Origin of the sequence: Streptomyces sp. NPDC018693 (assembly GCF_044391385.1) — a bacterium.
Taxonomy (GTDB): Bacteria; Actinomycetota; Actinomycetes; order Streptomycetales; family Streptomycetaceae; genus Streptomyces.
Genome location: NZ_JBIRZZ010000001.1, coordinates 1 through 52,796, shown reverse-complemented (window position 1 = coordinate 52,796; position 52,796 = coordinate 1). Strand labels below are relative to the sequence as shown.

At 68.5% G+C, this 52,796-nt stretch carries 68 protein-coding genes and 3 pseudogenes (1 of these 71 running past the window's edge); 17 read left to right on the top strand and 54 right to left on the bottom strand.

Annotation, left to right across the window (positions count from 1 at the left end; genetic code table 11):
• The 4 genes from ACH5AC_RS00355 to ACH5AC_RS00340 form a co-directional block, all read left to right on the top strand.
• Positions 1 to 259, top strand: the 3' end of a protein-coding gene (locus ACH5AC_RS00355; RefSeq protein WP_398859261.1) for a hypothetical protein. Its footprint begins 533 nt before the window's first position; only the last 259 of its 792 coding nucleotides appear in the window; its start codon lies off the left edge, out of view; it ends in the stop codon at positions 257 to 259.
• An 82-nt stretch (positions 260 to 341) separates the two neighbouring features.
• A complete protein-coding gene (coaA, locus tag ACH5AC_RS00350) occupies positions 342 to 1,331 on the top strand; it encodes a type I pantothenate kinase (protein ID WP_398859260.1) in 990 nt (329 codons plus the stop codon).
• Positions 1,332 to 1,533: 202 nt separating this feature from the next.
• Entirely contained in the window at positions 1,534 to 4,383 is a 2,850-nt protein-coding gene (locus tag ACH5AC_RS00345) for a CDP-glycerol glycerophosphotransferase family protein (RefSeq protein WP_398859259.1), read from the top strand.
• A complete protein-coding gene (locus ACH5AC_RS00340) occupies positions 4,383 to 5,591 on the top strand; it encodes a glycosyltransferase family 4 protein (protein ID WP_398859258.1) in 1,209 nt (402 codons plus the stop codon). The genes ACH5AC_RS00345 and ACH5AC_RS00340 overlap by 1 nt, the downstream gene beginning before the upstream one ends.
• A 263-nt stretch (positions 5,592 to 5,854) precedes the next feature.
• On the opposite strand, the gene glmM is transcribed toward ACH5AC_RS00340, so the two are convergent.
• From glmM to ACH5AC_RS00310, 6 genes and pseudogenes are all read right to left on the bottom strand, one after another.
• Positions 5,855 to 7,213: a phosphoglucosamine mutase gene (glmM, locus tag ACH5AC_RS00335; RefSeq protein ID WP_398859257.1), complete on the bottom strand. Its 1,359-nt coding sequence runs from the start codon at positions 7,211 to 7,213 to the stop codon at positions 5,855 to 5,857.
• A gap of 189 nt (positions 7,214 to 7,402) precedes the next feature.
• Positions 7,403 to 7,915: a 30S ribosomal protein S9 gene (rpsI, locus tag ACH5AC_RS00330; RefSeq protein ID WP_146463584.1), complete on the bottom strand. Its 513-nt coding sequence runs from the start codon at positions 7,913 to 7,915 to the stop codon at positions 7,403 to 7,405.
• 42 nt (positions 7,916 to 7,957) lie between these two features.
• Positions 7,958 to 8,401 carry a 50S ribosomal protein L13 gene (gene rplM, locus ACH5AC_RS00325; RefSeq protein ID WP_398859256.1) on the bottom strand — a complete coding sequence of 148 codons (444 nt, stop codon included), beginning with the start codon at positions 8,399 to 8,401 and terminating at the stop codon, positions 7,958 to 7,960.
• Between the two features lie 298 nt (positions 8,402 to 8,699).
• Positions 8,700 to 8,756 (bottom strand): annotated as a pseudogene (locus ACH5AC_RS00320) (hypothetical protein); the annotation flags it as partial.
• Complete coding sequence (locus ACH5AC_RS00315; RefSeq protein WP_398859255.1) at positions 8,731 to 9,015, bottom strand: hypothetical protein; 285 nt, start codon at positions 9,013 to 9,015, stop codon at positions 8,731 to 8,733. The gene ACH5AC_RS00315 and the pseudogene ACH5AC_RS00320, both read right to left, overlap by 26 nt.
• A 143-nt stretch (positions 9,016 to 9,158) precedes the next feature.
• On the bottom strand, positions 9,159 to 10,361 hold the full coding sequence (locus ACH5AC_RS00310; RefSeq protein WP_398859253.1) for a glycosyltransferase family 87 protein: 1,203 nt from the start codon (positions 10,359 to 10,361) through the stop codon (positions 9,159 to 9,161).
• A 74-nt stretch (positions 10,362 to 10,435) separates the two neighbouring features.
• Between ACH5AC_RS00310 and ACH5AC_RS00305 the strand changes: the two genes are divergently transcribed.
• The gene (locus tag ACH5AC_RS00305; RefSeq protein WP_398859251.1) at positions 10,436 to 11,311 is read left to right on the top strand and encodes a hypothetical protein; all 876 of its coding nucleotides are present in this window, start codon (positions 10,436 to 10,438) and stop codon (positions 11,309 to 11,311) included.
• A gap of 15 nt (positions 11,312 to 11,326) precedes the next feature.
• On the opposite strand, the gene truA is transcribed toward ACH5AC_RS00305, so the two are convergent.
• From truA to rpsJ, 32 genes are all read right to left on the bottom strand, one after another.
• Complete coding sequence (gene truA / locus ACH5AC_RS00300) at positions 11,327 to 12,181, bottom strand: tRNA pseudouridine(38-40) synthase TruA (protein WP_398859250.1); 855 nt, start codon at positions 12,179 to 12,181, stop codon at positions 11,327 to 11,329.
• Positions 12,182 to 12,261: 80 nt separating this feature from the next.
• Complete coding sequence (locus ACH5AC_RS00295; RefSeq protein WP_398859248.1) at positions 12,262 to 13,671, bottom strand: hypothetical protein; 1,410 nt, start codon at positions 13,669 to 13,671, stop codon at positions 12,262 to 12,264.
• A gap of 158 nt (positions 13,672 to 13,829) precedes the next feature.
• The gene (gene rplQ / locus ACH5AC_RS00290) at positions 13,830 to 14,327 is read right to left on the bottom strand and encodes a 50S ribosomal protein L17 (RefSeq protein WP_398859247.1); all 498 of its coding nucleotides are present in this window, start codon (positions 14,325 to 14,327) and stop codon (positions 13,830 to 13,832) included.
• Between the two features lie 206 nt (positions 14,328 to 14,533).
• A complete protein-coding gene (locus ACH5AC_RS00285; protein ID WP_003966937.1) occupies positions 14,534 to 15,556 on the bottom strand; it encodes a DNA-directed RNA polymerase subunit alpha in 1,023 nt (340 codons plus the stop codon).
• Between the two features lie 251 nt (positions 15,557 to 15,807).
• On the bottom strand, positions 15,808 to 16,212 hold the full coding sequence (rpsK, locus tag ACH5AC_RS00280) for a 30S ribosomal protein S11 (protein ID WP_398859245.1): 405 nt from the start codon (positions 16,210 to 16,212) through the stop codon (positions 15,808 to 15,810).
• 68 nt (positions 16,213 to 16,280) lie between these two features.
• Entirely contained in the window at positions 16,281 to 16,661 is a 381-nt protein-coding gene (gene rpsM, locus ACH5AC_RS00275; RefSeq protein WP_398859244.1) for a 30S ribosomal protein S13, read from the bottom strand.
• 195 nt (positions 16,662 to 16,856) lie between these two features.
• Positions 16,857 to 16,970 (bottom strand): 50S ribosomal protein L36, encoded by a 114-nt coding sequence (gene rpmJ / locus ACH5AC_RS00270; protein ID WP_004984509.1) that lies wholly within the window; start codon positions 16,968 to 16,970, stop codon positions 16,857 to 16,859.
• 60 nt (positions 16,971 to 17,030) lie between these two features.
• A complete protein-coding gene (gene infA, locus ACH5AC_RS00265; RefSeq protein ID WP_003948620.1) occupies positions 17,031 to 17,252 on the bottom strand; it encodes a translation initiation factor IF-1 in 222 nt (73 codons plus the stop codon).
• Between the two features lie 251 nt (positions 17,253 to 17,503).
• Complete coding sequence (map, locus tag ACH5AC_RS00260) at positions 17,504 to 18,340, bottom strand: type I methionyl aminopeptidase (RefSeq protein ID WP_398860039.1); 837 nt, start codon at positions 18,338 to 18,340, stop codon at positions 17,504 to 17,506.
• A gap of 97 nt (positions 18,341 to 18,437) precedes the next feature.
• Entirely contained in the window at positions 18,438 to 19,100 is a 663-nt protein-coding gene (locus ACH5AC_RS00255; protein WP_398859243.1) for an adenylate kinase, read from the bottom strand.
• Positions 19,100 to 20,413, bottom strand: coding sequence for a preprotein translocase subunit SecY (gene secY / locus ACH5AC_RS00250; protein ID WP_398859241.1), 1,314 nt, complete (start codon positions 20,411 to 20,413; stop codon positions 19,100 to 19,102). Before secY ends, ACH5AC_RS00255 begins: the two co-directional genes overlap by 1 nt.
• Positions 20,414 to 20,603: 190 nt before the next feature.
• Positions 20,604 to 21,059: a 50S ribosomal protein L15 gene (gene rplO, locus ACH5AC_RS00245; protein ID WP_014674382.1), complete on the bottom strand. Its 456-nt coding sequence runs from the start codon at positions 21,057 to 21,059 to the stop codon at positions 20,604 to 20,606.
• Between the two features lie 2 nt (positions 21,060 to 21,061).
• Positions 21,062 to 21,244: a 50S ribosomal protein L30 gene (gene rpmD, locus ACH5AC_RS00240; RefSeq protein ID WP_009190145.1), complete on the bottom strand. Its 183-nt coding sequence runs from the start codon at positions 21,242 to 21,244 to the stop codon at positions 21,062 to 21,064.
• A gap of 2 nt (positions 21,245 to 21,246) precedes the next feature.
• Positions 21,247 to 21,852: a 30S ribosomal protein S5 gene (gene rpsE / locus ACH5AC_RS00235; RefSeq protein ID WP_009190144.1), complete on the bottom strand. Its 606-nt coding sequence runs from the start codon at positions 21,850 to 21,852 to the stop codon at positions 21,247 to 21,249.
• A gap of 36 nt (positions 21,853 to 21,888) precedes the next feature.
• Positions 21,889 to 22,269, bottom strand: coding sequence for a 50S ribosomal protein L18 (gene rplR, locus ACH5AC_RS00230; protein WP_398859240.1), 381 nt, complete (start codon positions 22,267 to 22,269; stop codon positions 21,889 to 21,891).
• 3 nt (positions 22,270 to 22,272) lie between these two features.
• Positions 22,273 to 22,812: a 50S ribosomal protein L6 gene (gene rplF, locus ACH5AC_RS00225; protein WP_398859239.1), complete on the bottom strand. Its 540-nt coding sequence runs from the start codon at positions 22,810 to 22,812 to the stop codon at positions 22,273 to 22,275.
• A 24-nt stretch (positions 22,813 to 22,836) separates the two neighbouring features.
• Entirely contained in the window at positions 22,837 to 23,235 is a 399-nt protein-coding gene (gene rpsH, locus ACH5AC_RS00220) for a 30S ribosomal protein S8 (RefSeq protein WP_007384075.1), read from the bottom strand.
• 215 nt (positions 23,236 to 23,450) lie between these two features.
• A complete protein-coding gene (locus ACH5AC_RS00215) occupies positions 23,451 to 23,636 on the bottom strand; it encodes a type Z 30S ribosomal protein S14 (RefSeq protein WP_003956452.1) in 186 nt (61 codons plus the stop codon).
• 5 nt (positions 23,637 to 23,641) lie between these two features.
• Positions 23,642 to 24,199: a 50S ribosomal protein L5 gene (gene rplE / locus ACH5AC_RS00210; RefSeq protein WP_398859238.1), complete on the bottom strand. Its 558-nt coding sequence runs from the start codon at positions 24,197 to 24,199 to the stop codon at positions 23,642 to 23,644.
• Positions 24,199 to 24,522 (bottom strand): 50S ribosomal protein L24, encoded by a 324-nt coding sequence (gene rplX / locus ACH5AC_RS00205; protein WP_055517275.1) that lies wholly within the window; start codon positions 24,520 to 24,522, stop codon positions 24,199 to 24,201. The genes rplE and rplX overlap by 1 nt, the downstream gene beginning before the upstream one ends.
• A 2-nt stretch (positions 24,523 to 24,524) precedes the next feature.
• The gene (gene rplN / locus ACH5AC_RS00200) at positions 24,525 to 24,893 is read right to left on the bottom strand and encodes a 50S ribosomal protein L14 (protein WP_003998823.1); all 369 of its coding nucleotides are present in this window, start codon (positions 24,891 to 24,893) and stop codon (positions 24,525 to 24,527) included.
• Between the two features lie 98 nt (positions 24,894 to 24,991).
• On the bottom strand, positions 24,992 to 25,279 hold the full coding sequence (rpsQ, locus tag ACH5AC_RS00195; protein ID WP_009327090.1) for a 30S ribosomal protein S17: 288 nt from the start codon (positions 25,277 to 25,279) through the stop codon (positions 24,992 to 24,994).
• On the bottom strand, positions 25,279 to 25,503 hold the full coding sequence (gene rpmC, locus ACH5AC_RS00190) for a 50S ribosomal protein L29 (RefSeq protein WP_010036720.1): 225 nt from the start codon (positions 25,501 to 25,503) through the stop codon (positions 25,279 to 25,281). The genes rpsQ and rpmC overlap by 1 nt, the downstream gene beginning before the upstream one ends.
• Positions 25,503 to 25,922: a 50S ribosomal protein L16 gene (rplP, locus tag ACH5AC_RS00185; RefSeq protein ID WP_030967307.1), complete on the bottom strand. Its 420-nt coding sequence runs from the start codon at positions 25,920 to 25,922 to the stop codon at positions 25,503 to 25,505. The genes rpmC and rplP overlap by 1 nt, the downstream gene beginning before the upstream one ends.
• A gap of 5 nt (positions 25,923 to 25,927) precedes the next feature.
• Positions 25,928 to 26,746 carry a 30S ribosomal protein S3 gene (gene rpsC, locus ACH5AC_RS00180; RefSeq protein ID WP_398859237.1) on the bottom strand — a complete coding sequence of 273 codons (819 nt, stop codon included), beginning with the start codon at positions 26,744 to 26,746 and terminating at the stop codon, positions 25,928 to 25,930.
• Positions 26,746 to 27,093, bottom strand: coding sequence for a 50S ribosomal protein L22 (gene rplV / locus ACH5AC_RS00175; protein ID WP_019329637.1), 348 nt, complete (start codon positions 27,091 to 27,093; stop codon positions 26,746 to 26,748). Before rplV ends, rpsC begins: the two co-directional genes overlap by 1 nt.
• Positions 27,094 to 27,136: 43 nt before the next feature.
• On the bottom strand, positions 27,137 to 27,418 hold the full coding sequence (gene rpsS / locus ACH5AC_RS00170; RefSeq protein ID WP_023547380.1) for a 30S ribosomal protein S19: 282 nt from the start codon (positions 27,416 to 27,418) through the stop codon (positions 27,137 to 27,139).
• 12 nt (positions 27,419 to 27,430) lie between these two features.
• Positions 27,431 to 28,267, bottom strand: a complete 837-nt coding sequence (rplB, locus tag ACH5AC_RS00165) for a 50S ribosomal protein L2 (RefSeq protein ID WP_361265027.1) — start codon at positions 28,265 to 28,267, stop codon at positions 27,431 to 27,433.
• Between the two features lie 38 nt (positions 28,268 to 28,305).
• On the bottom strand, positions 28,306 to 28,725 hold the full coding sequence (gene rplW, locus ACH5AC_RS00160) for a 50S ribosomal protein L23 (RefSeq protein WP_398859235.1): 420 nt from the start codon (positions 28,723 to 28,725) through the stop codon (positions 28,306 to 28,308).
• Entirely contained in the window at positions 28,725 to 29,384 is a 660-nt protein-coding gene (gene rplD, locus ACH5AC_RS00155; protein ID WP_398859234.1) for a 50S ribosomal protein L4, read from the bottom strand. Before rplD ends, rplW begins: the two co-directional genes overlap by 1 nt.
• 8 nt (positions 29,385 to 29,392) lie before the next feature.
• A complete protein-coding gene (gene rplC / locus ACH5AC_RS00150; RefSeq protein ID WP_398859232.1) occupies positions 29,393 to 30,037 on the bottom strand; it encodes a 50S ribosomal protein L3 in 645 nt (214 codons plus the stop codon).
• Between the two features lie 17 nt (positions 30,038 to 30,054).
• The gene (gene rpsJ, locus ACH5AC_RS00145) at positions 30,055 to 30,363 is read right to left on the bottom strand and encodes a 30S ribosomal protein S10 (protein WP_003948644.1); all 309 of its coding nucleotides are present in this window, start codon (positions 30,361 to 30,363) and stop codon (positions 30,055 to 30,057) included.
• 669 nt (positions 30,364 to 31,032) lie between these two features.
• Here rpsJ and ACH5AC_RS00140 point away from each other — a divergent pair.
• Positions 31,033 to 31,356: a hypothetical protein gene (locus tag ACH5AC_RS00140; RefSeq protein ID WP_398860083.1), complete on the top strand. Its 324-nt coding sequence runs from the start codon at positions 31,033 to 31,035 to the stop codon at positions 31,354 to 31,356.
• A 56-nt stretch (positions 31,357 to 31,412) separates the two neighbouring features.
• On the opposite strand, the gene ACH5AC_RS00135 is transcribed toward ACH5AC_RS00140, so the two are convergent.
• The gene (locus tag ACH5AC_RS00135; protein ID WP_398859231.1) at positions 31,413 to 32,636 is read right to left on the bottom strand and encodes an RNA-guided endonuclease InsQ/TnpB family protein; all 1,224 of its coding nucleotides are present in this window, start codon (positions 32,634 to 32,636) and stop codon (positions 31,413 to 31,415) included.
• Here ACH5AC_RS00135 and tnpA point away from each other — a divergent pair.
• On the top strand, positions 32,635 to 33,078 hold the full coding sequence (gene tnpA / locus ACH5AC_RS00130) for an IS200/IS605 family transposase (RefSeq protein ID WP_398859230.1): 444 nt from the start codon (positions 32,635 to 32,637) through the stop codon (positions 33,076 to 33,078). The two genes, ACH5AC_RS00135 and tnpA, sit on opposite strands and share 2 nt — an antisense overlap.
• A gap of 519 nt (positions 33,079 to 33,597) precedes the next feature.
• Here the strand turns inward: tnpA and ACH5AC_RS00125 are convergent.
• A complete protein-coding gene (locus ACH5AC_RS00125) occupies positions 33,598 to 34,029 on the bottom strand; it encodes a hypothetical protein (RefSeq protein WP_398859229.1) in 432 nt (143 codons plus the stop codon).
• A gap of 281 nt (positions 34,030 to 34,310) precedes the next feature.
• Here ACH5AC_RS00125 and ACH5AC_RS00120 point away from each other — a divergent pair.
• Both ACH5AC_RS00120 and ACH5AC_RS00115 read left to right on the top strand, forming a co-directional pair.
• Positions 34,311 to 34,465 (top strand): annotated as a pseudogene (locus ACH5AC_RS00120) (carbohydrate-binding protein); the annotation flags it as partial.
• Positions 34,466 to 34,490: 25 nt separating this feature from the next.
• Complete coding sequence (locus ACH5AC_RS00115; RefSeq protein ID WP_398859228.1) at positions 34,491 to 34,625, top strand: hypothetical protein; 135 nt, start codon at positions 34,491 to 34,493, stop codon at positions 34,623 to 34,625.
• A 64-nt stretch (positions 34,626 to 34,689) separates the two neighbouring features.
• Here the strand turns inward: ACH5AC_RS00115 and ACH5AC_RS00110 are convergent, their stop codons facing one another.
• A complete protein-coding gene (locus ACH5AC_RS00110; protein ID WP_398859227.1) occupies positions 34,690 to 34,920 on the bottom strand; it encodes a DUF397 domain-containing protein in 231 nt (76 codons plus the stop codon).
• On the bottom strand, positions 34,917 to 35,789 hold the full coding sequence (locus ACH5AC_RS00105) for a helix-turn-helix domain-containing protein (protein ID WP_398859226.1): 873 nt from the start codon (positions 35,787 to 35,789) through the stop codon (positions 34,917 to 34,919). Before ACH5AC_RS00105 ends, ACH5AC_RS00110 begins: the two co-directional genes overlap by 4 nt.
• A gap of 157 nt (positions 35,790 to 35,946) precedes the next feature.
• On the opposite strand from ACH5AC_RS00105, the gene ACH5AC_RS00100 reads away from it, so the two are divergent.
• The 3 genes and pseudogenes from ACH5AC_RS00100 to ACH5AC_RS00090 form a co-directional block, all read left to right on the top strand.
• Positions 35,947 to 36,480 carry an ATP-binding protein gene (locus ACH5AC_RS00100; RefSeq protein WP_398859225.1) on the top strand — a complete coding sequence of 178 codons (534 nt, stop codon included), beginning with the start codon at positions 35,947 to 35,949 and terminating at the stop codon, positions 36,478 to 36,480.
• A gap of 138 nt (positions 36,481 to 36,618) precedes the next feature.
• Positions 36,619 to 37,380: a helix-turn-helix domain-containing protein gene (locus ACH5AC_RS00095; protein WP_398859224.1), complete on the top strand. Its 762-nt coding sequence runs from the start codon at positions 36,619 to 36,621 to the stop codon at positions 37,378 to 37,380.
• A 67-nt stretch (positions 37,381 to 37,447) separates the two neighbouring features.
• A pseudogene (locus ACH5AC_RS00090) lies at positions 37,448 to 37,787 on the top strand (hypothetical protein); the annotation flags it as partial.
• Here the strand turns inward: ACH5AC_RS00090 and ACH5AC_RS00085 are convergent.
• On the bottom strand, positions 37,685 to 38,140 hold the full coding sequence (locus tag ACH5AC_RS00085) for an ATP-binding protein (protein ID WP_398860038.1): 456 nt from the start codon (positions 38,138 to 38,140) through the stop codon (positions 37,685 to 37,687). The pseudogene ACH5AC_RS00090 and the gene ACH5AC_RS00085 overlap by 103 nt on opposite strands.
• 108 nt (positions 38,141 to 38,248) lie before the next feature.
• Positions 38,249 to 39,499, bottom strand: coding sequence for a type II CAAX prenyl endopeptidase Rce1 family protein (locus ACH5AC_RS00080; protein WP_398859223.1), 1,251 nt, complete (start codon positions 39,497 to 39,499; stop codon positions 38,249 to 38,251).
• A 37-nt stretch (positions 39,500 to 39,536) separates the two neighbouring features.
• Here ACH5AC_RS00080 and ACH5AC_RS00075 point away from each other — a divergent pair, with 37 nt between their 5' ends.
• Entirely contained in the window at positions 39,537 to 39,863 is a 327-nt protein-coding gene (locus ACH5AC_RS00075) for a hypothetical protein (RefSeq protein WP_398859222.1), read from the top strand.
• 7 nt (positions 39,864 to 39,870) lie between these two features.
• On the opposite strand, the gene ACH5AC_RS00070 is transcribed toward ACH5AC_RS00075, so the two are convergent.
• From ACH5AC_RS00070 to ACH5AC_RS00045, 6 genes are all read right to left on the bottom strand, one after another.
• Complete coding sequence (locus ACH5AC_RS00070) at positions 39,871 to 40,605, bottom strand: hypothetical protein (RefSeq protein ID WP_398859221.1); 735 nt, start codon at positions 40,603 to 40,605, stop codon at positions 39,871 to 39,873.
• Positions 40,606 to 40,797: 192 nt separating this feature from the next.
• Positions 40,798 to 41,991, bottom strand: coding sequence for an elongation factor Tu (tuf, locus tag ACH5AC_RS00065; RefSeq protein WP_398859220.1), 1,194 nt, complete (start codon positions 41,989 to 41,991; stop codon positions 40,798 to 40,800).
• Positions 41,992 to 42,177: 186 nt separating this feature from the next.
• Positions 42,178 to 44,304: an elongation factor G gene (fusA, locus tag ACH5AC_RS00060; RefSeq protein ID WP_398859219.1), complete on the bottom strand. Its 2,127-nt coding sequence runs from the start codon at positions 44,302 to 44,304 to the stop codon at positions 42,178 to 42,180.
• Positions 44,305 to 44,343: 39 nt separating this feature from the next.
• Positions 44,344 to 44,814 (bottom strand): 30S ribosomal protein S7, encoded by a 471-nt coding sequence (rpsG, locus tag ACH5AC_RS00055; protein ID WP_264924788.1) that lies wholly within the window; start codon positions 44,812 to 44,814, stop codon positions 44,344 to 44,346.
• Between the two features lie 2 nt (positions 44,815 to 44,816).
• Positions 44,817 to 45,188, bottom strand: a complete 372-nt coding sequence (gene rpsL, locus ACH5AC_RS00050) for a 30S ribosomal protein S12 (protein WP_003948652.1) — start codon at positions 45,186 to 45,188, stop codon at positions 44,817 to 44,819.
• 248 nt (positions 45,189 to 45,436) lie between these two features.
• Positions 45,437 to 46,417 (bottom strand): glycosyltransferase family 2 protein, encoded by a 981-nt coding sequence (locus ACH5AC_RS00045; protein ID WP_398859218.1) that lies wholly within the window; start codon positions 46,415 to 46,417, stop codon positions 45,437 to 45,439.
• Positions 46,418 to 46,563: 146 nt separating this feature from the next.
• On the opposite strand from ACH5AC_RS00045, the gene ACH5AC_RS00040 reads away from it, so the two are divergent.
• Positions 46,564 to 47,874 carry a glycosyltransferase family 39 protein gene (locus ACH5AC_RS00040; protein WP_398859217.1) on the top strand — a complete coding sequence of 437 codons (1,311 nt, stop codon included), beginning with the start codon at positions 46,564 to 46,566 and terminating at the stop codon, positions 47,872 to 47,874.
• Between the two features lie 62 nt (positions 47,875 to 47,936).
• On the opposite strand, the gene ACH5AC_RS00035 is transcribed toward ACH5AC_RS00040, so the two are convergent.
• The 4 genes from ACH5AC_RS00035 to ACH5AC_RS00020 all read right to left on the bottom strand — a co-directional run bounded on the left by ACH5AC_RS00035 (position 47,937) and on the right by ACH5AC_RS00020 (position 50,349).
• On the bottom strand, positions 47,937 to 48,479 hold the full coding sequence (locus ACH5AC_RS00035) for a DUF1707 and DUF4190 domain-containing protein (protein ID WP_398859216.1): 543 nt from the start codon (positions 48,477 to 48,479) through the stop codon (positions 47,937 to 47,939).
• 103 nt (positions 48,480 to 48,582) lie between these two features.
• Positions 48,583 to 48,816 (bottom strand): hypothetical protein, encoded by a 234-nt coding sequence (locus ACH5AC_RS00030; protein ID WP_398859215.1) that lies wholly within the window; start codon positions 48,814 to 48,816, stop codon positions 48,583 to 48,585.
• Positions 48,813 to 50,057: a hypothetical protein gene (locus ACH5AC_RS00025; protein WP_398859214.1), complete on the bottom strand. Its 1,245-nt coding sequence runs from the start codon at positions 50,055 to 50,057 to the stop codon at positions 48,813 to 48,815. The genes ACH5AC_RS00030 and ACH5AC_RS00025 overlap by 4 nt, the downstream gene beginning before the upstream one ends.
• A complete protein-coding gene (locus ACH5AC_RS00020) occupies positions 50,050 to 50,349 on the bottom strand; it encodes a WhiB family transcriptional regulator (RefSeq protein ID WP_398859213.1) in 300 nt (99 codons plus the stop codon). The genes ACH5AC_RS00025 and ACH5AC_RS00020 overlap by 8 nt, the downstream gene beginning before the upstream one ends.
• Positions 50,350 to 50,601: 252 nt before the next feature.
• Between ACH5AC_RS00020 and ACH5AC_RS00015 the strand changes: the two genes are divergently transcribed.
• The 3 genes from ACH5AC_RS00015 (at position 50,602) to ACH5AC_RS00005 (ending at position 52,619) form a co-directional block, all read left to right on the top strand.
• Positions 50,602 to 51,072 (top strand): helix-turn-helix domain-containing protein, encoded by a 471-nt coding sequence (locus tag ACH5AC_RS00015; protein ID WP_398859212.1) that lies wholly within the window; start codon positions 50,602 to 50,604, stop codon positions 51,070 to 51,072.
• A gap of 388 nt (positions 51,073 to 51,460) precedes the next feature.
• Positions 51,461 to 51,874, top strand: a complete 414-nt coding sequence (locus tag ACH5AC_RS00010; RefSeq protein WP_398859211.1) for a hypothetical protein — start codon at positions 51,461 to 51,463, stop codon at positions 51,872 to 51,874.
• Positions 51,875 to 52,010: 136 nt separating this feature from the next.
• Positions 52,011 to 52,619: a phage tail protein gene (locus ACH5AC_RS00005; protein WP_398859210.1), complete on the top strand. Its 609-nt coding sequence runs from the start codon at positions 52,011 to 52,013 to the stop codon at positions 52,617 to 52,619.
• Positions 52,620 to 52,796 lie beyond the last annotated feature (177 nt).

Genomic DNA, 52,796 nt, shown 5'->3' with positions numbered 1-52,796 from the left:
CTTCACCGAGAGCGACGAGACCACCAAGGTCCAGAAGGTCGCCACCACCGACGCGCCGAAGGGCGCCGACGAGGCGCTGGCCGTGACCATGACCGTGGACTTCGGGGACGACGTGGTCGGCCCGACCAAGAGCGTAGTCGTCCGCAAGGGCGCCACCCTCGCCTACTTCCCGGTCCTCAACCCCGGCGCGATCGCCCTGGGCGAGGACTACGAGTTCCCGACCGCGCTCCTCGACGCCCAGCTCGCCAAGCTGAGCTGAGCTGAGCCGACCCAGCGGGCCGAACGGGATGGCGTGACACACCCCACCCGCCATCCCGTTCGAACTCCGTTAACAATGGACTGTGATCTCTCCGGTCTCCCCGATCCCCCGGAGCGCCCACCGGCAGCGGCCGGAGGCGACTCCCTACGTCGACCTCACCCGCGCGGAGTGGAGCGCACTGCGCGACAAGACGCCGCTGCCGCTCACCGCGGAAGAGGTCGAGAGACTGCGCGGCCTCGGTGACGTCATCGACCTCGACGAGGTACGGGACGTCTACCTGCCCCTCTCCCGCCTGCTCAACCTCTACGTCGGTGCCACGGACGGCCTGCGCGGCGCCCTGAACACCTTCCTCGGCGAACAGGGCTCCCAGTCCGGCACCCCGTTCGTCATAGGGGTCGCCGGCTCGGTGGCGGTCGGCAAGTCGACGGTCGCCCGCCTCCTCCAGGCCCTGCTCTCCCGCTGGCCGGAACACCCCCGCGTGGAGCTGGTGACGACGGACGGCTTCCTGCTCCCCACCAAGGAGCTGGAGGCCCGCGGCCTGATGTCCCGCAAGGGCTTCCCCGAGTCCTACGACCGCCGCGCCCTCACCCGCTTCGTCGCCGACATCAAGGCCGGCAAGGCCGAGGTGACGGCCCCGGTCTACTCGCACCTCATCTACGACATCGTCCCGGACCAGAAGCTCACGGTCCGCCGCCCGGACATCCTGATCGTCGAGGGCCTGAACGTCCTCCAGCCGGCCCTCCCCGGCACGGACGGCCGCACCCGCGTCGGCCTCGCCGACTACTTCGACTTCAGCGTCTACGTCGACGCGAGCGCCGAGGACATCGAACGCTGGTACCTCAGCCGCTTCCAGAAGCTCCGTCAGACGGCCTTCCAGAACCCGGACTCCTACTTCCGCAAGTACACCCAGGTCTCCGAGGAAGAAGCCCTCGCCTACGCCCGCACCCTCTGGCGCACCATCAACAGACCGAACCTGGTGGAGAACATCGCCCCCACCCGCGGCCGAGCGACTCTGGTCCTGCGCAAGGGCCCGGACCACAAGGTCCAACGTCTCCGCCTACGCAAGCTGTGACCGGGTGAACGTCCTGTGACCATGGTCATGCGTCCGGCGAATCGAAGTAGTCAGCTACATCACATTCGCACCTCACTCGACCGCTCACTCGCACCCCCGACGATTAGAGGGCAACGTACTCGGCTCGCCCCTGCGCTCCGGGTGAACGGGGGGAGATATCTTGGTGAGGTGAAGTTGTCCCATGTAGAGGGTTGAGGTTGCTGTGCCGGACATATCCGTAGTGGTGATCGTCTACAACGATGCCGATCGGTTGCCGACCGCAGTCGAATCCGTGCTGAACCAGACACTGCGGAGTGTCGAAGTTCTGATCGTCGACGACTGCAGCACGGACAGGTCCTTCCTGGTGGCGCAGGAACTGGAAGCCGCTCACCCCGGCCGGGTCCGTGCGTTCCAGCTCCCGGAGAACAGCGGGGCCGGCGGCGAGCCACGCAACCTGGGTATCCAGCAGGCGGCGGGGCGCTATGTGATGTTCCTGGACAGTGATGACGTCCTGGAGCGCAATGCCTGCCGGAACTTCTTCGAAGCCGCTGAGGAGACCGGCTCCGACATGGTGTCCGGCCTGTGTGTGCGCCTGCACAAGGACACGCGCAACGAGAAGCGCGTCGAGTGGTATCCGTGGCTGTACCGCTCCAGGCGTACTGTGTCGTCGATCACAGAGCTGCCGGATCTGTTCGTATGGGACACGCTGTCCACGAACAAGTGCTATCGGCGTGAGTTCCTCATCGACAAAGATCTACGATTCCCGAAGGGCGTGTACTACGAGGATCTGATGTTCATCGCCGAGGCATATCTTGCGGCGGAGAGCATCACCCTCATCCCCAACCAGGTCTACTTCTGGCACGTTCACGAGCGAGCCGAGAACAAGTCGGTGACCAACAGCCGACACGACATGACCAACTATGTGCATCGGCTGGACATCCATCGCCGTATCGACGCCCTGCTGGCAGACCACGGTCTGACCGACCTGAGATTCGCCAAGGACGTCAAGTTCCTCAAGCATGACCTGGTGCTGCACCTGCGTGACCTGCCCTTCCGCGACGAGGGCTACCGCCGTGAGTTCGCCGAGCTCTCCCAGGAGTACCTGGCCACGGTGGACCCGGCGGCTTTCAAAGAGGTGCTGCCGATCCAAGCGATCTGCGCCTATCTGCTGCAGAAGAGCGACTGGGAGCGGCTGATCCCCGCCGTCGACACCCTCACGCACCGTGACAAGATCTCCTCACCGTTGGCTGAGCGGGACGGCCGGATCTACTGGTGCGCCGAGCATCTCGACGACGAGTTCGGCCGCAGTGTCCTGGATGTGACCGGTCTGGGCTACCACGACAAGCCTCTGCCCAGGATGATCCTGCGCAACCAGCTCTCGCAGTTCACCGTCTCTGGCCGCACCGTGCGCATGGCCGGTGACATCACCAACCCGCTGGGCGCGATCCCGGCCGACGCCGAGTTGCGGGGCGAGTTGCTGTTCAGCGCCCGAAGGCGCAGCCTGCAGTCCTTCACGTTCCCGGTGCGAACCCTGCGCCACGACGGTCAGAGTGTGCACTGGGAGGCAGCGGCCGACCTGACCACCGGTTTGCGGCCGCTGGGCATCATCGATGCGGTCTGGGACGTACGGCTCCACCTGGACGTGAACGGCGAGCGCACCACCACCCGGCTCACCGTCGGCGACACCGCCCTGAGTCCCGAGGGCTTGCCGGTGCGGCCGCGGCTGACCCGCATGGTCGCCGATCACCTCGAACCGCACGTCTCGGCCAAGGGGCATCTCGCCTTCCGTCTGGTGACCGAGAGCCACACCAGCGAGCGGGTGCAGAAGTTCATCGACCGCGGGGTGCGGGGCAGGCCGGGCACACTGGCCAAGTCGGGCTACCGCCGGGCCAGGTCACTGCGCAAGACCCTCACCTCCGGTGACACCAAGCTGCGCCTGTACCACGAGGTCTTCAGCCGTCTGCCGATCAAGAAACGCACCGTCGTGTTCGAGAGCCACCTGGGCCGTCAGTACAGCGACAGCCCGCGCGCCATCTACGAGGAAATGCGCAGGCGCGGCCTTGAGTTCGAGGCGGTCTGGTCCTACCAGTCCAGCCCGGAGGGCTTCCCGAAGGATGCCACCCTGGTGCGCCGCTGGTCTCTGCCGTATCTCAAGATGCTGGCCCAGGCTGAATTCTGGGTGGACAACCAGGGCTTCCCTCTCAAGCTCAGCAAGCGGCCCGGGACCACGTACATCCAGACCTGGCACGGCTCGGCGCTCAAGCGCATGGGTTTTGACCTTGCCGAACTCAAGGCGTTGCCCCGCAACCGGCAGCAGGCCGAGCAGAATGCGCTGGACCGCTTCGACCATTTCCTCGTCCGCTCCGAGCACGATGTGCGCACGCTGGCCAGGGCGTTCCGGATCAAGGAGCAGAAGCTGCTGCGGGTCGGATACCCGCGCAACGACGCGCTGGTCCGCACCCAGCAGCGGGAATTCACTGTGGGTCGGCGCGAGCGCGGCCCGCTTGCGGCCGAACTGGGGATCCCGGACGACAGGACGGTCCTGCTGTACGCCCCGACCTTCCGCAGGGCCGGCGGCCGGAGCAACCGCTTCGAGCTGCCCTTCGACGTGGAGCGTTTCGCCGAGGAGTTCGGTGACCGCTATGTGCTGCTGGTGCGCGCGCACTACCTCAATCACGTGGTGCTTCCGCCGACCGTTCGCGGCCACGTCATCGACGTGTCCGGCCACCACGACATCACCCAGGTCCTGGAACTCTCGGACGCGCTGATCACGGACTACTCCTCCGTGATGTTCGACTACGCGCTCCTTGGCCGCCCCATGCTTTTCTTCACCTACGACTACGACGAATACACCCGCCAGAGCCGCGGCACCTATTTCGACCTGCCCGAGCATGCGCCCGGACCCGTGCTCCACTCCGAGAGCGAGTTCCTGGAGGCCGTCCGAGCCCTCGACATCCAGGCCGAGGAGTACGCGCCCGCCCGTAAGCGCTTTGTCGCCCAGTTCGGCGAATACGACCAGGGCAACGCCGCCCGAAGCATCGTCGACCAGTTCTTCGCCGCCTGGAGCCGTTGATGACGCAGCAGACCACAGCCGAGACCCACGTCCCCGAAGCCGACGGGAGCCCTGAGGCGCCGTCCCGGGACATCATCTTCGTCTCGAACAGCGTGAACGAGATGGGCGGCATCACCAGTTGGTCCCATCAGATGGCCCGCCTGTTCAGTGGCCGGGGCCACCGGGTGCACGTCGTCGGCATCGTCCCGCCCCCCGAGGGCCGTGCCGCCGAGCTCGGGGACGACCTGCCGTATCAGACCACGACGCTGTACGACGTCCACCCACCCAACGTGGCACCCGCACGCGGCCTCAGGGGCCGACTCGATCTCGCCGAGCAGCGCCGCCGCGCCGCGCGTGAGGCCGGCATGCGCGAGCAGGCGGTCAAGCTGACCAGGCTGTTCCGGGCAGCCCGCCCCGGCGCGGTCGTCATCGTGACCCAGGTATGGGCGATGGAGTGGGTGGCACTCGCCGACACCTCGGGCGTGACCGTGATCGGCATGAGCCACGAGTCCTACGAGACCTGCCGCAAGTCCTCCCGTTTTCAACGCGTCAAGCGCTACTACGCTGACGTGGACCGTATGCTCACACTGACCCGCGAGGACGCGGACCTGTGGATCCGTCAGCGCATGGACAACGTCGGCTTCATGCCGAACCCGCTGCCTTTCTACCCTGAGACTCCCTCGCCCCGTGCATCCAAGACCGTGGTGAGCATCGGCCGGCTGCATGAGGAGAAGGGCGTCGACCTGCTCCTGGACGCCTGGTCCCTGGTCGTCACCGAACACCCGGACTGGACCCTGCGGATCTACGGCTCGGGCGCCGAGGAGGACGCCCTGCGGCAACAGGCCGCCAAGCTGGGCGTGGAGTCTTCCGTGGAGTGGATGGGCCGCACCAGCGACGTCCCCAGCGCGCTACGGGAGAGCTCGATCTTCGTGCTCAGCTCACGCGGCGAGGGCTTCCCGCTGGCCTTGATGGAAGCCATGGCCACCGCTGTCCCCTGCGTCGCCTTCGATGTCGCCCCCGGCGTCCACGAGATCATCGACGACGGCACGGACGGCCTCCTCGCCCCTCCCGGCAACACCTTCGAACTGGCCCGCCAGATGAGCAGGCTGATGTCGGACAAGACGCTGCGCGACCAGATGGGTGAGACGGCCCGCGAGAATATCCAGCGGTACTCCACTGACAAGATCACCAGCCGCTGGGAAAGCCTTTTCGCTCTCCTGGAGCTGTGACCTTTCACTCAAGAACTTCGGGGGCCGCAGGTCGCGTTGGCAGCGGCGCAGGCCCTTGCGGCCAAGTGCGCGCACGTGTTCGAGTCGAGAGACCAGGGCACGTGCGCGGGCCTGGTCGGCCCGGTGGATCAGCTCGCCAATCTCGGCGAGAAGCAGCAACAAGTGTCACGAACCCGACGAGGCGTCGGGATCCGTACCGCGCGCGGCACCACCCGTCCGCTCCGGAACGCTGTGGTGCCGCGCCACGGCGGGCGTGCGGCGGCTCAGCCGAGCGCCGACTTCACCGCGTCAGCCAACCGCCCCGCAACACTCCGCGCCTGCTCGATATCCGCCGCCTCGACCATCACCCGAACCAACGGCTCGGTCCCGGAAGGCCGCAGGAGCACCCGCCCGGTCGCCCCCAACTCCCGCTCCGCCTCAGCGACGGCAGCCACGACATCGGCCGAGTTCCCGACCCGGGACTTGTCCACGTCGGGCACATTGATCAGCACCTGCGGCAGCCGCTCCATCACCGACGCCAGCTCACGCAGCGACTTCCCCGTCTCCGCCATCCGCGCCGCCAGCATCAGCCCGGTCAGCGTCCCGTCCCCGGTCGTCGCGTGGTCGAGGATGATCACGTGCCCGGACTGCTCGCCGCCCAGCGCGTACCCGTGCTCCTTCATCTCCTCCAGCACATAGCGGTCACCGACCGCCGTCTGGACGAGCCGCAGCCCCTCCCGCTCCAGCGCCAGCTTGAAGCCGAGGTTGGACATGACGGTCGCGACCACCGTGTCCGACCGCAGCGCCCCCCGCTCCCGCATGGCGAGCGCGAGCACCGCGAGGATCTGGTCCCCGTCGACCTCCTCACCGGCGTGGTCGACGGCGAGACACCGGTCCGCGTCCCCGTCGTGCGCGATACCGAGAGCGGCCCCGTGCGCGACGACGGCCTCCTTCAGCAACGACAGATGAGTCGACCCGCACCCGTCGTTGATGTTGAGCCCGTCCGGCTCGGCCCCGATGGTGATGACCTCGGCGCCGGCCCGCGAGAACGCCTCCGGCGACACCCACGCGGCAGCCCCGTGCGCCTCGTCGAGGACGATCTTCAGCCCGTCCAGCCGGTTCGGCAGCACCCCGATCAGATGGGCGACGTACCGGTCGAAGCCCTCGTCGTAGGACCGCACCCGCCCGACGCCCGCCCCGGTCGGCCGCTCCCACGGCTCCCCGCGCCGGTGCTCCTCGTACACAGTCTCGATCTTGTCCTCCAGTTCGTCGGCGAGCTTGTGCCCACCGCGCGCGAAGAACTTGATCCCGTTGTCGGGCATGGCGTTGTGGCTGGCGGAGAGCATGACCCCGAGGTCGGCGCCCAGCGCGCCCGTCAGGTAGGCGACGGCCGGCGTGGGCAGCACCCCGACGCGCAGCACGTCGACGCCGGCGCTCGCGAGACCGGCGACGACCGCGGCCTCCAGGAACTCCCCGGACGCACGCGGGTCCCGCCCGACGACCGCGGTCGGCCGGTGGCCCTCGAAGGTGCCCGCCTCGGCCAGTACGTGCGCCGCCGCGACGGACAGTCCGAGCGCCATCTCGGCCGTCAGATCCGCGTTGGCGACGCCGCGCACGCCGTCCGTGCCGAAGAGTCGTCCCACTTGTCCTCCTGGTGAATCCTGGTGAGGCGTCAGTTCTCAGTCCACATCACACAAGCCTTTGAACGTCTTGTGTCGTTATACGCCCGTAGGTGGTGATAAACGAACGCCCCGACGGCACAATGGCGTGCCGCCGGGGCGTTCGGAGTACGTACAGGAAAACCGTGATACGTACGTGCAGGCAGCCGGCGCTTAGCGCTTGCTGTACTGCGGAGCCTTGCGGGCCTTCTTCAGACCGGCCTTCTTGCGCTCGACCGCACGGTCGTCGCGGCGGAGGAAGCCGGCCTTCTTCAGCGGGCCGCGGTTGTTGTCGACGTCGGCCTCGTTCAGCGCGCGGGCGACACCGAGACGGAGCGCACCGGCCTGACCGGAGACACCGCCACCGGCGATGCGGGCGACGACGTCGTAGCGGCCCTCGAGCTCCAGGACCTTGAACGGCTCGTTGACTTCCTGCTGGTGCACCTTGTTCGGGAAGTAGTCCTCGAGGGTGCGACCGTTGATCTTCCACTTGCCGGTGCCCGGGACGATCCGGACGCGGGCGATGGCGTTCTTGCGGCGGCCCAGGCCGGCGGCCGGCTGGGGCTCACCGAAGCGCGAGGCGAGGGACTCGGAGGTGTACTCACCCTCCACCGGAACCTCGGACTCGGTGGTGTAGCTGTCGATGTCAAGCTCTTCGAGCGGCTGCTCGGCAGTGGTCTCGGCCACGATGCTCCTCAGATTCTCTTCAGTCTTAGGGGGTGGCCGGACTTACTGCGCGACCTGGGTGATCTCGAACGGCACCGGCTGCTGGGCAGCGTGCGGGTGCTGGTCGCCCGAGTAGACCTTCAGCTTCGAGAGCATCTGACGGCCCAGGGTGTTCTTGGGGAGCATGCCCTTGACGGCCTTCTCGATGGCCTTCTCCGGGTTCTTCGCCAGCAGCTCGTCGTAGCGGACAGAGCGCAGACCGCCGGGGTAGCCGGAGTGGCGGTACGCCATCTTCTGGGTCCGCTTGTTGCCGGAGAGGTGCACCTTGTCGGCGTTGATGATGACGACGAAGTCACCGGTGTCGACGTGAGGCGCGTAGATCGCCTTGTGCTTGCCTCGCAGAAGGGAGGCGGCGGTGCTGGCGAGACGACCCAGGACGACGTCCTGAGCGTCAATGACGTGCCACTGGCGCGTCACATCGCCGGGCTTGGGGCTGTACGTACGCACGGTTCGTAGCCTTCGCTTCGAGTGAATGGTCCTGAACAGGTCACCGAAACGATCACGACAGCCCTGACCTCACGGCGGCGACGCATACCGCGTGCGTGGGGTCGCTGGTCATCGGCCCGGTGGACCGGTGTAAGGGCCCGTCCCGTGAGAATGAGCAAGCCAATACACAACGACTAGGCAGAATACCCGCGCCCCCACGCACGGGTCAAAACGAGCCCGTCACCATACGGCCACGTCATCGACATGGACGGACGACCCACCCGCGGCGGCCGCGTCGTACACGAACTGCACACCGATCTCACAGACGCGGTCCCGGTCGGTCAGTCCGGTCAGGTTTGCACGCCACCACGGTACCGGCGGTCGACGAGGTGACGGCGTGCGTGCCGCCGTCCCCCCGTGCGGTCCGGCCCGCTCTTCACCAGCAGGAAGCCGCTCGTGGCGCGCCGCCCGCCGGGCTCGACGTCCGCTTTCAGCGACCGGGCACCCTCCCCCACCCACTCGGTGACCGGCCAGGTCCCGGCCTTGGTCAGACACCCGGACCAGCCCTCCGTACCGCCCGCGAAGCCGTACAGCCGCGTGGGCGGCCGGCCGGGGTCAGGGACAACGTCGTCCACGTACGGCGCGTACCCCCGAGGAACTCCGCGCCACCCGGTTCTGCGCCCGCCCCGGCAGATGCCCGAGCCAGTCGAGAACACGGGCGGCGGCCGGGGTGGCCGCGGGGTCGGCGGTGCCGACCCTCAGGGGCGCGGGACCCTGTTCAGTTTGCGGCTCCGCCGCGTGGGCGCGACAAGCCACCCACGACCGGCACCCGCGACACGGCAGTCACCCCACCCGCGACACCGCGACAAGCCACCGCCCCCGCCAGCAGCGACAGCGACACCGCGTCCCGGAACGCCCTGCGCTGAGGCACCTCCAGATACGGCCAGGCAACCCCCGGCACCTGCGGCACCAACGCCACCCAGAACCAGGGCCGGCGAGCCACCGACCCGGCGTACGGCAGCCCCGCGAGCAGCACCGGCAGCACGACCAGCAGATAGTGGTCGTACGACGGCCTGGACACCAGGAACGCCGAGAGCATCAGCCCGGACGCCGTCTCCGCGAGCCGCAGCGGCCCGGGATCACCCCGCCGCCACCGCAGCCACGCACACCCCGTGCCACCCGCACAGGCCACCAGCGCCACCCCCTGAGCGACGGGGACCGGAACCCCCAGCCGCGGCAGCACCGCCCCCCACGACGCCTCGTACAGCCGTACGAAGGAGTCCTCGCCCCGCAGCAGGAACGGCAGCGTCCGCGTGAAGAAGCCGCCCGGATCGGGCAGGAACGACGCCGACACCCCGGAGGCCACCACCAGCACCCCCACCACTGTCCCCAGCGCCCGCCACCGCCGGGCGAACACGAACAGCAACGCCACCGGAGCCAGCAACGGCTTCAACGCCAGCGCGGCCCCCAGCACGGCCCCCGCGAGCAGCCACCGCTCGCGGCTGACCAGCAGCAGCACCAGCGGCAGGGCGAGGGCCGCCGTGACCGTCCAGTTGCCCAGCAGGACCAGATGCCCGAAGGGCGCGAAGCCCACGGCCAGACCGGTCAGGCCCAGCACCGCGAGCCGGCTGCGCAGCGGCACCCCGTGCAGCCGCAGCGCACAGGCCCACCCGGCGCACAGACAGGCGGTCACCGCCAGCGGCACCAGCACCCGGGAGGCGAGCGGCGACAGCAGCGTCTGCGGGGCGGCGGCGAGAACGGCACTCGGGAGATAGAGGAAGTGCGGGTCGTCGTAGGGCGAGCCGCCCGCCCACCACACACGCGCCGCCCGCACCACGATCGCGTTGTCCATCCCCCCGTCCGACGTGGCCCGCGCCACATGTCCGGACAACCCGCCGAGCACCGCCAGCAGCCCGATCCACGGCGGCCAGGGAGAACGACGCACCAACCACCCGGAGATGTCGCTTTTGGCCAAGTTCATTGACGCAACGCTAAGGGTTTCAAGGCCCGTTGGGCGGGAACAGCACACCCCTCTCCCCGTCTAAGATGCGCCCCATGAGCTATGGGCAGGGGGGACCTCAGTCCCAGTGGGATCCCTGGAAACCGAACTCCCAGCAGCCGTGGAACAGCGGCGCTGACGGGCAGACGCCGGACTGGGCCGCGCTCGCCGAGGCGTCGGAGACGCGCAACAAGCGCCGTCGGCTGCTCTTCATCGGCGTGGGCGCACTCGCGGTCGTCGGCATCGGCACCGCCGTCGCCATGGCCGTCGTCTCCGCGAACAGCGACGACCCGAACAACCGCCCGACGTCCTCGCTGCCCGCGAGCGGCGGCCTGCCGAGCGCGTCGGCCACCCCGTCCTTCGCCCCGACCAGCGCGCCGCCGCCGCTGGACCCCAAGGAGTTCGTCTCCAGCAAGGTCAAGGACACCGCGCCCAACGGCCCGAACATCATGTTCCCGGGCACCCAGCTGACCATGGGCTCGAACGTCTACAAGAAGGGCGCCACGTCCGACAGCCAGAACTGCGCCGCGGACACCCAGGGCACCCTCTCCAAGATCCTCACCGACAACGGCTGCACCCGCCTGATGCGGGTCACCTACACCAGGGACGGCATGGCCGTCACGGTCGGCGTGGCCGTCTTCGACAGCGAGGCCCAGGCCCTGAAGGCCAAGCAGGCCAGCGACGACAAGAGCATCGTCAAGGCCCTCCCCGGCAACGGCGTCGCCAACTTCTGCAACGCCGCGATCTGCCGCTCGACGAGGAACTCCTACGGCCGCTACGCCTACTTCACCCTCACGGGCTTCACCGACGGCAAGAACGTGACGACCAAGGACACCCCGGTCTTCACCACCGGTGACGACCTCGCCCAGTTCACCTTCCAGCAGATCCGCAAGCGCGGCGAGGCCCAGGCATCGGCGGCCGCGGAGGAGTGACCGGCTGAGCCCCGCTCAGCAGCACCCGGCAGCGGGAAGCGTGCGCCTGTTGCGCGCTTCCCGGCTCCGCGCGGCGAGCAGCTCGTCGGCCGGGTACCCGACCTCCTCCAGCGTCAGCCCGTGCGGCCGCACCACGTGCACGGCCGAGTCCCGCACCCCCGCGGCCAGCACCTTCCCGGGCCAGTCGGTCCCCCGATGCCCGTCCCCCACGAACAGCAGCGCCCCGATCAGCGACCGCACCATGTTGTGACAGAACGCGTCGGCCCGCACGGTGGCGGTGATGATCCCGTCCTCGCCCTTCACCAGGCTCAGCTCCTGGAGGGTGCGGATGGTCGTCGCCCCCTCCCGCTTCTTGCAGTAGGCGGCGAAGTCATGCTCACCGAGCAGCGCCCGCGCCGCCTCGTTCATGGCGTCGACATCGAGCGGCCAGTCATGCCACAGCACATGACTGCGCAGCAACGGATCCACACCGCCCGGGTTGTCGGTGACCCGGTACGCGTATCGCCGCCAGACCGCCGAGAACCGCGCGTTGAAGCCGCTGGGCGCCTCCCTGAGCGCCCACACCCGCACGTCCTTGCTGAGCCGCCCCGCGAGCCGCTTCAGCAGCTTCTCGTGGTGTTCACGCCAGACCGCCTCGGGCAGATCCACATGGGCGACCTGCCCCCGCGCGTGTACCCCGGCGTCCGTCCGCCCGGCGACGGTCAGCTCGTACGTCTCCCGCGACCGTGTCACGGTCCGCAGCGCGTCCTCGATCTCCCCCTGCACGGTCCGCCGCCCCCCGGCCTGCTTGGCCCACCCGGAGAACTCGGTGCCGTCGTAGGAAAGGTCAAGGCGCACCCGTACGTGTCCGGGCTGTACTTCGTCACTCACCCCTGAATCCTCTCAGGAATGCGGAACGGGTCCGCCCCGAGGGGCGGACCCGCCGCGCTTCGTGCCGGACGGGCTGACGATCAGTACTTGCCCGCCGGGTTCAGCACGATCTCCCCGGAGTCGTTGGCCGGGTTGCCCTCGTTCGGCAGCGTGTACGCGAAGTACGCGCGGCCGGTGGCGTTCTTGATCACCTCATCGACGCGGAGGCCGAAGGTGAAGGTGCGCGACGCGTCCTCCAGGATCGGCGTGCTGAGGAAGCAGAGGTAGTCGCCCTCGGAGCCGTCCCAGCCAGGCTGGCAGCGCTCGGGGACCGCGGTGGCCGTGGTGCCCGGGGGGAGATCCACCCAGAAGATGATCGGCTCACCGCCGGAACGGAGCGAGGCGAACCAGGCGGGGCCGTGATTGGCGAAGCCGATGTCCACCGAGACCGTCTCGCCCTGGCGGGCCCGCAGCCGCTCACCGGTCAGAGCGAGATCGAAGGTGTTCGTCGTCGGGAAGTCGAACTCCGCATAGCGCGTGTAGTCGGCCGGGTCCGCGTCCGGCAGGCTCACCAGTTCCAGCGCCTGCCCGGCACCCGCCTGGTAGTCGCCCTCGGCGAGCAGCTCCCGCGCCTGTGCGGCGGGCACCGCGCTGAAGCTGTAGGTCAGCCCGTCGTAGAGCGCGAAGCCGGCGGTCTCGACCGGGAAGGGCGCGCTCAGCCCGTAAGCCGCCTCAGCGGCGAACGCGCTGTCGAAGATGCAGATCGCCGTGGAACGCCCGCGCAGATCGTCGGGTTCGCGCGGGTCGTACCAGCAGTTGCTGAACGTGCTGGGGAAAGACAGGCCCCGGCTGCCGGAGATCCGCAGCATGACACCCTGGCCGCCCAGCCCGCCGAGGTTGCGGAAGCCCAGCGGCGCCTGGAAGGTGTCACCCGCCTGGAAGCCCTCGGGCTCGGTCAGCTGCTTCATCACCAGCTCGGGCCCGCCGACCAGCACATTCACCGTGTGCCCGGTGAAGGCCAGCCCCTCGCCCACGGCGGTGATCTCGATGGTGCCGAAGTCGCCCGCGGCGCTCTCGTCGGTCGGATCGAGGCGGACAGCGCCGAAGTCGTTGTAGTCCGCGCCCGCGTAGATCTCGTAGTCGGTGCAGGTGGCGACCAGCCCGTCGACGGTGCACCCCCGCCATCCGCCGAGGCGGGAGAAGTCCACCGCGGCGACACCGGCCAGGGAGCTCGCGTCCACGGTGACCGTGTACTCGCCGTGGTGGACCGGCCACGTGATGCCGTCGTCGTCCGGCACCGGCTCGCCGGGCGCCTGGAGGCCCAGCTCGATCTGCGGCTCACCCGGATCACCGGACCCCGGGTGCAGCGACAGGTTCACACTGTCGGGGCCGGTGATGGCCACCGGCAGCGGTTCCGTCTGGGCCTGCGCGGGGCTGGCGAGCGCCGTGCCGACCAGCGCGGCGAGCGCGAACCCGGAGATGCTGCGCCGCACAGCGGCGAGAGAAGCCATGGGAAGGGACCCCCGTACGTAGGACATGAGGCGCGCCGGATCGGCGACGCGTAACCATGACCCACGAACTCCCTTGAAGGTTGTGCCACTTCCATCCCCTGCACAACGCAGGCGGGCCCGCCCCGAAGAGGGGCGGGCCCATTCGCGACGCGGAAGCGTCAGGCGTCCTTGGACTCCTCGGCCGGAGCCTCGGTCGCCTCGGCCGGGGCCTCGGTGGCCTCGTCCTTCTTGAGGGCGTCTTCCTTGACCGCACGCTTGGTGGCGGCCTCGGCCTCGCCGACGGCCGTCTGCTGCACCGTCAGCGCCTCGACCAGCTCGATGACAGCCATGGGCGCGTTGTCGCCACGGCGGTTGCCGATCTTGGTGATACGGGTGTAGCCACCCGGACGGTTCTCGTACCGCGGGCCGATCTCGGTGAAGAGCGTGTGGACGATGCTCTTGTCCGTGATGACCTGGAGCACCTGACGGCGGTTGTGAAGGTCGCCCTTCTTCGCCTTGGTGATCAGACGCTCGGCGTACGGCCGCAGACGGCGGGCCTTCGCCTCGGTGGTGGTGATACGGCCGTGCTCGAAGAGCGCCTTCGCGAGGTTCGCGAGCAGCAGCTTCTCGTGCGCGGCACTGCCGCCCAGACGGGCACCCTTGGTGGGCTTCGGCATGATCTTTCTCCTGTGTGTCTGCCCCGGCCGTGTCAGGTACCGGGGTCAGTATCCGAGCAGGCGGTCGCCTGTCGGAGATCCGAGCAGGGCCCGATGGGGCCCTGCTCGGAAAGGGGCGCGGGGCTGTATCGATATGCGGCTCCGCTGCGTGGGCGCGACCAGCCACAACCGGCCCGCAGACGCGGTACGGCCTCCCCGCGGAGCGCTTAGTACTGCTCGGTCTCCACGAAGCCCGCGTCCGCGTCGTCGTCCGCGCCGAACGCGTCCGCGGCGGCGGTCGGGTCGAATCCGGGCGGGCTGTCCTTCAGGGCCAGGCCCATGCCGGCCAGCTTCGCCTTGACCTCGTCGATGGACTTCGCACCGAAGTTACGGATGTCCAGCAGGTCCGCCTCGGAACGCGCGACGAGCTCACCCACGGAGTGGATGCCCTCACGCTTGAGGCAGTTGTAGGAGCGGACCGTGAGCTCCAGCTCCTCGATCGGCAGCGCGAGGTCGGCGGCCAGGGCGGCGTCCGTCGGGGACGGGCCCATGTCGATGCCCTCGGCGTCGATGTTCAGCTCGCGGGCGAGGCCGAACAGCTCGACGAGCGTCTTACCGGCGGAGGCCATCGCGTCACGCGGACGCATCGCCTGCTTGGTCTCGACGTCGACGATCAGCTTGTCGAAGTCGGTGCGCTGCTCGACACGCGTGGCCTCGACCTTGTACGTGACCTTGAGAACCGGCGAGTAGATCGAGTCGACCGGGATACGACCGATCTCCTGGCCGACCTGCTTGTTCTGCACGGCGGAGACATAGCCGCGACCGCGCTCGACGGTCAGCTCCATCTCCAGCTTGCCCTTGCCGTTGAGCGTGGCGAGGACGAGGTCGGGGTTGTGCACCTCGACACCGGCCGGCGGCGCGATGTCGGCGGCGGTGACCAGACCGGGGCCCTGCTTGCGCAGGTACATCACGACCGGCTCGTCGTGCTCGGACGACACGACCAGCTGCTTGATGTTGAGGATCAGGTCGGTGACGTCCTCCTTGACGCCCGGCACGGTGGTGAACTCGTGCAGCACGCCGTCGATCCGGATCGAGGTGACGGCGGCACCCGGGATCGAGGACAGGAGGGTACGGCGGAGGGAGTTGCCGAGGGTGTAGCCGAAGCCCGGCTCCAGCGGCTCGATCACGAACCGGGAGCGGAACTCGTCGACGACCTCTTCGGTCAACGAGGGACGCTGAGCGATCAGCATGTGTGGATCAGATCCTTCTTTCGTGGACGCCCGCTATTTGACGCCCGACGGAAACCGCACCCGAACGAAAGGCGCGGGTACTGCAAGGGTACGGGCGGCACGACCGGAAAGAGCCGTACCGCCCGGAACCCGAAGCCTGAAGGCCGTACGTCAGACGCGACGACGCTTCGGCGGGCGGCAGCCGTACTGCGACATGTGGGGGATAACCCCCACACCCCCAGCCGACAGCCGAGCCACAGTGAGCCCGCGCGTCAGACGCGACGACGCTTCGGCGGGCGGCAGCCGTTGTGCGGGGTCGGGGTGACGTCCTGGATGGAGCCGACCTCGAGGCCCGTGGCCTGCAGGGAGCGGATGGCGGTCTCACGACCGGCGCCCGGGCCCTTGACGAACACGTCGACCTTGCGCATGCCGTGCTCCTGAGCGCGGCGGGCAGCCGACTCGGCGGCCATCTGCGCGGCGAACGGCGTGGACTTGCGGGAGCCCTTGAAGCCGACGTGGCCGGCGGAGGCCCAGGAGATCACGTTGCCGGTCGGGTCCGTGATGGACACGATCGTGTTGTTGAACGTGCTCTTGATGTGCGCCTGGCCGTGCGCGACGTTCTTCTTTTCCTTGCGGCGCACCTTCTTGGCAGCGCCCTGACGTCCCTTGGGGGGCATGTAGAAATCTCCTACGGGAGGTGGTCGGTCCTACAGCGAAGACCGCTGGACGGCGAGTCCGCTGCGGACTACTTCTTGCCCGGCTTCTTCTTGCCGGCGATGGCGCGACGCGGGCCCTTGCGGGTGCGGGCGTTGGTGCTGGTGCGCTGACCGCGGACGGGCAGACCGCGGCGGTGCCGCAGACCCTGGTAGCAGCCGATCTCGACCTTGCGGCGGATGTCGGCCTGGATCTCGCGACGGAGGTCACCCTCAGTCTTGATGTTGTTGTCCACGAACTCGCGGATCGCGACGAGCTGCTCTTCGGTCAGGTCGCGGACGCGGGTGTTCGGGTCGACGCCGGTGGCGGCCAGCGTCTGCTGCGAAAGGGTCCGGCCGATGCCGAACACGTAGGTGAGGGCGACCTCCACGCGCTTGTCGCGCGGGATGTCAACACCGGAAACGCGTGCCATTCAATGGCTCCTGGTGATCTTCGGAGGTCTTCCGCAGAACCGCGTCCCAGCCGCCGTACCAGGTACGAACTGGGTCCCTGGCCTCCGAGCCAGGGGTGTCAGACCCGAGGGTCTGGATCCTGCGTATGAACAAATTCAGCTCGCGTCGCGCGAAGTCTCTGCGATATCGATGCAGAGGGTGCGATCAGTGTGCGATCAGCCCTGGCGCTGCTTGTGGCGCGGGTTCTCGCAGATGATCATGACCCGACCGTGACGGCGGATCACCCTGCACTTGTCGCAGATCTTCTTGACGCTCGGCTTGACCTTCATTGGGTGAGGTTCTCCGGGTCAGTGCCATCGCCTCGGGACGTCCCGGGGCGCGGGCAAGATCTACTTGTACCGGTAGACGATCCGGCCACGCGTCAGGTCGTACGGAGACAGCTCCACCACGACCCGGTCGTCAGGGAGGATGCGGATGTAGTGCATACGCATCTTGCCGCTGATGTGTGCCAGGACCTGGTGGCCGTTCTGGAGCTCGACCTTGAACATGGCGTTCGGCAGAGACTCGACGACAGTGCCCTCGATCTCGATGGCACCTTGCTTCTTGGCCACGCTTCGCCCTTCGAATCGACTACCTTGATCGACTCCGTGAGCGCACGCAGACATGCGGGTGCACAAGAGCCGACGAGTCAGTCTACGTCAGCGCACCCGGAAACACGAATCGAGAAAGCCTGCCCAGCCCACAAGGTCATTAAGCAAGCCCTACGACGGCCGCTGCTCGGCCGACGGTAAACGGGCGGTGGGTGGGCATGGGCCCGGGGTCCCAGGGAGCGGAGCCCCCTGGGACGGAACAGCAGCCGACCTCAGCCCAGCGGATCCGGCGCGGCGACAATGCCGTACTCCGCCAGCTTCGCCCTGCCCCCGTCAGGCGCCGTCAGTACCAGCGGCCCGGCCTCGGTCAGGGCGACCGAGTGCTCCCAGTGGGAGGACCAGGTGCCGTCCGTCGTGATGACCGTCCAGTCGTCCGCCAGGACCTCGGTCTTCGGGGTGCCGAGGGAGACCATCGGCTCGATGGCGAGGCAGAAGCCGGGGACCAGCTTCGGGCCCTTGCCGCGGCGCCGGTCGACGTAGTTGAGCAGGTGGGGGTCCATGTGCATCTCGGTGCCGATGCCGTGGCCGCCGTAGTCCTCGATGATGCCGTAGCGCCCGCCGCCCTGCTTCGGCTGGCGGCGGATGTAGGTCTCGATCGCCTTCGAGACGTCGACGAGCCGGTTGCCCTGCTTCATGGCCGCGATGCCGGCCCACATGGACTCTTCGGTCACCCGGGACAGCTCGACCAGCTCCGGAGCATGACCGGAGCCCACGAAGGCCGTGTAGGCCGCGTCGCCGTGCCAGCCGTCGATGATCGCGCCGGCGTCGACGGAGATGATGTCGCCGTCCTTGAGGACGACGTCCTCGGACGGGATGCCGTGCACGACGACCTCGTTGACGGAGGTGCAGATGGTGGCCGGGAAGCCGCCGTAGCCGAGGAAGTTCGACTTCGCCCCGTGCTCGGCGATGACCTTCCGCGCGACCTCGTCCAGGTCCTTGGTCGTGGCCCCCGGCACGGCCGCCTCCCGCGTGGCCGCGTGGATCGCGGCGACGACCAGCCCCGCCGCGCGCATCTTGGCGATCTGCTCGGGGCTCTTGATCTGCACCATGGGAAGCCTGCGCTCTCCGTCACTCACGTCAACCGGTTACCTACACAACACTAGGCCGTGGCACCCCTGAGGGCGCCACGGCCAGTTCGGCCGACGGCTACTTGCCGTCGTCCTCGCGCTTCAGCGCCGTCAGCGCACGCCCGGTCACCTCGTCCACCGGACCCATGGCCTCGATGGTCACCACCAGGCCCTGGGCCTTGTAGTAGTCGATGATCGGCTCGGTCTGCGTGTGGTAGACCTCCAGCCGCTTGCGGACGGTCTCCTCGGAGTCGTCGTCCCGCTGGTACAGCTCACCGCCGCAGACGTCGCAGACGCCGTCCTTCGACGGCTTCTTGTACGACACGTGGAAGACGTGCGCGGAGTCGTTGCGGCAGATGCGCCGGCCGGCGATCCGCTTGACGACCTCCTCCTCGGGGGCTTCGAGGTCGAGCACCGCGTCCAGCTTGATGTTCTCGGTCTTCAGCAGCTCGTCCAGCGCCTGGGCCTGCGAGACATTGCGCGGGAAACCGTCCAGCAGGAATCCGCCCTCGGCGTCGGGCTGCTCCATGCGGTCCTTGGCCATCGCGATCGTCACCTCGTCGGGGACGAGGTTGCCGGCGTCCATGTAGGACTTCGCGAGCTTCCCGAGCTCCGTCTGCCGGCTGATGTTGGCGCGGAACAGGTCGCCCGTGGAAATGTGCGGGACGCGCAGCTTCTCGGCAAGGCGAGTGGCCTGCGTGCCCTTTCCGGCACCCGGCGGCCCGACGAGGACGATTCGCATCAGCGGAGGAACCCTTCGTAATTGCGCTGCTGGAGCTGGCTCTCGATCTGCTTCACCGTCTCAAGACCCACACCCACGATGATCAGGATGCTGGTCCCGCCGAACGGGAAGTTCTGGTTCGCCCCGAAACCAACCAACGCCATCGTCGGCACGAGAGCAATCAGACCCAGGTACAGCGAACCCGGCCAGGTGATCCGGTTGAGCACGTAACTCAGGTACTCAGCGGTCGGTCGGCCAGCCCGGATGCCCGGGATGAAGCCACCATACTTCTTCATGTTGTCGGCGACTTCCTCGGGGTTGAAGGAGATCGCGACGTAGAAGAAGGCGAAGAACACGATGAGCAAGAAGTACATCGTGATGTAAATCGGGTGGGTCCCTGTGACGAGGTTCGCTTCGATCCAGCGCTTCCAGCCGGAATCCCCGTCGGAGAACTGCGCGATCAGCGCCGGGATGTAGAGCAGCGACGAGGCGAAGATGACCGGGATCACACCGGCCTGGTTCACCTTCAGCGGGATGTACGTCGAGGTACCGCCGTAGGAGCGGCGGCCGATCATGCGCTTCGCGTACTGCACGGGGATACGGCGCTGGGCCTGCTCGACGAAGACCACCAGTCCGACCATGACCAGGCCGACCGCGATGACCGTGCCGAACTCGATCCAGCCGTCGGCGAGGGTGCCCTGGGTCTTGATGGCCCACAGCGCGGACGGGAAGGTCGCGGCGATCGAGATGAACATCAGGATCGACATGCCGTTGCCGATGCCGCGGTCGGTGATGAGCTCACCGAGCCACATGACGGTGGCCGTACCGGCGGTCATGGTGACGACCATGACGATGGTGGTGAAGATGGCGCGGTCCGGAACGATGCTCGAAGCGACCGTGCAGCCGGAGAACAGGGCGCCGCTGCGGGCGGTGGCCACCAGGCCGGTGCCCTGCAGGACGGCCAGCGCGACCGTCAGGTACCGGGTGTACTGCGTGATCTTCGCCGTACCCGCCTGGCCCTCCTTCTTGAGGGCTTCCAGGCGCGGGATGACCACGGTCAGCAGCTGGAGGATGATGCTCGCCGTGATGTACGGCATGATGCCCAGCGCGAAGATCGTGATCTGGAGCAGCGCGCCGCCGCTGAACATGTTGACCAGACCGAAGATTCCCTGTTGGCCGGACGCCTCGTCCACACACTGCTGGACGGACTTGTAGTCGACGCCCGGGATCGGGATGTGGGTACCGACCCGGTAGACCACGATGATGCCGAGCGTGAAGAGCAGCTTCTTGCGCAGGTCGGGCGTCTTGAACGCCCGGGCGAACGCGGTGAGCACGGTGCCTCCTGCGACCCCCGCGCATCTGCGTCAAGGGTGACGGTCTTGAGGTTCGACGGATACGGAAAAAGAACAGTGCAGGCCACCTTACCGGCGACACTGCCCCCCTCGGAACGACCGACCGGGGATGCCCCTTTTGTGGGGCATCCCCGGTCGGGATCGCGTCATGTCATCGACACGTCTGAGGCATTCAGACGAGCTCGGTGACGGTACCGCCGGCGGCGGTGATCTTCTCCTTGGCGGAGCCGGAGACGGCGTCGACCGTCACCTGCAGCGCCACGGAGATCTCGCCCTGGCCGAGGACCTTGACGAGGCTGTTCTTGCGAACGGCACCCTTGGCGACCAGACCCTCGACGGTGACCTCGCCACCCTCCGGGTACAGCGCGGCCAGCTTGTCGAGGTTCACGACCTGGTACTCGGTCTTGAACGGGTTCTTGAAGCCCTTCAGCTTCGGGAGACGCATGTGGAGCGGCATCTGGCCACCCTCGAAGCGCTCCGGAACCTGGTAGCGGGCCTTGGTGCCCTTGGTACCACGACCGGCCGTCTTACCCTTCGACGCCTCACCACGACCGACACGGGTCTTGGCGGTCTTGGCGCCCGGGGCGGGACGGAGGTTGTGGATCTTCAGCGGGTTCTGCTCCGCCATGATCAGTCGACCTCCTCGACCGTCACGAGGTGGCGGACGGTGTGCACCATGCCGCGGAACTCGGGGCGGTCCTCCTTGACGACCACGTCACCCAGGCGCTTGAGGCCCAGGGAACGCAGGGTGTCGCGGTGGTTCTGCTTGCTGCCGATGTAGGACTTCGTCTGCGTGATCTTGAGCTGCGCCATGATTACGCACCCGCCCCGGCACGCGCACGGAGAAGAGCCGCGGGGGCGACGTCCTCGAGCGGCAGACCGCGGCGGGCCGCGATCTCCTCGGGACGCTGCAGGCCCTTCAGGGCCTCCACGGTCGCGTGCACGATGTTGATCGCGTTGTCGGAGCCGAGCGACTTCGACAGCACGTCGTGGATACCGGCGCACTCGAGCACGGCGCGCACCGGGCCACCGGCGATAACACCGGTACCGGGGGACGCGGGCTTGAGCAGCACGACGCCGGCCGCCTTCTCACCCTGGATGGGGTGCGGGATGGTGCCCTGGATCCGGGGGACCTTGAAGAAGTGCTTCTTGGCCTCCTCAACGCCCTTGGCGATGGCGGCCGGCACCTCCTTGGCCTTGCCGTATCCGACACCCACGGTGCCGTCACCGTCGCCCACCACGACCAGCGCGGTGAAGCTGAAGCGACGACCACCCTTCACAACCTTGGCGACTCGGTTGATCGCGACGACGCGCTCGACGTACGCGGTCTTCTCGGCGGCAGCAGCGCCGCCGTCACGGCCCTTCCGGTCCCGCCGCTCGCCGCCACCGGCACCGCCACCGCGGCGCTGGGGTCCAGCCATTGGATTACCTCTCTCTTTCCGCTAGCTACAAGCGGCTCAGAACTTGAGCCCGGCTTCGCGGGCGGCGTCCGCCAGGGCGGCGATGCGCCCGGCGTACTGGTTACCACCACGGTCGAACACGACGGCCTCGACACCGGCGGCCTTGGCACGCTCGGCGACCAGGGCGCCGACCTTCTTGGCCTGCGAGGACTTGTCCTCGGCACCGCGGATCGAGGTGTCCAGCGAGGACGCCGACGCCAGGGTGTGGCCCTTGAGGTCGTCGATCACCTGCGCCACGATGTGGCGGTTGGAGCGGGTCACGACCAGACGGGGGCGCTCCGCCGTACCAGAGATCCGCTTGCGGATCCGGATGTGACGGCGCTTGATCGCGGCGCGCTTGTAGGCGTCGCCCTTCAGGATCTTCTGCCCGTATGCCATGGCTTACTTACCCGCCTTTCCGACCTTGCGGCGGATGACTTCGCCCTCGTACTTGACGCCCTTGGCCTTGTACGGGTCGGGCTTGCGCAGCTTGCGGATGTTGGCCGCAACCTCGCCGACCTTCTGCTTGTCGATACCCTCGACCTGGAAGCGGGTCGGGGTCTCCACCTTGAAGGAGATGCCCTCCGGGGCCTCGACCAGGATCGGGTGGCTGTAACCGAGCGCGAACTCGAGGTTCGAGCCCTTGGCGGTCACGCGGTAACCGACACCGCTGATCTCGAGCTTCTTCACGTAACCCTGGGTCACGCCGGTGATCATGTTCGCCACCAGCGTGCGGGACAGGCCGTGCAGGGCCTTGCTCTGACGCTCGTCGTTGGGGCGGGTCACCTGCAGGGTGCCGTCCTCGCCCTTGGCGATGTCGATCGGAGCAGCAACGGTGTGGGTCAGCTCGCCCTTGGGGCCCTTGACCTTGACCGTGCGGCCGTCGATGGTGACGTCCACGCCGGCGGGAACCGCGATGGGGAGCTTGCCGATGCGCGACATAGCTGTTTCCTCCGTTCCCTTCTGCTACCAGACGTAGGCGAGGACTTCCCCACCCACGCCCTTCTTGCCGGCCTGCTTGTCGGTGAGGAGCCCGTGCGACGTGGAGATGATCGCCACGCCGAGGCCGCCGAGCACCTTCGGCAGGTTGGTGGACTTCGCGTACACCCGGAGACCGGGCTTGGAGATCCGCTTGATGCCCGCGATGGAGCGCTCACGGTTGGGGCCGAACTTCAGCTCCAGGACGAGGTTCTTGCCGACCTCGGCGTCCTCGACCTTCCAGCCCGTGATGAAGCCCTCCTGCTGGAGGATCTCCGCGATGTGAGACTTGATCTTGGACGCCGGCATCGTCACGGAGTCGTGGTACGCCGAGTTCGCGTTACGCAGACGCGTCAGCATGTCTGCGATCGGATCAGTCATGGTCATGAATTGGCCTGTGGCCTTTCTCGCCGGGGTTTCCTATATGCGCCATCCCTCTCCCCGTACGTATGGAGACGGGACGGGTGCGGCGCGGGGACCTACGGCGTAGTAAGTCGTTCAGGGCGGCAGAGGCCCAACCCTCCTAGCCTAAGGCATGCGAGGAGGGGCCTCTGCCGTCCCGGTTGCTTACCGAGAGGTCCAGGAATCCCTAAATACGGGGATTACCAGGAGCTCTTGGTCACGCCCGGCAGCTCGCCACGGTGAGCCATCTCACGAAGGCACACGCGGCACAGGCCGAACTTGCGGTACACGGAGTGCGGACGACCGCAGCGCTGGCAGCGGGTGTACGCACGCACGCCGAACTTGGGCTTGCGAGCAGCCTTCGCGATGAGAGCCTTCTTCGCCATCTCGCTCACGCCTCCTTGAACGGGAAGCCGAGGTGACGAAGGAGCGCGCGGCCCTCAGCGTCGTTGGTCGCCGTGGTGACCACGGTGATGTCCATACCCCGGACGCGGTCGATCTTGTCCTGGTCGATCTCGTGGAACATGACCTGCTCCGTGAGACCGAAGGTGTAGTTGCCACGGCCGTCGAACTGCTTGGGGGACAGGCCGCGGAAGTCGCGGATGCGCGGCAGCGCGAGCGACAGGGTGCGGTCCAGGAACTCCCACATGCGGTCGCCACGGAGCGTGACGTGGGCACCGATCGGCTGACCCTCACGCAGCTTGAACTGCGCGATGGACTTGCGGGCCTTGGTGACGGCCGGCTTCTGACCGGTGATCGTGGTGAGGTCGCGGATGGCGCCCTCGATCAGCTTGGAGTCGCGGGCGGCGTCGCCCACACCCATGTTGACCACGATCTTGACGAGGCCGGGAACCTGCATGACGTTCTCGTACTGGAACTCTTCACGCAGCTTGCCCGCGATCTCCTCGCGGTACTTCGTCTTCAGACGCGGAGTGGTGGTGGTAGCCATCAGATGTCCTCACCCGTCCGCTTGGCAACGCGGATCTTGTTGCCCTCGTCGTCGAAGCGGTAACCGACACGCGTGACGACCTTCTTGCCGTCCTTCTCCACGACCAGCTGGACGTTGGAGACGTGGATCGGCGCCTCGGTGGTCACGATGCCGCCGGCCTGGGAGCCCTTGGCGGTCGGGCCGGCCTTGGTGTGCTTCTTGACCCGGTTGACACCCTCGACCAGGACGCGGTCCTCGCGGGGGAAGGCCGCGATGACCTTGCCCTGCTTGCCCTTGTCCTTACCGGTGATGACCTGGACCAGGTCGCCCTTCTTGATCTTCATGCTTACAGCACCTCCGGCGCGAGCGAGATGATCTTCATGAACTTCTTCTCGCGCAGCTCACGGCCGACCGGGCCGAAGATGCGGGTGCCGCGAGGGTCGCCGTCGTTCTTCAGAATGACGGCGGCGTTCTCGTCGAAGCGGATGTACGAGCCGTCCGGACGGCGGCGCTCCTTGACGGTGCGAACGATGACCGCCTTGACGACGTCACCCTTCTTCACGTTGCCACCGGGGATCGCGTCCTTGACGGTGGCGACGATGACGTCACCGATGCCCGCGTAGCGGCGACCGGAGCCACCGAGCACACGGATGCAAAGGATCTCCTTCGCACCAGTGTTGTCGGCGACACGCAGTCGCGACTCCTGCTGGATCACGTCTATCTCCTGTTTGTCTGCCGGTTCCCCGGGGGCCGCGGCTCAGCGGCCCCCGGAGCCTGGCGGAACTGTCCTGCGAGGGATGCCCCGCAGGAGAATTACTTGGCCTTCTCGAGGATCTCGACGACGCGCCAGCGCTTCGTCGCGGACAGCGGCCGGGTCTCCATGAGGAGGACGCGGTCGCCGACGCCCGCGGCGTTCTGCTCGTCGTGCGCCTTGAGCTTGTTGGTACGGCGGATGACCTTGCCGTACAGCGCGTGCTTGACGCGGTCCTCGACGGCGACGACGACGGTCTTGTCCATCTTGTCGCTGACGACGAGACCCTCACGGGTCTTGCGGAAGCCGCGGGCCTCTGCAGTCTGCTCAGTCACGTTGTTCTCACTCATCAGGCGCTCTCCACCGTCTCGATGCCCAGCTCGCGCTCACGCATCAGGGTGTAGATCCGCGCGATGTCCTTACGGACGGCCTTCAGCCGACCGTGGTTCTCGAGCTGGCCCGTCGCCGCCTGGAAGCGGAGGTTGAACAGCTCTTCCTTGGCCTCGCGGAGCTTGTTCAGCAGCTCCTCGTTGCCCAGCTCGCGCAGCTCGGACGCCTTGGTACCGGCCGACATCACGCTTCACCTGCCTCGCGCTTGACGATCCGGCACTTCATCGGCAGCTTGTGGGCCGCACGGGTCAGCGCCTCACGGGCGATCTTCTCGTTGGGGTACGACAGCTCGAACATCACACGTCCGGGCTTGACGTTGGCGATCCACCACTCCGGAGAACCCTTACCGGAACCCATGCGGGTCTCGGCCGGCTTCTTGGTGAGGGGACGGTCCGGGTAGATGTTGATCCAGACCTTGCCACCACGCTTGATGTGACGCGTCATGGCGATACGAGCGGCCTCGATCTGACGGTTCGTCACGTACGCCGGGGTGAGCGCCTGGATGCCGTACTCGCCGAACGCAACCGTCGTGCCACCCTTGGCAGCGCCGGAGCGCTTCGGGTGGTGCTGCTTGCGGTGCTTGACCCTACGGGGGATCAGCATGTCGGTCAGGCCTCCGTTCCGGTGCTCTCAGCCGGAGCGGCGGGGGCCTCGGCCTTGGGGGCCTCGGCGCCGGCAGCCTGCTGCGGCTTGCGACCGCGCCGCTCGCCACCGCGGCCACCACGGGCCGGGCGGTCGGCGCCACCACGCGACGGGCGGTTGCCCGCACGGGCGGCGGCGTTCTCGGCGCGGACCTCGGCGATGTTCTTGACGTCGCCCTTGTAGATCCAGACCTTCACACCGATGCGGCCGAAGGTCGTCTTGGCCTCGAAGAAGCCGTAGTCCACGTTCGCGCGGAGGGTGTGCAGGGGCACACGGCCCTCGCGGTAGAACTCCGAGCGGGACATCTCGGCGCCGCCGAGGCGGCCACCGCACTGGATCTTGATGCCCTTGGCGCCGGCCTTCATGGCGGACTGCATGCTCTTGCGCATGGCCCGACGGAAGGAGACGCGGGAGGAGAGCTGCTCGGCGACGGCCTGGGCGACCAGCTGGGCGTCGGTCTCGGGGTTCTTGACCTCGAGGATGTTCAGCTGGACCTGCTTCTTCGTGAGCTTCTCGAGGTCACCGCGGATGCGGTCGGCCTCGGCGCCACGACGGCCGATGACGATGCCCGGACGCGCGGTGTGGATGTCCACGCGGACACGGTCACGGGTGCGCTCGATCTCGACCTTGGAGATGCCGGCGCGCTCCATGCCGGACGTCATCATCCGGCGGATGGCGACGTCTTCCTTCACGTAGTCCTTGTAGGACTTGTCGGCGTACCAACGGGACTTGAAGTCCGTGGTGACACCGAGCCGGAACCCGTGCGGGTTTACCTTCTGGCCCATTACCGGGTTCCTTCCTTGCTGCTGACGACCACGGTGATGTGGCTGGTCCGCTTGCGGATCCGGTAGGCGCGGCCCTGGGCACGCGGACGGAACCGCTTCAGGGTCGGGCCCTCGTCGACGTACGCCTCGGAGATGTAGAGGCTGTCGGCGTCGGTGTGGTCGTAGTTGTGCGCGGCGTTGGCGATGGCGCTGTCGAGCACCTTGCCGACCGGCACGGAGGCTGCCTGCGGAGCGAATCGCAGAACAGCCTGGGCCTCCGTGGCGTCCATGCCACGGATGAGGTCCACCACGCGGCGGGCCTTCATGGGCGTGACGCGGATGTACCGCGCCTGGGCCCTGGCTTCCATGGTTGTCCCTTCAGTTACTTACGTGTCTGAATGCGATCCGCTACTAGCGGCGCTTCGACTTCCGGTCTTCCTTGACGTGACCCCGGAAGGTACGCGTCGGCGAGAACTCGCCGAGCTTGTGGCCGACCATCGACTCGGTGACGAACACCGGGATGTGGGTCTTGCCATTGTGCACCGCGAGCGTGTGGCCGAGCATGGCCGGCACGATCATGGAGCGACGGGACCAGGTCTTGATGACGTTCTTGGTGCCGGCTTCGTTCTGGGCGTCCACCTTCTTGATCAGGTGGTCGTCGACGAAGGGCCCCTTCTTGAGACTGCGCGGCATCTAAACCCGCTCCTAGCGCTTCTTGTTCGTCTTGCGGCGGCGGACGATGTACTTGTTCGACGCCTTCTTGGGCGAACGAGTACGGCCTTCCTTCTGACCCCAGGGGCTGACCGGGTGGCGACCACCGGAGGTCTTGCCCTCACCACCACCGTGGGGGTGGTCAACCGGGTTCATCGCCACACCGCGAACGGTCGGGCGGACGCCCAGCCAGCGCTTGCGGCCGGCCTTGCCCCAGTTGATGTTGCTCTGCTCGGCGTTGCCGACCTCGCCGACCGTGGCGCGGCAGCGCTGGTCGACCAGGCGGATCTCACCGGACGGCATGCGGAGGTGGGCCATGGTGCCCTCCTTCGCGAGCAGCTGCACGGAGGCACCGGCGGAGCGGGCGAACTTGGCGCCGCCGCCGGGACGAAGCTCCACGGAGTGGATCGTCGTACCGACCGGGATGTTGCGCAGCGCCAGGTTGTTGCCGGGCTTGATGTCGGCACCGGGGCCGTTCTCGATCCGGTCGCCCTGGTTGAGGCCCTTGGGGGCCAGGATGTAGCGCTTCTCGCCGTCCGCGTAGTGCAGGAGCGCGATGCGCGCGGTGCGGTTCGGGTCGTACTCGATGTGCGCGACCTTCGCCGGCACGCCGTCCTTGTCGTGACGACGGAAGTCGATCACGCGGTAGGCGCGCTTGTGGCCACCGCCCTGGTGGCGGACGGTCACACGACCGGAATTGTTACGGCCGCCCTTGCTGTGCAGGGGACGGACCAGCGACTTCTCCGGCGTGGACCGCGTGACCTCGACGAAGTCGGCGACGCTGGAGCCACGACGGCCCGGAGTCGTCGGCTTGTACTTGCGGATACCCATTTCTCAGTCCTCGTCCGATATCGGACGATCCTGACCGCTTACGCGGTCGGACCGCCGAAGATGTCGATACGGTCGCCCTCGGCGAGGGTCACGATCGCGCGCTTGGTGGCCGCGCGCTGACCGAAGCCGGTGCGGGTCCGCTTGCGCTTGCCCTGGCGGTTGATCGTGTTGACCCCGGTGACCTTGACCGAGAAGACCGCCTGGACGGCCTCCTTGATCTGGGTCTTGTTGGCCCGCGGGTCGACGACGAACGTGTACTTGTTCTCGTCGAGCAGCGCGTAGCTCTTCTCGGACACGACCGGCTTCAGCAGCACGTCACGGGGGTCCGTGTACGCCTTGCTGGCCGGGGTGACGACGGTGTTCTTGCCCTCGGCGGCGTGGCGGCGCGCCTTGGCGACACGCGCGGCCTTGGCGGCCTTGGCCGCCTTGGAGGCAATGCTCGGGTGACGCGTAGCCATCAGGCTTCGCTCCCTTCGTTGTCGTTGGCCTTGTTCGGGCCGGCGACGAAGGACTCGAGAGCGGCCTTGGTGAAGACCACGTCGTCCGAGACGATCACGTCGTACGTGTTCAGCTGGCCCGGCTCCAGGATGTGCACCTGGGGCAGGTTGCGGGCGGACAGCCACGCGGCCTCGTCGGCACGCTCGACGACCAGGAGCAGGTTCTTGCGCTCGCTGATCTTGCCGAACAGAGCCTTGGCGGCCTTGGTGGAGGGGGTCTCGCCCTCGATCACGCCGGTGACGACGTGGATCCGGTTGGCGCGGGCCCGGTCGGTGAGGGCGTGACGCAGGGCGGCAGCCTTCATCTTCTTCGGGGTGCGCTGCGAGTAGTCGCGCGGCACGGGACCGTGCACGACGCCACCACCGGCGAACTGCGGCGCGCGGGTCGAGCCCTGACGGGCGCGGCCGGTGCCCTTCTGGCGGTACGGCTTCTTGCCGCCACCACGGACCTCGCCACGGGTCTTGGTCTTGTGCGTGCCCTGGCGGGCAGCCGCGTTCTGCGCGACGACGACCTGGTGGATCAGCGGGATGCTGACCTTCTCCACGCCGAAGATCTCCGCGGGGAGCTCGACGGAACCGGTCTTCTCGCCGGCAGGCGAAAGGATGTCAACAGTGCTCATCGGTTACCTCAGGCCCCCTTGGCCGCGGTGCGGACCAGGACGAGGCCGCCGTTCGGACCGGGAACCGCGCCCTTGATGAGCAGCAGACCCTTCTCCGCGTCAACGGCGTGGACGGTCAGGTTCTGGGTGGTGACCCGCTCGTTGCCCATACGACCCGCCATGCGGAGGCCCTTGAACACACGGCCCGGGGTGGCGCAGCCACCGATGGAACCGGGGGAGCGGTGCTTGCGCTGGGTGCCGTGACCGGCGCCGAGGCCACCGAAGTTGTGGCGCTTCATGACACCGGCGAAGCCCTTGCCCTTGCTCTTGCCGGTGACGTCGACCTTCTGGCCGGCCTCGAAGACCTCAGCGGTGATCTCCTGACCGAGCGTGTACTCGGAGGCGTCCGCGGTGCGGATCTCGACGAGGTGACGACGCGGGGTGACGTCGGCCTTGGCGAAGTGGCCCTTGAGGGGCTTGTTCACCTTGCGCGGGTCGATCTCGCCGAAGGCGATCTGGACCGACTCGTAGCCGTCGCTGTCGTTGGTACGGACCTGGGTGACGACGTTGGGGCCGGCCTTGACGACGGTGACCGGAACAACACGGTTGTTCTCGTCCCACACCTGCGTCATGCCGAGCTTCTCGCCCAGGATGCCCTTGATCTGCTTAGCCATTCTCAGCTCACCGACCCTCAGAGCTTGATCTCGATGTCGACACCGGCCGGCAGGTCGAGTCGCATCAGAGAGTCAACGGTCTTGGGGGTGGGGTCGAGAATGTCGATCAGGCGCTTGTGCGTGCGCATCTCGAAGTGCTCGCGCGAGTCCTTGTACTTGTGCGGCGACTTGATGACGCAGTACACGTTCTTCTCAGTGGGCAGCGGCACCGGGCCCGCGACCGACGCACCAGTGCGGGTCACCGTCTCGACGATCTTCTTCGCCGAGGAGTCGATGACCTCGTGGTCGTAGGCCTTGAGCCGGATGCGGATCTTCTGTCCCGCCATGGCTACTCAGTAGTCCTTTGTCTCTTCACGCTCTGGAACCCGGTGTTCCCGCTCTCTCCTCCGACCCACGCGGTCGGGCGTGTCGCGCTCCCGCCGACACAGATGTCCCTTGTTCGAACATCCCTGCGGGGAATGCACACGGCCCTACCGGAACCGCAGACCGGGGGCGAAGGCCCACCGGGCGCCTGGCCGGTGCCGCACCACACTTCCCGGAAGATTCCCGTACGTCCGCCCCAGCGCTGCCTTACGGCAGTTAGGGCGACGAGTACTGTGGGACTCGCTTCCGGTCCCCCCGGCGGGAGGCGCGCAGCATCAACACTCGACCGAGCAACTCCGACAGTCTGCCACATGCGACAGGGCCCTGGCCAATCGAGCCGGAGAGAATACCCCGAGCGTGACGCAACTCAAACGCGGCCCGCCCTTCGCCGACGGAGACGGCCGGCCCGACGCACCCGGCCTGAATCCCGGCGGCCTCCCCGCCGGGCCGGATCGGCGCCAACATCACCACCACCAGGACAACGGACCCGAGGCGCCGGCGAGGGAGTGGAGCGAACGTCTCACCGGCCGACCCCCGTCACCTGGGACATCGCGCGCCTCAGGCGAGACATTCGCTCCAGTCGTGACAGCGGCGCCGAAGGCGGGGCCTACGCCCGCCCTAATCTCTCCCCCATGCCCCGTACGACGCCACCCCGGCCCCTCGGCATCACCGCGCACTTCCCCGAGCTGGCCTCGCTCGCCCGTGGCGCCACCCGGCTGCATCCCCGCGCCGGAGAGCCGACCCGGGAGGACAGCTCCGTCGGCGGACCCCTGCTGACCGTCGACGGCCACGAGGGCGACGGCAGCTGGGCCCCGTTCGAGGACCAGGCCCCGGGGAAGCCCTGCTACCGCGGCTGGGCCGAGTCCACCCACCTCACCATCGGCCGCGGCTACAGCCTCCAGCTGTACGTGTGCGTGGCCTCGTACGAGCACCCGCACATCCAGAACATGCATTGACTTGCACCTCGGGCTGAAGCCCGAGGATTCTGGCCTTCTCGATCGTTGCTGTGCCGCTACGCGGCACGGGGTTCGGTCGGGAATCCGTGGCTTCCTGTTTCTTCGCGCTGTGCCGGGATTGCTCCTGGTCTTACCGGCGCTCCGCAGGCCGATACCGCCAGTCCGGCGGCCGTCTTCACGTTGATCGCGGCGTTGGTGTCCCGGTCGTGGACCGTGCCGCAGGCGGTACAGGTCCATTCCCGCACGTTCAGGGGTTTGGGTCCGTCCACGATGCCGCAGGTGGAGCAGGTCTGGGAGGTCGGTGTGAACCGGCCGATCTTGACCAGGGTGCGTCCGTACCGGGCGGCTTTGTATTCCAGCATGTTCACGAACGACGCCCAGCCCGCATCATGGACGGACTTGGCCAGCTTCGTGCGGGCCAGTCCCGCCACCGACAGGTCCTCCACGGCGATCCCTTGGTTCTCGGAGATCAGCTTAGTGGAGAGCTGGTGGTGGAACTCACGGCGTGCGTCGGCAACTCCGGCGTGGGCGCGGGCGACCTTCAGGCGGGCCCTGGCCCGGTTCTTTGATCCCTTCTGCTTGCGGGACAGCTCCTTTTGGGCCCTCTTCAGTTTCTTCTCCGCGCGCCGGAGGAAGCGCGGGGAGTCGATCTTCGTGCCGTCGGAGAGGACGGCGAAGTGGGTGAGGCCGAGATCGATGCCGATGGTGCGGTCGGTCTCCGGCATCCGAATCGCGTCGGCGGCGGGATCGGTGTCGAGGACAAAGGAGGCGAAGTACCGTCCGGCCGCGTCATTGATGACGGTGACGGAGGTGGGGGTGGCGGGCAGGGTGCGGGACCATTTCACCTTCACCGCACCGATCTTCGGCAGGTTCAGACGGCCACCGCCGGTGATGTTCCAACGGGCGTTGGCGGTGAAACGGATCGACTGCCGCCTGTCCTTACGGGACTTCAACCGTGGTGCTCCCACCTTCGGTCCCTTGCGCGTGCCCTTGAGGGAGGCGAAAAAGTTGCGGTACGCCTTCTCGGCATCCCGCAGGGACTGCTGGAGCACCACCGCAGAAACCTCGCCGAGCCAGGACCGCTCGGCTGTCCGCTTCGCCTCGGTGATCAGCTTCCGGGACAGCTGACCGGCCGTCGGGAACGGCTGCTCGGCCTTTCGGGCGTCTTCACGGGCGCGGACCGCATCGTTGAACACGACCCGGGCGCACCCGAACGCCTTCGCCAACGCAGTCTGCTGACCGGTGTCCGGGTACAGGCGGAAGCTGTACCTGAGCTGCATGACCGGCACCCTACGTACCTGGGTCACGGGTGAGATGCAGGAGATCAGAACTGGTCGCCACTGTGCTTTCGTGATGCATGTGCACTTGGTCTTCGTGACCAAGTTCCGGCACAAGATGTTCACCGATGCCCACTTGAGGCGGATGGAGGAGATCATGCGGTCGGTGTGTACGGACTTCGAGTGCGACCTGGTGGAGTTCAACGGCGAGGGCAACCACGTCCACCTGCTGGTGAACTTTCCGCCCAAGGTCGCCGTGACCAAGCTGGTCAACTCCCTCAAGGGCGTCTCGTCCCGCCGCCTCCGTCAGGAGTTCCCCGACCTGGTGCGCCACTACTGGCGGGCCAACAAGCTCTGGTCCGGGTCTTACTTCGCCGGAACCGTCGGCGGCGCCCCGCTCTCCGTGGTCAGGCAGTACATCGAACAGCAGAACCGGCCGGTGTGAGCAACGCCCGGTTCCGCCGGGGAGAAGCCCTCGCGACGCTCCGCGCCACAGGCGAAGAACCGCGGTGTCCGCGCCGCCGACCTGAGTCTGCGACGCTCCGCGTCGCCACTGTCAGATTCGCTTCACCACCGGCCTGAAGGCCGATGCACTGCGAATGAATTCCGGTAGCCGGAACCGACGCGCACGGCTGCCTGCGGGCCCTCAGCAGCGGGTGCCGGCGCGATCGCCGCACCGCTCACGAACACCGGCGTGTCCAGGAGGCTGCCCCTGGAGGTCCTGACGAGCCCGGCCGCCTGGGCGGGCTGCGTGGCGGGCGCGCTCGCCGAGGACGACCTGGTACGGAAGCCGGAGCGCGCGGTTCCAGGACATCGACATCGTCCACCGCCGTCCGCTGGGCATCGGCCTGATCACCCTCATGCGCCGCCTCGTACCGCCCGAGCGGCGGCACGCCGTGGCGGTGGCGGCGGTCCGCGCGCAACGCGCCTTGATCGCCCCTTGAACGCCCCTTGAACGCCCCGCTCAGGCGTGCCGCACGGCCCCCGGCCGACCGGCCTCGAACGCCTCCATGAACTCCCGCATGACCACAAGGGAGAAGGGGTCCGTGTCCGGATTGGACGGGGTCACCACGCTCACCACGTACCCGGGTTCCAGCGGCGGCTGACTCCGGCGGTAGAACACGGCGTACGGTCCCTGGCCCGAGCCGTCGAGGGCGTAGCCGTTCTCCTCCCAGAAGTCCTCCATCTCCTGCCCCGACGTGAACGTGACCGCGGCCGGCGTCACGTCGTCCTTCGGCAGGTTCATCTCCCAGGTCTGCCATGCCTCGTTGGTGAGGAACTCACCGTCCACGTACAGACCGGGCCATCGCCGCCGCGCACTCCGGACGAAGCGGACCATGGCCGAGGGCAACGACGTGTCCACGATGAAGTCCGTCGCGTAACCGGTCAGTTCCACCAGTCTTCCCTCCCGTCACTTCCATCGCACAGTGCCATCGAACGCCCTCAGCCTACGAGTACGGACCGCCCTCGCATGCCACGAATGGCCGCATTCCGGCGCCCACCAGCGCGCGCTCTTGCCAATACGCCCCCGAAGGCGTAATGGCGACAGCCCATGTTGACCGCGCCGAGGTGATCCGAACCGTCGGACGCGCCCACGTCCTGCCCCGGCGCGCCCCGCCCAAACCCCCGTCTCGTGGGTCACGGTGAACTCCAACTGGATGGGCGCCCCGTACGTACTGCACCAGCGGCGGCACGACGTTCTTCCAGCCGATCAACCCGCTGCCCGACGACCAGGTGACTTACGTCGGCGCGACGTACCGCTGCCTCCAGGGCCTCAGTCCCAGCCCGGCTGGGAGCCCCCGAACGTCCCGGCCCTGTGGCAGCGCCTCTGACCTGCGCGCATGCGAGGGTTGCGCCATGCGCGCCACCGTGCTGACCTGCGCCGTCGTCACCGCCGCCGCACTCACCGGCTGTGCGGCGCCGACCGGACCCCTTAAGGCATCCGTGCGTGCCACCGCCTGGCGCCCGGAACGGCTGCGCCCCGGCGCGTAGCCCGACCGCACCGTGCGACTGCCGTCAGACTTCTTCGGCGAGGGCCTGTGCCACCGGGTCCGCTTCACAGCCCCCGAACGAACTCCTCCCACGCCTCCGGCGTGAGGGCGAGCCGGGGGCTCTGTTCGCGGTACTTGGAGTCGCGGATGTGGATGGTGCCGGGGGTGTTGGCTATTTCGACGCAGGACTCGCCGTCGTTGCCACTGCTGTAGCTGCTCTTCGACCAGTCCAGCGCGACTTCCACGCAGGAGTCCCCTTCTGGGCCGCCGCTGTAGCTGCTCTTGAACCAGATCATGTTTCTCCCAGCAGTCGCTCGATGAGCGCCAGTGACTCCCCCGGCGGGAGCGCCTGCGCCCGGATGGTGCCATACCGCAGCTCAAGGATGCGCAGCTGCTTCGGTTCGGAGGTCGGACGGCCGTTGAACGCTCCGTCGGAGCGCCCCACTGCCGTACCATCCGCGAACTTCAGCAGCTCGATCCTCCCACTCATGCCGGGATGGGCAACGCTGTCCAGCGGCATCACCTGAAGCGAGACGTTGTTCAACCGCCCCACCTCCAATAGGCGTTCGAACTGCTGTCGCCGCACCATTGTGCCTCCAACCCTGCGGCGAAGAGTCGCCTCTTCCAGGACGAAGCTGAGCGACGGGGCTGGCGCGCGCTCGAAGATCGACAGCCGAGCCATGCGAGCCGCCACCAGGCGCTCCACCTCCTCCTCCGAGTAAGGAGGTTGCCGTACTTGGAACAGGGCACGCGCGTGCTCGGGCGTCTGCAACAAGCCGGCGATGGTGTCGCACTCAAACACCCCGACCTCCACTGCCCGCGCCTCAAGATTGGCGAGTTCCCGCACCTTCTTCGGATACCGGACCTTCTTCACGTCCTCCTTCATGGCGGCCACCCGGCCACCCGCCTTCACCACCCCATCCACCACGTCGAGGTACTCAAGGCGCGGGATCCGCTTCCCGGACTCCAGCTTGTAGACCATGTCCTCGCTGTAGCCGACGGTCTTGCAGAAGTCGGCGACCCGAATGCCGGCCGACTCCCGCCACAGCTTCAACTGCCGCCCGACGGTCTCGATGACCGCCGCGCCCCACTCGTCGTCCGGGTCGACTTCCCAACCCGGCTCGTCCCCCTCGGTCCCACTCACGACCTCAACGTCTGTGGCCATCCCGCACCCCTCCGTCGTACGACTGACTGTGCAGCGACGCCCTACCCGTACGGCCGCACTCGACAGCGTCGACATGGCTGGACAACGGCTGGACAGTGACCCTACGCAACGGCGTCGTCACTGTTCACGGTAGGCGAGGACAGCCACGCTGAGTGACGTGAACGAGAAAACCACCCAACTCATCTCCCCCCTCCGCAACTTCAGCGTGCAGTTGCCGACGACACCGCGCGGCGCCCGCCTGGCCCGCGAGTTGGCGATGGAGCAACTGCGCTACTGGCGGTTCGAGTTGGACCCGGCGCGTCAGATCGTGGCGGAGCTGACGGCGAACGCGGTGACGCACGGCGGGGTCCCCGGCAGGGACTTCCTGCTGCTGATGTACGTCATCGGCGACACCCTGCGCATCGAGGTGACCGACACGAGGTCCGACCGCCTCCCGCACCCCCAAACCCCGCCGCCCACAGCGGAATCGGGCCGGGGCCTGCTCCTCGTAGAAGCGCTGGCAACCCGCTGGGGCACCACCCCGGGCCCCCACCCCCGCAAGACGACCTGGGCGGAGGTCCCCGCCCGACCGGCACCCGGAGAACCGTGCTCCGGCGAAAGGGGCGGTCTCCCCAAAGGACCACGAGAGCGAAAGAACCCGTACCAAGCCCCACCCCTCCCTCCCGCGACGCAAACTCACCCACGCGGGTGAATATGCCAACTCGGCTGGATTCGGGAGCCGTTGCCTGCCCTACGCTCAGCGCAACAACCGCAGACATGCGACGGCCCCCGCCGGGACGGGCAATCCCAGTGCGAGGGCCTGACCACCAAGGAAGACGAGACCTTCCCGATGGATACCCAGCACCCTAGCGCGCCCCCGCGCGCCCAGTCCCACGTTGCCGTGAAGAACCACCCGAACCGGCGCCCGCACTCCGCCCCCGCCGGCGGCCTGGTCCACGACAACGCCCGCCACACCACCCACTTCACGGTGATCGGCAACCACCTGGCCCAGCACCCGGACCTGTCGCTGCTGGCGATCGGCCTGGCGGTCCACCTCCAGTCGCTGCGCGCGGGCGCACGGGTCGACATCAAGACACTCGCCGCCCGCTTCAAGGAGGGCGCGACCCGCATCGCGGCGGCCCTGCGCGAACTCGAATCCCACGGCCCAGCACCCAAAAAGCGACGACCCCGCTCCCCCGGCGCAAAGCCTCTCCCCGCCGTCCCCCGCCCAACCCACACCTCCCCCACCCTCCTCCAAACGGCCACGGACCTCCTCGCCAACCTCCGCCGCCACGACCCCCGCCTACTCCTCTCGGCGTGCGACACCGCCCACCTCGCCCCGGGTGTCGCCGCCTGGCTGGAACGCGACGTAACCCCCACAGCCGTACGCCACGCCCTCACCGCGAACCTCCCACCCGAGGGCCTCCACCGCCCAGCCGCCCTCCTGGCCCACCGCCTCACCACCCAGCTACCGCCCCCACCCCCCTTCCGCGCGCCCGCCCCACCCGTCAAACACCCCCTCCAGAACTGCGACGGCTGCGACCGCGCCTTCCGCTCCCCCACCCCAGGACTTTGCCGTGACTGCCGCCCTCCCCTCGCCGCTGCCGCCTGAGCCCATTCCGTCCTGTTACCTGCCCTCTGGCCGGATACTCTGGCCGGGGCACCCTCCGGAGGACACCATGAGCACTCAGGCCGACCACGGAAACGAACTGATCCCTCGTCCCGAGCTGACCCCTGATGCCCTGCGTGCAGCTCTTGCCGTCGTCGCTCCAGGTCGCCTTGGGCGAGATGCAGGCCACGAAGGACGATGCCTTCGCCAAGGCAGTCGAGTGGCAGTCTCTGAGCCCTGTCCAGAGCTGGGTCCTGATCTGGGCCCAGCAGATCGAGATCGCCCGGCGGCCGGACCTGTCCACTCGCTACGCCCAGGCGCAGAGCAACCTGGAACACGAGGATCCGGCCATCGCTTGGGAAGCCCTTCGCGAGTTGAGCACCGTTCTTGACGTGGCGATGAAGGGACTCACGCTCGTCCACCGCACCTCGACACCGAGCGCAAAGGCCCGTACTCGGCCACGTCCGTTCTTGCCGTGCGGTGCCCGCTTCTTCAGAGGACTTTCCCGGGCGCTCTTCTTCCAGGAGGTTCCGATGGGACGGAAGTACTCCCCGCATTGCTCGGCGGACATGCCACTGCCGTCGTCCTCGACACGAACTCGCTCCACGCCTCCGAGGTCGTTGCGCTCCAGCTCCACGACGACCCGACCGGCGTCAGCGTCCAGGGCGTTCCAGATCAGCTCCTCGATCGCCCCGACAGGGTCGCGCAGCCGCGCCAGCTCGGCGATGTGCTCCCGGCTGGTCTCCAGCCGCACCTTGACCATGACATGGGCCCTTCTTCCGCGCATCTCCCCGTCGGAGAGCCCAGTTTGCCGTCCCGCAGCGCCGGAGGTGCGGCGCGGCTGCCACATCACCCGATGAGGTTCCTCCCCTCAGCGGGCCGACCCTGCGTCCGGGCGCTCCGACTCGGCGTCCGGGTCAGTGGCGGCCGTCGCGGTGTGCGAAGGCGTGGACGCGGGTGGCGTCGGCTCACCTGGCGGTGTCGGGGCTTCGGGGTGGGATGGAGCAGGCTCGGTGGCCGTCAGTGGTGCGGGCGTGGCGGGCCACGGACCTTGTGCCCCCGGCCACGGTCCCGCCGCGGTCGGCCACGGTCCCGCCGCGGTCGGCCACGGTCCCGCCGCGGTCGGCCAGGGATAAGGCGCCGCAGGCCATGGCATCGGCGGTGCGACCCACGGCTCCGGCGTGATCGGCTCGGCCGTCTGTTGCGGGTGTCGGCGGCGGGCCCAGAGGAGGATGAGGGCGGCGTAGGCGGCCATGGAGACGATGTCCACCACGAAGAGCTGCCACGGCATGTCCGCCGCCGTCTCGTCCGACGCGAGGCCGTCCGTCACCGTGGCCGCCAGCGCGAAGGAGGAGAGGTTGTTCAGGGTGTGGAGGGCCACCGCCGCCTCCAGGCCACCCGTGCGGACCGTGAGCCAGCCGGCCACCAGGCCGAAGAGCAGCAGGTCGGCGAAGCCCCAGGCCGTGCCCCAGCCGTGGGCCGCGGCGAACAGGGCCGCCTGGGGCAGCAGGGGCAGCCACGGAGAGCGGAAGAAGGCGCCCACCGCCTGCAGCAGCCAGCCCCGGAAGAGGTACTCCTCGGCGGCGGCCTGGAGGGGGACGAGGACGGTGAGAACGGCCAGGGAGAAGAGATAGAAGCGCCAGCCGACCCAGTCCGCCGACACGGACGTGTCCTCTTCCGCGCCGGGGACGAAGAACGACCCCACGATCAGCAGCGCCACCGGCGCCACCGCGACCAGCAGACACCGGGCCAGCCAGCCCAGCCGCAGCCGCCCCGTGACGGACGAGACGGTGCCCGCCGGGCGCCGGCCCAGCCACAGCACGGTCAGCAGGACCACCGGAAGCGCCAGGGCTATGCCGGCCAGGTCGAGCACCGTGCCCTGCAGTGGACTGAAGTCGATGGTGCCGTCGTCCAGTTGGGGCATCCCGGTCACGTAACCGAAGATCTCGCCCATCCCGTACAGAACCACGCTGAGCACCACCCAGGCGACCGACGCCACCAGCGTGCCGACGAGGGGACGCCACCAGCGGTGCCGGCCCGTGACATGGGCGAGGCGGTGGTACGGCAGGGGGGTGGGCGCCGCCTGCTCGGCCGGCAACCCGAACTCAGGTGTGATCGTCATGGGATAAGAGTGCAGTCCGTATCGAAGAAGGAGACATATGGCAGGGACCGAGGAGCAGCGCGACACCGCCCGGCGCACGGAAAGGTGGTCGGTGGCGTGGTTGTTGCTGGCGCTCGCCCTGTGGGGCTGGTTTCTGTACCTGATGATCGCCGACCACGGTCCCGAGGTGGCGAGCGGTGAACCCCTGTGCCGGGGCCCGCTCGTCGAGCCGGACCCGCACGAGGCTTTCTGCGAGAGGGACAGTCTCCGTCAGTGGCCCGCCCTCCTCGGCATTCTCGCCCTGGCGTCCATCGCGTCGACCGTCACCGCCGCGACCACCGTGTACGCCAAGCTCCTCCACCGCCTGCGGAAGGCCGACAGCTGAGGCGGCCTCAGCCCGGGAACCGCACCGACTCCAGCACCCGCCCGGTCTCCGCGTGCCCCGTGTAGTCCAGGAACAGCACCCGGGACACGGGAAGATGCCATGCCTGGGGAGAGAAGCGGTAGCCGCTGGTGCAGGTGGCCGTCCAGCGGTCGTACGCCGCCTTGCGGTCGCCGACGGGGCGCAGGCCGGACTCCACGGGTGGGGCGGAGGAGCCGCTGTTGATGTAGTTGAAGGAGCCGTCCGCCAGGGTCCGGCCGGCCGGGCAGGGTTGCGCGTCGGACGCGTGGTACCAGCCGCCGGGCTGGCGGGCCTCGTACGGGCGTCCCTCGTTGCCGAGGATCGTGCCGGTCCGGATGGCGATCCCGGTGCAGCCGAACGTCATGGGCAGGCCCGCGCGACCCACCGGCTGGACGCAGGCGTCGTACTCACCGGACCGGGTCAGCTCCCAGCCCGGGGGTATCTCGAACGACAGCCGGGCGAAGGTGACGCGCGGCCAGGCGGGTCGGGTGGGGGTCGGCGGGGACGTGGTCTTCGCCGCACTGGGCACGGGGCTCGCTGACGTCGGCGTGGGTGTCGGCGTCGGGGGCACCGGCGTCGGGGACGTGGCCGTCGGCGAACTCACCGATGGCACCGGGGACTTGGGGGCCGCGTCCGATTCGTCCGTCGGTCCGCAGCCCGACACCGACGACAGGCTCACCGCCGCCAGCAACACCGGCACGACACGCCTGAGGCGCTTTCCCATGACAGTCCCTCCCCGTGTTTCCGCCTGATCGGGAAGGAGTCTTCCAGCGCCACATAACGAAACCGCCACACAACAAAACAGACCCACAACAAAACCGCACAGACGAAAGGGCCCGTACGACCGAAGTCGTACGGGCCCCTCAGGTGCTCGCGGCTGGAGCTACCGGGTCAACAGACCCCAAGCAAGCGGAACTTACTTGACGATCTTGGTGACCTGGCCGGCGCCGACGGTCCGGCCACCCTCACGGATGGCGAACTTCAGGCCCTCCTCCATGGCGACGGGCTGGATCAGCTCGACGCGCATCTCGGTGTTGTCGCCCGGCATGACCATCTCGGTGCCCTCGGGGAGGTGCACAACGCCGGTCACGTCCGTGGTACGGAAGTAGAACTGCGGGCGGTAGTTGTTGAAGAACGGCGTGTGGCGGCCACCCTCGTCCTTGGAGAGGATGTACGCCTGCGCCTCGAACTCGGTGTGCGGCGTGACCGAGCCCGGCTTGATGATGACCTGGCCGCGCTCGACGTCCTCGCGCTTGATGCCACGGAGCAGCAGACCGACGTTCTCACCGGCCTGGCCCTCGTCGAGCAGCTTGCGGAACATCTCGATGCCGGTGACCGTGGTGGTGGTCTTCTCGGTCTTGATGCCGATGATGTCGACGGTCTCGTTGACCTTCAGGACACCACGCTCGATACGGCCGGTGACGACCGTACCGCGGCCGGTGATCGTGAAGACGTCCTCGATCGGCATGAGGAACGGCTTGTCGACGTCGCGCTCCGGCTCCGGGATCGACTCGTCGACGGCCTTCATCAGGTCGAGAACGGTCTGGACGTACTCCGGGTCGCCCTCGAGGGCCTTGAGCGCCGAGACCTTGACGACCGGCAGGTCGTCGCCCGGGAACTCGTACTCGGAGAGGAGCTCACGGACCTCGAGCTCGACGAGCTCCAGGATCTCCTCGTCGTCCACCATGTCGGCCTTGTTCAGGGCGACGACGATGTACGGCACGCCGACCTGGCGGGCCAGGAGCACGTGCTCCTTGGTCTGCGGCATCGGACCGTCGGTCGCGGCGACCACGAGGATCGCGCCGTCCATCTGGGCGGCACCGGTGATCATGTTCTTGATGTAGTCCGCGTGACCCGGGCAGTCGACGTGGGCGTAGTGACGCGCCTCGGTCTGGTACTCGACGTGCGCGATGGAGATGGTGATACCGCGCTGACGCTCCTCAGGAGCCTTGTCGATGTTGTCGAACGGGGTGGCCTCGTTCAGGTCCGGGTACGCGTCGTGCAGCACCTTGGTAATGGCGGCCGTGAGGGTCGTCTTACCGTGGTCGATGTGACCGATGGTGCCGATGTTGACGTGCGGCTTAGTCCGCTCGAACTTCGCCTTCGCCACTGGGGTCCTCCTGTGGAGTGGTTCTGTACGCCTTACTTCATCGGCGCCAGGTGATCTTTGCTGTTAAATCCCGGGCCCGGGGCCATTCACCCCTGAAGGGGTTCCCACAAGTGGGTTCCCCCACGAATGGGGATGAATGGCCCGCGAGACTCCGGAGTCAAGCCTACGGCGTGGGAACGCGGTGCGTTACTCGCCCTTGGCCTTCGCGATGATCTCCTCGGCGACGTTCCGCGGAACCTCGGCGTAGGAGTCGAACTGCATCGAGTAGCTTGCGCGACCCGACGTCTTGCTGCGGAGGTCGCCGACGTAGCCGAACATCTCCGACAGGGGCACGAGGCCCTTCACGACGCGGGCACCAGCCCGCTCCTCCATGGCCTGGATCTGGCCACGGCGGGAGTTGATGTCGCCGATGACGTCACCCATGTAGTCCTCGGGCGTGGTGACCTCGACGGCCATCATCGGCTCGAGGAGCACGGGCGAAGCCTTGCGCGCGGCCTCCTTGAAGGCCTGCGAACCGGCGATCTTGAACGCGAGTTCGGAGGAGTCGACCTCGTGGTAGGCACCGTCGAGCAGCGTGACGCGGACACCGGTCATCTCGTAACCGGCGAGGATGCCGAACTGCATGGCCTCCTGCGCACCGGCGTCCACCGAAGGGATGTACTCCTTCGGGATACGACCACCGGTCACCTTGTTCACGAACTCGTACGAGGTGTCACCGCTCTCGATCGGCTCGATCGCGATGATGACCCTACCGAACTGACCGGTACCACCGGTCTGCTTCTTGTGGGTGTACTCGACCTTCTCGACGGCCTTGCGGATCGTCTCGCGGTACGCGACCTGCGGCTTGCCGACGTTGGCCTCGACCTTGAACTCGCGCTTCATGCGGTCGACGAGCACCTCGAGGTGAAGCTCGCCCATACCGCCGATGACGGTCTGGCCGGTCTCCTCGTTGGTGTGCACCTGGAAGGAGGGGTCCTCCTCCGCGAGACGCTGGATGGCGACACCCAGCTTCTCCTGGTCGCCCTTGGACTTGGGCTCGATCGCGACCTCGATGACCGGCGCCGGGAAGTCCATGGACTCCAGGATCACCGGGCTCTTCTCGTCGCAGAGCGTCTCACCGGTGGTGGTCTGCTTCAGGCCCATGACGGCGACGATGTCGCCGGCGCCCACCGACTCGATCTCCTCACGCTTGTTGGCGTGCATGCGGTAGATCTTGCCGATGCGCTCCTTCTTGCCCTTGACGGAGTTCAGCACGGCGGTGCCGGACTCCAGGCGGCCGGAGTACACGCGGACGAAGGTGAGCTTGCCCAGGTGCGGGTCGCTCATGATCTTGAACGCCAGCGCCGACAGCGGCTCGTCGTCGGACGGCTTGCGCCGCACGACCGTCTCCGGGTCCTTGACGTCCTGGCCCTCGATGGCCTCGATGTCAACGGGGGACGGCAGGTAGCGCACGACCGCGTCGAGCAGGGGCTGGACGCCCTTGTTCTTGAACGCGGTACCGCAGAACACCGGGGTGACGGTGGTGCCGGTGCCCTTGCCGGAGGCGATGGTGATACGACGGATCGCGGCGTACAGCTGCTCCACGGAAGGCTCCTCGCCCTCCAGGTACAGCTCCATGATCTCTTCGTCGTTCTCGGCGACGGCCTCGACCAGCTTGCCGCGCCACTCCTCGGCGGCCTCGACGTGGGTGTCCGGGATGTCGACGGTGTCGTACATCTCGCCCTTGGTGGCCTCGGCGGACCAGACCAGGGCCTTCATCGTCACCAGGTCGACGACACCCTTGAAGTCCGCCTCGGCACCGATCGGCAGCTGCATGACCAGCGGCTGCGCGCCCAGGCGGTCGGAGATCATGTCGACACAGCGGTGGAACTCGGCACCGGTGCGGTCGAGCTTGTTGACGAAGCAGATACGCGGAACGCCGTAGCGGTCCGCCTGACGCCACACCGTCTCGGACTGGGGCTCTACGCCGGCGACGCCGTCGAACACGGTGACAGCACCGTCGAGCACGCGCAGGGAACGCTCCACCTCGACGGTGAAGTCGACGTGGCCCGGCGTGTCGATGATGTTGATGGTGTGGTCGACGTCCTCCAGCGGCCAGTGACAGGTGGTGGCAGCAGAGGTGATCGTGATGCCACGCTCCTGCTCCTGCTCCATCCAGTCCATGGTGGCAGCGCCGTCGTGGACCTCACCGATCTTGTAGGACACACCGGTGTAGAACAGGATCCGCTCGGTGGTGGTCGTCTTGCCCGCGTCGATGTGGGCCATGATCCCGATGTTGCGGACCTTGGCCAGGTCAAGTGAAGTGGTAGCCATAAGGCTTCAGTCTTCTCTCGGTTCTCGATGGGGAAGCGACTACCAGCGGTAGTGCGCGAAGGCCTTGTTGGACTCGGCCATCTTGTGCGTGTCCTCACGCTTCTTCACAGCGGCGCCGAGGCCGTTGGACGCGTCGAGGAGCTCGTTCAGCAGACGCTCGGTCATGGTCTTCTCGCGACGGGCGCGGGAGTAGCCGACGAGCCAGCGCAGCGCCAGGGTGTTGGCACGGCCGGGCTTGACCTCGACCGGGACCTGGTAGGTGGCGCCACCGACACGGCGGGACTTGACCTCGATGGTCGGCTTGATGTTCTCGAGAGCGCGCTTCAGCGTGATGACCGGGTCGTTGCCGGTCTTCTCGCGCAGGCCCTCCATGGCGCCGTAGACGATGCGCTCGGCGGTGGAGCGCTTGCCGTTCAGCAGCACCTTGTTGATCAGGGAGGTCACCAGAGGAGAACCGTAGACCGGGTCGATGATGACCGGGCGCTTCGGGGCGGGGCCCTTACGAGGCATTCTTACTTCTCCTTCTTGGCGCCGTAACGGCTGCGGGCCTGCTTGCGGTTCTTGACACCCTGGGTGTCGAGCGAGCCGCGGATGATCTTGTAGCGAACACCCGGCAGGTCCTTCACACGGCCGCCGCGCACGAGCACGATGGAGTGCTCCTGCAGGTTGTGTCCCTCACCCGGAATGTAAGCGGTGACCTCGATCCCGCTGGTCAGACGCACACGCGCGACCTTACGCAGGGCCGAGTTCGGCTTCTTCGGGGTGGTCGTGAACACACGCGTGCAGACGCCGCGACGCTGAGGGGAACCCTCGAGTGCGGGCGTCTTGTTCTTCTCGACCTTGTCCTGCCGGCCCTTGCGGACCAGCTGCTGGATCGTAGGCACTACTTCTCCGGTTTCTGTGTGCCGATGGGTACAGCTAACCTGGAACTTTGCCGACCCACGCGGTCGGGTGTGTCGAATCCGGCGGACTCCCCGCACCAGGCGGAAAGAGGCTCAGATTGCGGTGGCCGGTCGCGGCTCGCCGTGCGGTCGAAGGCACGCACGAGAGCCAGGGCACACCCCAGGCACAAGGTCTGAGCGTACCCACCCCGCAGACTCCGGTCAAAACAAAAGCAAGGGGGCCCTGCCTCCTACCACACGGAACGGTCCTCCGCGACCTGGGGCTCCTCGGCCGAGTCGTGCCCCACGTAGTACGACGGCCTGTTCTGCACCGCCGTGTAGATGCGCGCCACGTACTCCCCGAGCAGCCCGACACAGATCAGCTGCACCGCCCCGATGAACAGCACCCCGACGAACAGCGACGTCCACCCCGGCACCGTGTGGTCAAGGACATACGCCCCGATCGTGTAGGCCATCAGCACCAGGCACACCAGAAACGCGAACCCGCCCAGCCAGGTCGCAAGTCTCAGCGGCGCCGCCGAGAACCCCGTGATGGAGTCCACCGCGAGCCGGATCATCCGCCCGAGCGGATACTTGCTCCGCCCCGCCGTCCTCGGCGCCCGCTCGTACGTCACCTGCCCGCTGGGAAACCCCAGCCAGGGCACCAGCAGCCGGTACACCCGCTGCTGGTCCGGCAGAGCCTTCAGCGCGTCGACTGCGGCCCGGCTGAGCAGCCGGAAGTCCCCCGCCTGCGCCGGCACCGAGGGCCCCGCGAGCCGTCGTACGAGCCGGTAGTAGAGACCGGCGGTCCACCGCTTGAACCCGCTGTCGCTCGCCCGGTCCGCCCGGACGCCGTAGACGATGTCGAGCCCCTCGCCGCGCGCCAGCGCCAGCATGTCGGAGATCTTCTCCGGCGGGTCCTGCAGGTCCGCGTCGAGGCTGACGACGTACTCCCCGACCGCCCGGTCCAGGCCGGCGGTCAGCGCGGCCTGGTGGCCGGAGTTGCGGCGCAGGCCGATGATCCGCAGCTCGGGCCAGCCGAGGCGGAAGGCGGCGAGCAGTTCGGCGGTGCGGTCGGTGCTGCCGTCGTCGACGGCGATCAGTTCGTACGGCACACCGAGGCCGGCGAGGACGGGGCGCACCCGGCTGACGAGGGCGGGCAGCGCCTCTTCCTCGTTGTACATCGGTATGACGACGGACAGGACCGTCACCTCTTCGGCTGCTGGGGCCACCCGGTCCTCCCCCCTCCGGCACGCGCATGCGACTCTGTGGCCGCACCCATGCGACTCTGATGCGATCTTATGACTGACACTTCACGACCCCCCGGCCAGCGGAACGTCCCCTGCCCCCGGCGGTCGGCCGAAGGGGGACGGCGGGCATGAGCACGGCTTCCAACGAGACGGCTTCCGAGGACGCCGCTTCCGACGAAACGGCGGCGGACTCCGCCCTGCCCGATGAGCGGAACGACGACGGGCCACGCCCGGGCCGCCGGCTCACCCTGCCGCCCGCCGTCCGGCCGTACGTCCCGCCGCTCGTCCTGTACGGGGTCACGAAGCTCGTGGGCCTCACCATCTTCGCCGTCCTGATGGAGTACGCGGGCGACTACCGGGAGAAGCAGCCGCGCTTCGGTGGCGGCGCCCACTGGTGGGACGTCCTGGCGACCTGGGACGGCTGGTGGTATCTCCAGGTCGCCGAGAAAGGGTACGACCCGCAGCCGCTGCGGCGGCTCGCACCGGGCGGACTCTTCACGGTCCAGCAGGACTCGGTCGCCTTCTTCCCGCTCTATCCCGGGCTGATCCGCGGTGTCTCGGAGATGACCGGACTGGGTCTGTTCGGCTCCGGGATCCTGGTCTCCGTACTGGCGTCCTTCGTGGCGGCGGCCGGTATCTACGCCGTCGTCTCCAGCCTCGCGGGCGTGCGGGCCGGCACGATCGCCGCCGGGCTGTGGGCGGTGGCGCCCGGCGCGGGCGTCGAGTGGGCGGTGTACTCGGAGTCGCTGTTCGTCGCGATCGCGTCCTGGACCTGCTACTGCGTGATGAAGCGGCGCTGGGTGGCGGCGGGCCTGCTGGCGTTCCTGGCCGGCCTGAACCGCCCGACCTCGGCCGCGCTCATCGGGGCGGTGGGCCTCGCGGCCCTGATCACGGTGGTACGGCGGGACAGCCGGCGCGAGCAGGGGGTCGCCGGGCCGGTGTACGCGATGTTCGCGGCGCCGCTCGGCCTGCTGACGTACATCGGCTGGGTCGGCTACAGCATGGGCGACCTGACCGCGTACTTCACCCTGCAGAGGGAGGGGTGGGCGCACTACTTCGACTGGGGTGCCTACACGCTGGACGTGCTGCGCAATGTCGCCGTCGGCCACAACGACTACCTGTTCGCCTTCACTGTGCCGGACCTGCTGGCCGTGCAGCTGGTGATCGCGCTGCCCTTCCTGATCGCGCTGATGCTGCGCAAGAGGCCGCCGCTGGTGCTGGTCGCGTACACCCTGGCGAGCATCGTGACCGTGCTGGGCACCCAGCAGATGTTCGGCAACACCTCCCGCTATCTGCTCCCGGCCTTTCCGCTGCTGCTGGCGCCCGCGGCGGCGATGAGCCGGCTGAGATGGCCGAGCCTGGCGGTGTTCTTCACGACGACGGCGGTGGCGTCCGGCTGGTACGCGCACTACGTGATCTTCGAGCTGGGCGTGCCGTAGCCGGGCGCCGGGGCGCGGGCGGGTCAGCCCGCTCCTGACCCCGACACGGGCCTGTCCGCCCGTCAGCCCGCTCCCGATTCCGAGGCGGCCGCCGCCACCATCAGGATCGTCAGGAACACGGCCCAGCCCGCGACCGACAGCCAGCCCAGGATCAGGCCGGCGAGGGCGAACCCCTCGCCGCCCTGGCCGGTGCGGCGGATCTCGGCGCGGGCCGAGTGGCCGAGGATCACCGCGGGGAGGCCGGTGAGCCCCATGGTCATGGTGGTGAGGACACCGCAGACCATGGAGCCGATCGCCTTGCTGTTGGTGGGCGGCGGCGGGGCGGGCAGGAAGGTGCGCGGCACCACCGGCGCGCCGAAGCCCTGTGACTGGACGGGCTGGGTCATCGGTCCGACGGGCAGGTCGGCCACCAGCACGGACAGCTCGGCGACCGTCCGGGCGTCATACGCCCGGGCCACCCGCTTCTCGAACTCGGCCTGCTGAAGGCGGCCCTCGCTGAAGCCCGCTCTGAGCACGTCGACGGCGCGCTCACGATCGGCGTGGGAGGCGAGCATCGACGGGCTGCTCTGCCCCTGCCACGGCTGCCATGGCGACGGATACGACACGGACACACCTCCCCCGGACGGCTGACTGCCTCCATCATTCACCAACGCGCCCCGGACGCCGACGGTTCCCCCGCTGAAACCGCCGAACGATCGTCAACTCCCGTTAACTCTCCGTCCCCGGGTCCCCCGCTCCGGCCCGCCTCTCCCGCCGGCCCGTCCCCCGGGCCGCCCGCTCGGCGGCGAAGACGTCCTCCAGCCGGAACAGCTGGGCGCGCCCCGCCTTACCGGCAGGTTTCAGCCGACCCAGCTGAACCCACTTGCGAATCGTGGCAGGCGCGACCCCGACCTCCCGAGCGGCCAGCGGACCGGGGATCAGAGCAGGCATCGGCGGCTTCATCGACCGGCCTCCCTGGTGGCGCGCGATCGGGCGGCGGGCGAACCGGTGGCGGGCGAACGGGTGGCGGACGGGCCGGTGGCGGAGGACCCCGAGGCGGACGCCCCGGTACCGGGCGCGCCGGAGGCGGACCAGCCAGTGGCGGACCACCCCGTACCGGACGCGCCAGTGACGGACACCCCGGAGGCAGACGACCCCGTGCCGAACGCGCCGGTGACGGACGGCCCGGTGACAGCCGACCCCGTACCGGACGCCCCAGTGACAGCCGACCCCGTGCCGGACGCGCGGGTGACGGACACCCCGGAGGCGGACGACCCCGTGCCGAACGCGCCGGTGACAGGCGCCCCAGTGACAGCCGACCCCGTGCCGAACGCGCCGGTGACAGGCGCCCCAGTGACAGCCGACCCCGTACCGGACGCGCCAGTGACGGACACCCCGGAGGCAGACGACCCCGTACCGGACGCGCCAGTGACGGACACCCCGGAGGCAGACGACCCCGTGCCGAACGCGCCGGTTACAGGCGCCCCACTGACAGGCGACCCCGTGTCGGGCGAGGCCCCGGCAGCTGACCCCGTGGCGTTCTTCCCGGTGGCAGCCGCCCGTTCCCATTCGCCCTCCTCCCAGGTGTGCCGGTAGGCCGGGTCGTCGTGGCAGCCGCACAGCGGGGCCGTGCAGCGGCACGCGGGGTTGATGCACAGGACCGCGCCCCGGTCGGGGAAGGCCCGTAGCGAGACGGAGTCGCACCAGGGGCAGCGGCCGGAGACCCGTACGACGGTCTCGGTGTCGCCCAGCGCGCGGGCGCAGCGGCGGGCCATGCGGCGGGTCTCGTCGCGCACATGCGCGGCCAGGACGGGGTCGGCGTCGATGCCGTCGAGCAGGGCCGCGATCCGGCGCAGCCGCTCGGCGACGGAAGCGCGGCGCACCCGGGGCAGGCCGAGCCGGTCGCGGACGGCCTCCTCCAGTTCGGTCACGCCGTCGGTGATGTCGCGGATGGTGTCGGAGATGTGCAGGCGCAGCGGTGCGGCGCTGTGCCCCAGGGCGACCAGGCCGTGCCGCTGCTGCAGCAGCAGCGCCTCCTCGCGTTCCTCGCGGAGCCGTTCGGCGAGGTCGGCGGGGGCCGGTGCGGCGGGGCGGTGGGCGGGGGTGGTGCGGCCGGGGGCGAGTTCGGCGGACAGTTCCGGGAACTGCTTCAGGAGCAGGCCGATCCAGAGGGCGGCGTGCGTGGTGGGACTCTGCTCAGGCAACGGTCCCTCCCTGGCCGGGCAGGTACCGCAGGGCCACCGGGAGGAGCGGGGCGGGCACCGGGACCGGGCGGCCGGAACGCCACAGGCGGCCGCCGCAGACGCCGTCGAACCAGCTCTCGGCCGGGGCCACGGCGTCCTCGCAGGCGCGCCGCACGGTGCAGCGGGCGCAGGCGCGCAGGGCGGGCGCGGCCACCTTGGGCTTCTTGGCGAAGACGATCCCCGGGGGCAGACCGACGCAGGCCGCGGCGGACTGCCAGGCATCAGGAGGTGGGCAGGAGTTGGCTACGGACATGGAGCCTCCCTGGCGTTGCGTGAACGAAGCGAGCCGAGTGAACGCCCCCCACAGTTACAGATTGCGTGCGCGCTCGCAATAAGTTTCGAACACCCTCCGCGGCGAGACCGGCGCACCCGGCGCCCCCATGGCCTTCGGCCACAAATCCTCCGCGAACCGCACCGATTTTCCTCAGTGCTTGCACGAGAGCACGTAATTCCGCGCGCGCAAGCAAGCTAAACTTGTGCCCCCCGAAGGGAAGCGAGCCCACAGATGACCAGCCAGGATCTGGACGCGTTCGCGGCATGGGTCGAGGACCTGATGCGCGACCGCGGTTACGACATCGACAGCCCACGCGGCGGCGGAAAGTCGCGGATCGCGGACGAGGCCGGCGTGCACCGCGCCGCCGTCACCCGTCTGCTGCAGCGCCAGAGCATGCCCGACCTGGAGACCACGCGCCGGCTCGCCCGTGTGCTCGGCGTGCCGGTCCGGGACATGCTCATCCGCTCCGGCCGCCTCACCGCCGAGGAACTGGCCGACCCGCACGAGTATCTGGCCGCGCCCGCACCCAGCGCGGAGTTCGGCCGCCGCCCCACGCTGGAGGAGGTCGCCGACCTGCTGGGGGTGCCCGCCGACCGGCGGGAGATGTTCGTGCGGGTGGTGGAGCAGTTCCTGCCGAGCGAGGCGGAGGCGCGGGACGAACTGGTGGAGGCGGCGGTCGCGACATCCCCCGGCGTCGACTGACCGCACCGCCCCGACGGGCACCCGTGGGCCGACGGGTGCACCAGCGCGGTACGGCCGCCGCGACGCCGGCCACCGCGCGAACCGACGGCGCCGCCATCGCCGTAGAACCGCCGCACGAATCAGTCCCCCCTCCCCCACATCCACACCCCCGCCCCACCTGGCTCTTCAGCCCCTCCGGCGCCACCGGGCGCAATTGCCTCGCCGATTTAGTTGCGTGCGCGCACGCTCGTCTGTCACAGTTGGTGCAGCGGCGGAGCTGTGCCCGCGAGACGGGCAAGGCCACCTCGCCGTACGCCGGGCCGTGGCGCCGCGGCCCCTGCTCGCCTTCCCCCGCGCGGCGCCCGCCCGGTGTCCCTCACCCCGCCCAGTCGACCCGAGGTGACCCGGCATGACCACACCCACCCCACCGAGCGCCTTCCCCGACGTCGAGGCCCTGGTCGTCGACATCCTGGAGGCCGACTCGGCCCTGTCCACGGCGCTCGTCACCGTAGAGCCGCCGTCGGACTTCAACGGCACGACCGCCGCCGTGCTCGTCAACCGCCGCGGCGGTGCCTGGATCGGCGAACTCCACGTCGACCAGCCGCTGATCGAGCTGGAGGTCTACGGCCCGACCAAGCAGGAGGCGCACGTGCTGGCCAACTCGGCCCGCCGCGCCCTGATGGCCGCGGCCGGCAGCCGCTACGGCAGGAACCTCATCACCGAGGTGGAGGAACAGGACGGCCCGCGCTGGCTGCCCGACTACCTCTACGCCGCGGCGAACCGCTACGTGTGCGTGCTGAAGGTGTTCCTGGACGTCTACTGACGCACCGCACCGCACCGTAGACCCCGCGAGTACCACCCCACAGACCGAAGGCCCCGCCGATCCCGGCGGGGCCTTCGCCGTACCCGGACCCCCGGTGACGGAAGCCAACACCCCATCTGTTCAAGGAGATATCCGCATGGCAGGCACCAACTCCTCCGAGATCCGTATCGCCGGAGTCGGCCGGCTCTACTACGCCCCGGCCGGCACCGAGCTCCCGGCCGGCTTCACCGGCACCCCCGCGACCGACTGGAGCGGCTGGACGGACCTCGGCTACACCTCCGGCGACGGCGTCACCTTCAGCAAGAAGGACAAGCTGGAGCCGATCGACGTGTGGCAGGCGGTCAGCCCGGTGCACTTCGTGTACTCGGACCGCGACCTGACGCTGAAGTTCTCGCTGCTGCAGTTCAACGAGGACACGCTGCCGCTGTTCATGGGCGGCGGCGACGTCTCGGCGGTGGACACCACCAACAACCCGGGCGTCTACAAGTACGAGGTCGCCGACCGCCCGTACGCCGATGTCCACGCCCTCGGCCTGGAGTTCACGGACGTCCGCGCGGGCGGCGGCACCGACGACGCGGTGACCTACCGCTTCGGCATCCCGCGCGGCCAGGTCACCGCGGTGGACGACCTCAAGCTGGCCCGCAAGTCCGCGGCCCAGCTCGGCATCACCTTCACCGCGATGGCCACGCCGGGCCAGTCGGCGCTCGCCACCTTCCTGATGAAGGACGCCTCGTACGCGGCCTGACCCACGGGGGCGGGGGGGGGGGGCCCCCCCCCCCCCCCCCCCCCCCCCCCCCCCCCCCCCACAAAACCCCCCCCCCCCCCCCCCCCCCCCAAAACCCCCCCCCCCACCCCCCCCCCCCCCCCCCCCCCCCCCCCCCCCCCCCCCCCCCCCCCCCCCCCCCCCCCCCCCCCCCCCCCC

Coding starts and splice junctions, on each gene's coding strand:
- ACH5AC_RS00340 (WP_398859258.1), top strand. CDS start 4,383: ATGACGCAGCAGACCACAGCCGAGACCCACGTCCCCGAAGCCGACGGG.
- ACH5AC_RS00310 (WP_398859253.1), bottom strand. CDS start 10,361: ATGAACTTGGCCAAAAGCGACATCTCCGGGTGGTTGGTGCGTCGTTCT.
- ACH5AC_RS00305 (WP_398859251.1), top strand. CDS start 10,436: ATGAGCTATGGGCAGGGGGGACCTCAGTCCCAGTGGGATCCCTGGAAA.
- ACH5AC_RS00295 (WP_398859248.1), bottom strand. CDS start 13,671: ATGGCTTCTCTCGCCGCTGTGCGGCGCAGCATCTCCGGGTTCGCGCTC.
- rplQ (WP_398859247.1), bottom strand. CDS start 14,327: ATGCCGAAGCCCACCAAGGGTGCCCGTCTGGGCGGCAGTGCCGCGCAC.
- ACH5AC_RS00285 (WP_003966937.1), bottom strand. CDS start 15,556: ATGCTGATCGCTCAGCGTCCCTCGTTGACCGAAGAGGTCGTCGACGAG.
- rpsK (WP_398859245.1), bottom strand. CDS start 16,212: ATGCCCCCCAAGGGACGTCAGGGCGCTGCCAAGAAGGTGCGCCGCAAG.
- rpsM (WP_398859244.1), bottom strand. CDS start 16,661: ATGGCACGCGTTTCCGGTGTTGACATCCCGCGCGACAAGCGCGTGGAG.
- rpmJ (WP_004984509.1), bottom strand. CDS start 16,970: ATGAAGGTCAAGCCGAGCGTCAAGAAGATCTGCGACAAGTGCAGGGTG.
- map (WP_398860039.1), bottom strand. CDS start 18,340: ATGGTGCAGATCAAGAGCCCCGAGCAGATCGCCAAGATGCGCGCGGCG.
- ACH5AC_RS00255 (WP_398859243.1), bottom strand. CDS start 19,100: ATGCGAATCGTCCTCGTCGGGCCGCCGGGTGCCGGAAAGGGCACGCAG.
- rplO (WP_014674382.1), bottom strand. CDS start 21,059: ATGGCGGAGCAGAACCCGCTGAAGATCCACAACCTCCGTCCCGCCCCG.
- rpmD (WP_009190145.1), bottom strand. CDS start 21,244: ATGGCGCAGCTCAAGATCACGCAGACGAAGTCCTACATCGGCAGCAAG.
- rpsE (WP_009190144.1), bottom strand. CDS start 21,852: ATGGCTGGACCCCAGCGCCGCGGTGGCGGTGCCGGTGGCGGCGAGCGG.
- rplR (WP_398859240.1), bottom strand. CDS start 22,269: ATGGCATACGGGCAGAAGATCCTGAAGGGCGACGCCTACAAGCGCGCC.
- rplF (WP_398859239.1), bottom strand. CDS start 22,812: ATGTCGCGCATCGGCAAGCTCCCCATCGCGGTTCCCGCCGGCGTGGAC.
- rpsH (WP_007384075.1), bottom strand. CDS start 23,235: ATGACCATGACTGATCCGATCGCAGACATGCTGACGCGTCTGCGTAAC.
- ACH5AC_RS00215 (WP_003956452.1), bottom strand. CDS start 23,636: ATGGCGAAGAAGGCTCTCATCGCGAAGGCTGCTCGCAAGCCCAAGTTC.
- rplE (WP_398859238.1), bottom strand. CDS start 24,199: ATGGCTACCACCACCACTCCGCGTCTGAAGACGAAGTACCGCGAGGAG.
- rplX (WP_055517275.1), bottom strand. CDS start 24,522: ATGAAGATCAAGAAGGGCGACCTGGTCCAGGTCATCACCGGTAAGGAC.
- rpsQ (WP_009327090.1), bottom strand. CDS start 25,279: ATGAGTGAGAACAACGTGACTGAGCAGACTGCAGAGGCCCGCGGCTTC.
- rpmC (WP_010036720.1), bottom strand. CDS start 25,503: ATGTCGGCCGGTACCAAGGCGTCCGAGCTGCGCGAGCTGGGCAACGAG.
- rplP (WP_030967307.1), bottom strand. CDS start 25,922: ATGCTGATCCCCCGTAGGGTCAAGCACCGCAAGCAGCACCACCCGAAG.
- rpsC (WP_398859237.1), bottom strand. CDS start 26,746: ATGGGCCAGAAGGTAAACCCGCACGGGTTCCGGCTCGGTGTCACCACG.
- rplV (WP_019329637.1), bottom strand. CDS start 27,093: ATGGAAGCCAGGGCCCAGGCGCGGTACATCCGCGTCACGCCCATGAAG.
- rpsS (WP_023547380.1), bottom strand. CDS start 27,418: ATGCCGCGCAGTCTCAAGAAGGGGCCCTTCGTCGACGACCACCTGATC.
- rplB (WP_361265027.1), bottom strand. CDS start 28,267: ATGGGTATCCGCAAGTACAAGCCGACGACTCCGGGCCGTCGTGGCTCC.
- rplW (WP_398859235.1), bottom strand. CDS start 28,725: ATGGCTACGCGTCACCCGAGCATTGCCTCCAAGGCGGCCAAGGCCGCC.
- rplD (WP_398859234.1), bottom strand. CDS start 29,384: ATGAGCACTGTTGACATCCTTTCGCCTGCCGGCGAGAAGACCGGTTCC.
- rplC (WP_398859232.1), bottom strand. CDS start 30,037: ATGGCTAAGCAGATCAAGGGCATCCTGGGCGAGAAGCTCGGCATGACG.
- rpsJ (WP_003948644.1), bottom strand. CDS start 30,363: ATGGCGGGACAGAAGATCCGCATCCGGCTCAAGGCCTACGACCACGAG.
- ACH5AC_RS00140 (WP_398860083.1), top strand. CDS start 31,033: ATGCCCCGTACGACGCCACCCCGGCCCCTCGGCATCACCGCGCACTTC.
- tnpA (WP_398859230.1), top strand. CDS start 32,635: ATGACCGGCACCCTACGTACCTGGGTCACGGGTGAGATGCAGGAGATC.
- ACH5AC_RS00135 (WP_398859231.1), bottom strand. CDS start 32,636: ATGCAGCTCAGGTACAGCTTCCGCCTGTACCCGGACACCGGTCAGCAG.
- ACH5AC_RS00115 (WP_398859228.1), top strand. CDS start 34,491: ATGCGCGCCACCGTGCTGACCTGCGCCGTCGTCACCGCCGCCGCACTC.
- ACH5AC_RS00110 (WP_398859227.1), bottom strand. CDS start 34,920: ATGATCTGGTTCAAGAGCAGCTACAGCGGCGGCCCAGAAGGGGACTCC.
- ACH5AC_RS00105 (WP_398859226.1), bottom strand. CDS start 35,789: ATGGCCACAGACGTTGAGGTCGTGAGTGGGACCGAGGGGGACGAGCCG.
- ACH5AC_RS00095 (WP_398859224.1), top strand. CDS start 36,619: ATGGATACCCAGCACCCTAGCGCGCCCCCGCGCGCCCAGTCCCACGTT.
- ACH5AC_RS00085 (WP_398860038.1), bottom strand. CDS start 38,140: ATGGTCAAGGTGCGGCTGGAGACCAGCCGGGAGCACATCGCCGAGCTG.
- ACH5AC_RS00080 (WP_398859223.1), bottom strand. CDS start 39,499: ATGACGATCACACCTGAGTTCGGGTTGCCGGCCGAGCAGGCGGCGCCC.
- ACH5AC_RS00075 (WP_398859222.1), top strand. CDS start 39,537: ATGGCAGGGACCGAGGAGCAGCGCGACACCGCCCGGCGCACGGAAAGG.
- ACH5AC_RS00070 (WP_398859221.1), bottom strand. CDS start 40,605: ATGGGAAAGCGCCTCAGGCGTGTCGTGCCGGTGTTGCTGGCGGCGGTG.
- fusA (WP_398859219.1), bottom strand. CDS start 44,304: ATGGCTACCACTTCACTTGACCTGGCCAAGGTCCGCAACATCGGGATC.
- rpsG (WP_264924788.1), bottom strand. CDS start 44,814: ATGCCTCGTAAGGGCCCCGCCCCGAAGCGCCCGGTCATCATCGACCCG.
- ACH5AC_RS00040 (WP_398859217.1), top strand. CDS start 46,564: ATGAGCACGGCTTCCAACGAGACGGCTTCCGAGGACGCCGCTTCCGAC.
- ACH5AC_RS00030 (WP_398859215.1), bottom strand. CDS start 48,816: ATGAAGCCGCCGATGCCTGCTCTGATCCCCGGTCCGCTGGCCGCTCGG.
- ACH5AC_RS00020 (WP_398859213.1), bottom strand. CDS start 50,349: ATGTCCGTAGCCAACTCCTGCCCACCTCCTGATGCCTGGCAGTCCGCC.
- ACH5AC_RS00015 (WP_398859212.1), top strand. CDS start 50,602: ATGACCAGCCAGGATCTGGACGCGTTCGCGGCATGGGTCGAGGACCTG.
- ACH5AC_RS00010 (WP_398859211.1), top strand. CDS start 51,461: ATGACCACACCCACCCCACCGAGCGCCTTCCCCGACGTCGAGGCCCTG.
- ACH5AC_RS00005 (WP_398859210.1), top strand. CDS start 52,011: ATGGCAGGCACCAACTCCTCCGAGATCCGTATCGCCGGAGTCGGCCGG.